Below are 42,194 nucleotides of genomic sequence, written 5' to 3' on the forward strand. Positions count from 1 at the left end.
GCTACCCGCAGGGACTGGGAGCGGTCGGAACCGTTTTCAGCGATACGGTTAGCGCCGGTGCGGTCAGCACCACCTTCGGCTACGCGGTGGATGCTGGTGCGGTCGGAACCCCCTTCAGCGACAACGGAACCCTGGGGCAGGGCAAAAGCAGTGGCGGACAGGCTGGCGATGAACAGGCTGGCAAGGATTTGCTTTTTCATTTTCGGGCACCTCGGTGAGGGGGGTGGAATTCGTCTACGGGGCCCATGTTACTGATACGTTTTCGATCAAGAAGTGATCCTGCGTGATGGTTACCATCGACACCGATGATAGTTATTGGTGTCCTATTAAAAACAATGAGTTAGTGATTTTTTGAGAGGGCTATTGCGCAATGTGGAAAGGCTATTTCCTTGAATTGGCATAATCGATTTATTCGATCAATGTAGGCGATAGCGTCTCTCCATCGTTCCCGCTGTTGTGGTTTTTATCTTGCGGATAAAGCCGCGCAGCTTGCCGAGAGCGGCGTGCTAGAGCGCTTCCAAGACTGTTCGCGTTTTGCAAACACTGTTGTCGCCTGCCTTGGAATTGTTGGTTGCGGGTGCCGCTCGTAACGTTCACTCACCCACTACAACAACAAACGGTGAATGAGATGAGCACTGCCGCGTTCCGTACTGTCTTCGGCTCGCTCGACGACCATCGCATGGGGTCGATCGAGATCATCCAGGGCGAAGCCCGCCATTACGCTTTCTCCAATATCTTCGACGTCGCCAGCCGTTCCGCTCCCTATGAAAAGGTCGTGGTCGGCCTGAACCTCGGCTATGTCATCGAGACCCTGCGCGCCGAAGGCACCTCTCCCTGGTACACCGCCGCCCACGACGAGTTCGCCATCTCGGTGGACGGCGAGGTGCGGGTGGACTTCCTCAAGCTTGAAGAGCCACTTGCCGAAGGTGAGGGCACCCAGTTGGCCGGCGAGCAGCCCAAGGGCCGCCCGATGGGCTATGTCCTGCTCAAGCGCGGCCACCAGGCCCTGTTGCCGGCCGGCTGCGCCTATCGCTTCGAAAGTGCGCGCCCGAACGTGTTGTTGCTGCAGACCATCAAGGGACCGCTGTCGGTGGAGAAGTGGGCAGACATCTGCCTGAAGTGACAGCCCCGACCGACAACCAGAACAAGAGGACATCCACCATGGCCATGCTCGAAACCCTCGATACCTCCGCCAGCTTCGCCGCCGATGAAGTCGAAGCCAGCCTGCCTGATTCCGTTACCGGCTACCGCAGCTTCAAGCTGGGCGCCTTTACCCTGTCCCGTGACGAATACTTCGTGCGTATCCAGTGGCCAGCCAAAGGCCAGGAGCGCTCGCACCTGATTCCCGCCGACGCCTTCCTGCGCGCCACCATGCGCGATGTGGCCTGGGGCTTCTTCTACGGCTGGGTGAACTTCGACGAAGTGATCGGCACCCGTAACCACTACGGCAAGGTCGATCTCTATGCCGGCACCTTCAACGGCGTGCTGAGAACCGCTGGTGTGGATTACACCGAGCAGTTCGAGACGCCGAAGATCATGGCCACTTTCAAGGCCATCCTGCGTGACTGGACCAACGCCGGCTTCGACCCCTTCGCCGCGCCGGAGGAAACCGGCAGCGCCTTCGGTCGCAAGAACGGCGACAACATCGAAGCCATCGAGCGCTTCCGCGTGGCCACCCGGCGCATGCCGGGCCTTCCGGATGATTCGCCGTTGCGCAACGACCTGCCGGTGAACCGCCAGTTTGTCGATGTGCCCCAGGATGAGCCGGAGATCCACGTTGCCGAAGGCTTCGAGGGCGAACTGCATGCCTTCAACCTCTACAAATACCTGTCGCGCTCCGATGTGACCTGGAACCCCTCGGTCAGCTCGGTGTGCAAGGCCAGCCTGTTCTGCCCGACCACCGAGGAGTTCATCCTTCCGGTGTTCCACGGCAACGACCGCGTGGAGTGGTTCCTGCAACTCTCCGACGAAATCATCTGGGATGTGGCTGACAAGGACGACGGTGCGCCACGCGCGCGCATCACCATGCGTCCCGGCGATATCTGTGCCATGCCTGCGGACATCCGCCACCAGGGCTACTCCACCAAGCGCTCCATGCTGCTGGTGTGGGAGAACGCCACGCCAAACCTGCCGCAGCGCTACGAGAGCGGCGAGCTGAAGCCCTACCCGGTGGAGTTCTGATCCGTTCTGCTCCCTCTCCCTCTGGGAGGGGGAAGTACTTCACGTCATACACAGACGCCGCAGTTCGCCGCGGCGCCCGGAGAGCTTTTCCCATGCAAAACCAACTCTTCATCGACGGCCGTTTCGTACCGGCCCTGAAGGGCGGGACTATCGAGGTCCTGTCGCCCCACGACGGCTCGCTGATCACCCGGATCGCCGCCGCCGAAGCCGAGGACGTGGACCTGGCAGTGGCTGCCGCCAAGCGGGCTTTCCCGGCCTGGGCCGCGCTGTCCGGCGCCGAACGCGGCCGCCTGCTGCTGAAGCTGGCGGACAAGATCGAAGAACACCTTGAGGAACTGGCGCAGCTGGAGTCCCTGGATACCGGGCACCCGATCCGCGATTCCCGCAGTCTCGACGTACCGCGCACGGCTGCCTGCTTCCGTTACTTCGGTGGCATGGCCGACAAGATCGAGGGCGCGGTGATTCCGGTGGAAGCGGGCTTCCTCAACTATGTGCAGCGCAAACCCATCGGCGTGGTCGGCCAGATCGTGCCGTGGAACTTCCCGTTGATGTTCACCAGCTGGAAGATGGGTCCGGCCCTGGCCGCCGGCAACACGGTGGTGATCAAACCGTCGGAGATCACCCCGCTGTCCACCCTGCGCATCGCCGAGCTGATGAAGGAAGTTGGCTTCCCCGATGGCGTGGTCAACGTGGTGCCGGGCTACGGCCATACCGCCGGCCAGCGCCTGGCCGAGCATGAAGACGTGGGCAAGATCGCCTTCACCGGTTCCACCGCCACCGGTCGACGCATCGTCGAAGCCTCCCAGGGCAATCTCAAGCGGGTGCAACTGGAGCTGGGCGGGAAGGGCGCCAACATCGTCTTCGAGGATGCCAACCTGGAGGCCGCCGTGAATGGCGCCGCCTGGGCCATCTTCCACAACCAGGGCCAAGCCTGTATTGCCGGCTCGCGGCTGATCCTCCACGAGCGCATCGCCGACGAGTTCCTCGAGCGTTTCATCGGCCTGGCGCGTTCCATCCGCCTGGGCAGCCCGCTGGACCCGAATACCGAAATGGGTCCGCTGACCTCGGCCCAGCACCGTGATCGGGTGCTGGCCTACGTTGATATCGCACGTGCCCAGGGCGGGCGCGTCCTCAGCGGCGGCAAGGCGCCCAGTGATGCGGCATTGGCCGACGGCTACTACATCGAGCCCACCGTCGTCGAAGCCCAGCCGGATCATCGCGTGGCCCAGGAAGAGGTGTTCGGCCCCTTCGTCACCGTGCTGCGCTTCTCCTCCGACGAAGAAGCCCTGGCGATTGCCAATGGCACCCAGTACGGCCTTGGCAGCGGTCTCTGGACGCGTGATTTGCAGCGCGCCCACCGCATGGCGGCGAACATCCACGCCGGTATGTGCTGGATCAACTGCTACAAACGCGTCAGCCCCGGTAGCCCCTTCGGTGGCGTCGGCCAGTCCGGCTATGGCCGCGAGATGGGCTTCGAGGCCATCCACGACTACACCGAGGCCCGCTCGGTGTGGGTCAACGTGGACGCCAAGATCCCGCCCCATTTCAAGCGCTGAGGTCCACCATGAATCCCTTCATCTACCAAGGCCTGGCCTCTCGCGTGGTATTCGGCTGGGGCAAGCTGGAAACCCTGGCCGACGAACTGGACAAGCTCGGCGCCCGCCGCGCGCTGATTCTCACCACGCCGGAGCAGCGTCACCTGGGCGAGCGCGTGGCGGGCATCCTCGGCGAGCGTGCCGCCGGGGTCTACCCGCAGGCGGTGATGCATGTGCCGGTGGAAGTGGCCCGTGCCGCCCGTGAAGAGGCGGCCCGGCTTGGCGCCGACTGCTGCGTGGCCATCGGCGGCGGTTCCACCATTGGCCTGGGCAAGGCGATTGCCCTGGAATCCGGCCTGCCGATCCTCGCCGTGCCGACCACTTATGCGGGCTCGGAGATGACCCCCATCTATGGCATGACCGAGAACCGCCTGAAGAAGACCGGGCGCGACTTCCGCGTGCTGCCGAAAACGGTGGTCTACGACCCGCAACTCACCTTGAGCCTGCCGACGGCCATTTCCGCCTGCTCCGGCATGAACGCCATGGCCCACGCGGTGGAAGCCCTCTACGCCCAGGACGCCAACCCCATCATTACCCTGATGGCGGAGGAGTCCATCCGCGCCCTGGCCGAATCCCTGCCGGGCGTGGTGGCCAACCCGGAAGACGCCGAAGCCCGCAGCCGGGCGCTCTATGGCGCCTGGCTGGCCGGTATCTGCCTGGGCTCGGTGGGCATGGCCATCCACCACAAGCTCTGCCACACGTTGGGCGGCACCTTCAACCTGCCCCACGCCCAGGCCCATGCGGTGGTGCTGCCCCATGCCGCCCACTACAACCGCGAGGCCGCCGCCGAACCCTTGCGCCGCGCGGCCCGTGCCCTGGGCGGGAAAGAGGCGGGTGAGGTCGGGGCGCTGCTGTTCGCCCTGAATCAGAGGCTGGGCATTCCGGCGTCCCTCGCCGAGCTCGGCTTGCCCGAGGAGGGGCCAGCGGAAACGGCGGTGATCGCCTGTTCCAGTCCCTACTTCAACCCGCGCCCCTTCGAGCAGGACGCCATCGAAGCCATGCTTGTCCGCGCCTGGCAGGGCCTGCCTCCCGCGTGACGTTCTAATCCCTCTCCCTTCAGGGAGAGGGAACTTCCACGCCACTCGCCGTCACCGACCCAACGGGAACACAAGATGAACAACATCCCGCCTAACGAAGCGAAAATTTCTGCCCGGGCCGTTGCCGCCTTCGCCAACACGCCCAACCCGCGTCTGCGCCAGGTGGTGCAAAGCCTGGTTCGCCACCTCCATGCCTTCGCCAGCGAGGTGGAGCTGACCGAGGAGGAATGGCTGGAAGGTATCCGCTTCCTCACTGACACCGGCAAGCAGTGCGACGGCATCGTGCGCCAGGAATTCATCCTGCTGTCCGATGTGATCGGCCTGTCCATGCTGGTGGACGCCATCAACCACCGGGCCAGTGAAGCGGCGACCGAAACCACGGTATTCGGGCCGTTCTACATTGCGGGCATGCCCGAGCGCGGCCATGGCGAGAACATGGCCTTCACCCCGGGTGAACAGGCCCTGGTACTGGGACGTGTGCTCGACGCGGCGGGTGAGCCCATCGCGGGTGCCGTTCTGGATGTCTGGCAGACCGCCGAGAACGGCATGTACTCCGGGCAGGACCCGGATCAACCCCTGACCAACCTGCGCGGTCGCTACCGCACGGACGAGGAGGGGCGTTTTGCCATCCGCACCATCATCCCGGTGAGCTACCCCATTCCCACAGACGGCCCGGTGGGGCGCCTGCTCCAGGCCAGCGACCGCCATCCGTGGCGCCCGGCGCATCTGCATTTCATGGTCATGGCGCCCGGTCACCGCACCCTGGTCACCCACTTGTTCAACCATGACGACCCGTACCTGGAGTCGGATGTGGTGTTCGGCGTGAAGGATTCTCTGAAGGTGGTCTATCAGCCGTGCCAGGCGAACCATCCACTGGCGGCCCGCCATGACATTGATGGGGCCTTCCGACTGGCCAGCTACGACTTCGTGCTGGAGCGCGAAATAGCATGAGTCAGTACTTCGCCGTTTTCGCCACCGACAAGCCGGACCAGCTCGGCCTGCGCAACCAGGTGCGCCCGGCCCATCGGGAACACTTGCGCAACCCCTATCCGCACCGGGTGGTGGTGCGCCTCGGGGGCCCCACCCTGGACAACGGCAACGGCCGCATGAACGGCACCCTGCTGGTGGTGGAAGCCATGAGCCTGGCCGAGGTGCAGGCCTTTCTCGGTGATGATCCCTACGTACGCGCCGGGCTGTTCGAACACATCGAGATCCGCCCCTGGAACTGGGGTCTGGGCAATCCGGAGCTGCGGGGATGAACGCCCTCTGCACGTTGGACGCCATCACCGATGGTGGCGCCCTGGCGCTGAACACCGAACTGGACGGCCGCACCCAGGCGCTGGTGCTGGTCCGTCGCGGCGAGGATGTATGGGGTTATCGCAATCGCTGCCCGCATTTCTCGGTGCCGCTGGACTTCCGTCCCGGTGAGTTCAGCACCTACCGCAGCCAGGTGCTGATGTGTGCCCATCACAGCGCCCTGTTCCGCTTCGAAGACGGTCAGTGCATCGAAGGGCCCTGCGAAGGCAGCCGGCTGGACGCGGTGCCGGTGCGGGTAGTGGAGGGGAGGGTGATGCTCCTGCTGTAGGGGAGAATTCATTCGCCATGTCTGTGTAGGAGCTGGCTTGCCAGCGAAGCGGGACCATTCGCTGGCAAGCCAGCTCCTACGGGCAATGCAGTCAGTAGCCCGGATGAAATCCGGGGAAATTCCAATCGCCGCTCCCGGATTTCATCCGGGCTACGAACTGTATGGGCGAATTCATTCGCCAAGCCGGCCCGTGGCCTGCCCTGGGCGCCTGCGAGGGGCAGCTTCGCTACCCTTGGCGAATGATTTCGTCCCCACAAGGTGTGCGACCTGCAAATGCGTGCCTTAACAAATGCCAATGCCCAATTCCGCCTAACCTGCAATAAAGGCTCATCGCCCCCTATTGGCAGCAAGAGATGAACCTGTTCGAAGACATGCGGGTATTCGTGGTGGTGGTCGAGGCCGGTAGCTTTTCGGCAGCGGCGCAGCGGCTGAACATCGCCAAGTCGGTGGTCAGCCGGCGCATGAGCGCACTGGAGCGGCACCTGGAGTGCCGGTTGTTCAACCGCACGACCCGGCGCCTCAGCCTCACCGAAACCGGCCTGGATTATTTCGAGCGCACCCAGCGCATTCTTCGTGACCTGGTCGAGGCCGAAGAAGCCACCCGCAGCCTGCAAAGCGAACTGCGCGGGCGGTTGCGCCTGGCGGCGCCCATGTCTTTCGGCCTCAAGTACCTGTCGCCGGCGCTCAATGAGTTCATGCAGGCCCATCCGGGATTGGAGGTGGAGCTGGACCTGAACGACCGCTACGTGGACCTGGTCAACGAGGGGTACGACCTGACCCTGCGCATCGGCCGCCTGCCCGATTCCACCCTGGTAGCCCGCGAGCTGGGGCCTTGTCCCCATGCTGTCTGCGCCAGCCCCGGCTACCTTGCCGAACGCGGCACCCCCGAGGTGCCGGAGGACCTGCGCGAGCACCAGTGCCTGGGGTACAAGAACCGCGCCAACAGCAGCCAGTGGCAGTTCCTCATGGGGCGTGAGTGGCGTTCGGTGGCGGTGCGGCCGCGGCTGATCGCCAACAATGGCGAGGTGCTGGTGCAGGCTGCGGTGGATGGCCTCGGGCTGGTGTCGCTGCCGCGCTTCCTGCTGGAGGAAAACCTGGCCAAGGGCCGGCTGGTGGAGGTGCTGCAGGACTTTGCGTTGCCCAGTTCGCAGATCTACGCGGTCTGTCCCCCAGGGCGCCGTTTGCCGGCCAAGGTGCGGGCCTTCATCGACTTCCTCGTAGAACGCTTTTCTCGCTAGCCGCCGGGGACTAGGCTAGTGGCACTTTTCAGCAAACGGATAGTGCTATGTCCACCGAGATTCATGCCCAGTTCGCCGAAGCCCCCCTCACTGCCATCGAGGCCCGACTCGTCGGTAGCCTGATCGAGAAGCAGGCGACGACCCCCGAAGCCTACCCGTTGACCCTCAACGCCCTGGTGCTGGCCTGCAACCAGAAGACCAGCCGCGAACCGGTGATGAACGTCACCCCGGGCCAGGCCGGCCAGGCACTGCGCAACCTGGAGTCGCGTGGCCTGGTGAAGCTGGTGATGGGCAGTCGCGCCGACCGCTGGGAGCAGCGAACGGACAAGGCGCTGGAAATCGTACAGCCGCAGTTGATCCTGATCGGCCTGCTGCTGCTGCGTGGCCCGCAGACCCTGGGCGAACTGCTGACCCGCAGCAATCGCATGACCGACTTCGACGACACCGAAGACGTCCGCCATCAGCTCGAGCGCCTGATCGCGCGTGGGCTGGTGGTGCTGATGCCGCGCCAGGGTGGCCAGCGCGAGGATCGTTACATGCACCTGATGGGCGAGCCGGCGGATCTGGAGGCCCTGATGGAAGCGCGCGCCAGCCAGCCGGAGCGTGGTGAGTCCCGTGCTGCTGCCGATGCGCGCATCGAAGAACTGGAGGCCCGGGTCGCCGACCTGGAAGCCCGTCTGGCGCGTCTGGAAGACCGCGGCGAGTAAAGAACTGCGGGGCGCCGGCTGTCCGTCGATGTCGCCCCGACGATTTCCCTGCGTGACCCGACCTGCGATCCTGTCGCAACCGTGAAACACCGCCCCTGAGGTATCCATGAAGATCAGCTCGGACTTCGACAGCGGCAATATCGAAGTGATTGACGCCAGCAACCCGCAGCAGGTGCTACTGGCCATGCGCCCGGACCTGAAGAGCCACCACTTCCAGTGGTTCCACTTCAAGGTCGAGGACATGACCCCCGGCCAGCGCCACGGCTTCAGCCTGACCAATGCCGGGCAGTCCGCCTACAGCCACGCCTGGGCCGGCTACAACGCCGCCGCCTCCTACGACCAGGTCAACTGGTTCCGAGTCCCCAGCAGTTTCGACGACAAGGGCCTGCACTTCGCCCTGGAGCCCACCCACGAGCAGATCTGGTTTGCCTATTTCGAGCCTTACAGCCGTGCCCGTCACGACTGGCTGATCAGCGAAGCCCTGGACAAGGCCGGCGCCGAGGTCGTGGCTATCGGTACGAGCATCGAGGGTCGCGAGATCCCGCTGCTGCGCGTGAGCCGCAACCCGAATGCCCAGCGCAAGGTCTGGATCATCGCCCAGCAGCACCCCGGCGAGCACATGGCCGAGTGGTACATGGAGGGCGTGATCGAGCGCCTGTCGAAGCGCGGCGATGCCGAAGTGGACGCGTTGCTGGCCAAGGCCGACCTTTACCTGGTGCCGAACATGAACCCGGACGGCGCCTTCCGCGGTCACCTGCGTACCAACGCCGCCGGCAAGGACTTGAACCGCGCCTGGCAGTCGGCCGACGACACCGAGACGCCCGAGGTGTTCTTCGTCCAGCAGCAGATGCGCAAGGTAGGTGTAGACCTCTTCCTCGACATCCACGGCGACGAGGAAATCCCCCACGTGTTCACCGCCGGTTGCGAAGGCAACCCCGGCTATACGCCGCGCCTGGAAGCCCTGGAAAGCGAGTTCCGCCAGCGCCTGGTGGACATGGGGGCGGAGTTCCAGACGAAGTTCGGCTACCCCCGCGACGAGCCGGGCAAGGCCAACACCACCCTGGCCTGCAATGCGGTGGGCATGGCCTTTGACTGCCTGTCGTTCACCATCGAGATGCCATTCAAGGACCACGACGACAACCCGCACCCGCGCACGGCCTGGAACGGCGACCGTTCCAAGCGCCTGGGCAAGGACGTGCTGACGGTGATCGCGGCAATGGTGGACAAGCTGCGCTGAGCGCAGCGTAGCCCATCCTACAAAGGTGCCACCGCGCTTTTCGTAGGATGGGTAGAGGAACGACACCCATCAGCGTGGCCCGGCCGTGGCACTCAAACCCCGCATTCGTTCTGCAGGTTGGCCTGGGTGATGTTGCTGCCTTCCGGCACGCTGCGGGTCAGCCAGACGTTACCGCCGATGGTGGAACCCTTGCCGATGGTGATGCGGCCGAGGATGGTCGCGCCGGCATAGATCACCACATCGTCCTCGACGATCGGGTGACGCGGTTGCCCCTTCTGCAGATTGCCTTCCTCGTCCGATGGGAAGCGCTTGGCGCCCAGGGTTACCGCCTGGTAGATGCGGACACGCTCGCCGATGATCGCGGTCTCGCCGATGACGACGCCCGTGCCATGGTCGATGAAGAAGCTCTTGCCGATCTGTGCGCCGGGGTGAATGTCGATGCCGGTGGCCGAATGGGCGATCTCGGCGATCATCCGCGCCAGCAACGGCAGCCCGGCCTTGTAGAAGTAATGGGCCAGGCGATGGTGGATCACCGCATGCACGCCCGGATAGCAGATCAGCACTTCGTCGACGCTGCGCGCCGCCGGGTCGCCCTGGAAGGCGGCCAGCACGTCGGTATCCAGCAGCACCCGCAGCTTGGGCAGGGTGGCGGCGAATCCCTTGACGATCTCGATGGCCTGGCAGGCGATGTCATCGCCGCTGGCGCCATTTTGTCGTGCGGCGTAGGAGAGCTCGCGGCGCACTTCACCGGCCAGGGCATTGAGCGCGACGTCCAGGGTGTGGCCGACGTAGAAGTCCTCGCTTTCCTCACGCAGGTCTGCCGGGCCGAGGCGCATGGGGAAGAGGGCGCCGCCCAGGGCCTCGATGATATGCCCGACAGTGACGCGCGACGGCAGTTCGCGGCCGCCACGGTCCTGCAGGCGGCCATGCTGGCTGCGCCATTGGGCGCGGGCATCGCGCAGGTCGTTGACGATCTGGTCGAGCTGCCAGTTCACCGGCTGGCAGCCGGTGGCGACGTAGGGAAGTCTGTTCATTGGGGTACCTGTATGGCGCGGTCCGGATCGCTATAGCGTGCGGAGAATCACCTGTTTTCCGCAAGAGGTGATTTGCGGTAAACCTGTGCTCAGTCGGCTGGCACCAGGGGCTGGGCCTGCTGGCGCGGCGGTGCCGTGACAGTACAACCGATGGAGGCAAGGATGATGCAGAGGATCGCCAGCCACTGCAGCAGCGACAGGTGCTCGCCGAGGAAGATCAGCCCGGAGAGCGCGCCGAATGCCGGCTCGATGCTCATCAGGGTGCCGAACGTCTGCGCTGGCAGGCGGGTGAGGGCGATCATTTCCAGGGTGTAGGGGATGGCCGTGGAGAGCAGGGCGACGGCCAGGGCTACGGGCAACAGTTCCGGGCGCAGGAGGTCGGTGCCGGCGTGCACGATGCCGACCGGGGCGATGAAGAGGGCGGCCACCAGCACGCCCAGCGCGGCACCCTGCATGCCGTGGTCGCTGCCGGCCCGCGCACCGTAGAGGATGTACAGCGCCCAGCAGATGCCCGCACCCAGGGCGTAGGCCATGCCGGTCAGGTCCAGGTGGCCGCCGGTCTTGCCGAGCGGCAGCAGGAGCCAGAGACCCAGGGCCGCCAGGCCGATCCAGATGAAGTCGATGGCCCGCCGCGAAGCGAACAGCGCCACCGCCAGCGGCCCGGTGAATTCCAGCGCGACGGCGATGCCCAGCGGGATGGTGCGCAGGGACATGTAGAACAGCAGGTTCATGCCGCCCAGGGCCAGGCCGTACATGATCAGCGGTCGCAGGGACGCCTTGCTGATGCGCGCGCGCCACGGGCGCAGGATCAGCGCGAGGATGATGGCGGCAAACACCAGGCGCAGGGTGGTGGTGCCCTGGGCGCCGATGACCGGGAACAGGGTCTTGGCCAGGGAGGCGCCACTCTGGATGGAAGCCATGGCCACCATGAGGACGGAAACTGGCAGCAGGGTGGAGGCGAGGCGGCTCGACAGCGGGGGCATTTGGCGGAATCCGAAATGTAGAAGGGCTGGCGTCTTGATATGCTTATGTGCAACATAATGCGCAAAAGCCAGGGTATGAGCAATATGTTGCCCAAATCGGATGAACGTCCCAACGTCCTCGAACACGTCTCGGAAAACGTCCGCCGTCTGCGTCGCGCAGCAGGTCTGAGCCAGGAAGCCCTGGCCACGGCTGCAGGTGTCAGCCGGCGCATGCTGGTGGGCATCGAGGGTGGCGATGTGAATGTCAGCCTGGCCACCCTGGATCGCATCGCCGCGGCCCTTGGGGTGCTGTTCCCCGATCTGGTGCAGCAGCCGGATCGTCCCGACCGTTCCCGTATCAATGCCGTGGCCTGGGTGGGCAGCAAACCGGGCAGCCGCGCCACCCTGCTGGCCAGTTCGGCGACTCGCCATGAAGTCGAGCTCTGGAGCTGGTCACTGGCGCCGGGCGAGCGCTACACGGCTGAGCCGGATGCCGAAGGCTGGCGCGAGATGATCTTTGTGATCGAGGGCAGCCTCAGTGTGCTGCGCGGCGATGAAAAGCAGCGGGTCGAGGCCGGAGACTTCCTGGTGTTCGGCAGTGACCGACTTTACACCTATGCCAATGAAGGCGAGGTGGTGGTGCGTTTCGTTCGCAATGTGCTGACCTGAACCTCAGAGATAGCCGGAAGCCTCGTAGTGGGTGGACGGCGCTTTTTCGTCCGCCGTCCGGCGCGCGAGCGTTGATGGAGGAGGGCCGTTACGCCTGCTCGTCCTCATCCCCGGCGTCACCGCCGAAGGCATCCAGGCAGCGCAGTAGGTGCTCGCCGTCGGTTCCAGCCAGCTTCCAGCAGCCGGTCTCGGCGTCGAAACCTGCGCTCTGCACGGCAGCCTGGGTGAAGCGCCATTCGCGGCGGGTGCGACCGTCAATGCACTCGACCCGCAGCAGCTGGGCGTCGGGATCACCCGGCTGGCCGGCTTCCAGCGCGTCCAGCAGTGTGTCATCCAAGTCGAACTCCCAGGCGTGAAGGTCGTCGATTTCCAGCATGTCGGCGGCCAGTAGGGCATCCAGCAGGGTTGGGTGAGTCATGGGACGTGTATCCATCAATCGGTCGAGTGGCGCGGGATGATAAGCCAGGACGCCCGTCATTGCTCGGCCGAGCTTGCCAGGTACTGCTGGTTTTCATCGCGAATGCGCCGGCCTTCTTCATCGTAGAGGAAGGGCAGGAACATATAGCGGCGCCCGGCAGTGACCGGGGTGGCCTCATGCAGCAATGAGCAGGAGAACACCACGGCGCCGCCCGTTGGGGCGCTGTACAGGCTGCGGCCGAACTCCGGGAAGCGCAGGCAGCCACCTTCGTACTCGCCGCTGTTGAGGAACAGGGAGACGGCGAAGCGGCGGTGGGCGGTGCCCTTGGTGGTGTTGTCGCGATGGGGGCGGAAGTGGCCGCCTTCTTCGGCGTCGTAGCAGGCCACCAGGTAACGCTCCATGCGCGTGGCATGGAACTGGAACGCCTTGAGCAGTTCCGGCACCAGCCGTGTGGTGATGCGGTGGGCGCAGGTGTCGCGCAGTTTATCGTCGTCCAGGGAGCAGTCGCGGCGGCGCTTGTGGTCATGCTTGACCTCCTCCACCGTCTTGCCGTCACGCTCGATCATGTAGCCGGACTCGGTACCTCCATGCCGGTCGTAGTAGTCGATCAGCGCTTTGCACAGGCCCGGCTCGAAGATCCGTGGGATAACCAGCACCGGCGCCTGGGCCCGGGCGATACTCGCCGGGCGTATGGGGTCCTGGGCCTGGAGCAGGGCGAGGAGGGCGTCCACATGGCCTTCGCCACCGGGCCGGATGGGCAGCGCGGCGATTACCCGCAGGCGCGGGTCGAGCAGGTAAGTCATCTGGCGGATGGCGCCGTTTTCCCGTTGCACGCCATACAGGTTGCAGATGGTGCGGTCGAAGTCCCAGAAGAAGCGGATGCCGGGCAACAGGTCACGGATGCGCTGTTGCTCGCGATCACGCGGGTCGACCGTGACGCCGAAGAAGCTCGCCTGGTCGTCGTCGAAGCGCTCGCGGCGCGCCAGCAGGTCGGTGAGTACGCGCGCTGCCGTCGGGTCCGAGGATGACCCCAGGAAGCTGAGGGCGATATAGCGCCCGGCGACGGTATCGAAGGTGAAGCGTTCCCGGCTGGGGGTGCTGCTGGTGAACCAGGGCACCGCTTCGCCCGGGTCCACGGGGGAATTGCGCTGGGTCATGGTTGCCTCCATCTGCTTGAACTCAAGCTAGACCACCCGCATTCCGCGTGCCTTGCCCGCCGCCGGACGCGGCGTCGCAGGGTATGACCGGTGCTTTACTCGTTCCCGGGCGGCCAACCTATGCCGGGTTCAAGCGGAGAGGCTGGTTCTGACCGGGGCTTGCCGACGCCCGGGAGGCGGTCGGTTCCGGGCCACTCTGTAGGCTGGGCCGAGTGCAGCGAAGCCCAGCCTACAGATGCGCTGGTCTCAATAGTCGTTCTTGCACCCGGTTCCCCAGACCAGGTACTCGATCGTCTTCTCTTGCATCTGGCTGTCCTCATACGTCATGCGCGCCGGCCCGATACCGCAGAAGGTAGAGAGGTCGGTCATCTGCACCACCCGGGCGATATCCAGGTGCACCCCGTACTCGTACTGGGTAACGGGCTGCGTCGCCTGGTCGGTCGTGGCGGCCAGGGCGGCGGTGGAGGCAAGGCTGAGAGTCAGGGCGACGACAAGGGTTTTCATAGTGGATTCTCCTGCTGGAGAGGGGAGGTTGCGGGAAGTCCCGCGTCTACTGACCGTCAGGCATCGGGCGAATGCCGCTGCCGGTGGTCATGCTCGAGAGCACGCCATCCCTACGGATGAGCGCGTGATAGAGGGCCGCCGCCAGGTGCGCCAGGATGCTGATGAACAGCAGGTACGCCAGTACAGTGTGGGCCAGGCGCAGCGAGGCATAGAGCCGGGCGTCCTGCGGGGCGATGGGCGGCAGCAATACGGACTCGTGGAGCGCCACCGGGTAGCCCCCAGCGGACTGCATCGCCCAGCCCACCAGCGGCAGGGCGAGCATCAGGGCGTACAGCATCAGATGGGACAGCTTGGCGACTGCCCGTTGCCAGCCGGGCATGTCACCGGGCAGGGGCGGTGTGGGACTGGCCAGGCGCACGGCCAGACGGATCAGTACCAAGGCCAGCAAGGTCACGCCCAGGGGCTTGTGCAGGGCCACCAGGGTGCTGTGGCGCGGGGACAGGTCGTCCACCATGCTGACGCCGATGAAGAGCATGGCCAGCAGCAGGATCGCCATCAGCCAGTGAATGACCCGCAGCAACAGGCTGAAATGGGTGGGCGCAGTCATTGTTGGGCTCCTTGCTCGGCATGGGGCGCACCTTCGCGGGTGCGGCGGTTATAGGACACGGCGTAGGCGGCCGAGCGGGCGGCGAGGATGGGGTCGTCGGAGGTCTGGATGCCGTCCGGCAGCACCAGCGGGTCGAAGTTGATGTCGCGACAGGCGCCTGTGTCCTGGGGCTCGGCGCTTTCTACCACCAGGGTGCCGGCGTCCACCTGGCGGCGCTCGGCCGGCCACTGGCGGGTGGCGTCGTGGGTCGGGTCGCCGGGTTCGGCCAGCGTCAGTACGAGGTGCCAACGCAGCGGGCCCTGGGCCAATCGCTGTTGCAGATCATGACTGAGAAAGTCCGGATCATTGCCGGCCTCGCCCAAGGGGGCGAAGGGTGCCTCCGGCAGCACGGACCAGCGCACGTATTGGCCATTGCCGGCGGCATCCACCAGGCGGAAGGCGTTGATGCCGTTGTAGGCGACGTTGGCGAAGCTGTTGCTGGGTTTCGCGGCCTGCGCCCATTGGCGGAACGCGGCGCTTTCCGGGTGGGCGGCAAAGAAGGCCTGCATCCTCAAAGGGTCGGGCTTGCCGGTGGCCGGGTCAGGGCGCGAGGCCAGCACCTGCTCGTAGAACGCCTCCGGGGTGGCTACCGGCAGCACCGGTGGCGTGTTCATGCCGGTGCGCCACTGTTCACCGCCGGGCAGCTGGAACAGCAAGGCCATGCTGCGAGTGGGAACACCGGCATCCGGGGCATGGGGGTTGCTGCCGCCGATGGCCAGGCGGCCGATCACCGGCACCTTGCCAGGGGCGAAGACGCTGGCGCGGGACAGCTTCTCGGCCTGGCCGCTGCTCTCGAAATGGCCCGCAATGCAGATGCCCTTCGCGTGATTCTTGCGGTAGCCGGGGAACTTGCCTGCATTGGCCTCGAAGGCGTCGATGATCTGGTGCGGGGTGAGGCGCTCGCTACCGAGCCAGCCGGCGGCATAGCCAAAACCTGCAGCCAGGCCGCCGACGGCGACGCCGATCAGGGCCAGTCGGGCGGCCAGGTCGAACCCCTTGGGTGTTGCCTTGCTCATGCGATACTCCCGGGCCATATGCCCTTGTCCATGAGCCGGTGAGACGCGGCGCCCCAAGCTTTATTCCCGACGGGGAATAAAATCCTGCTTCGCACGTCTTCCTGTCGCACCCTTGGCAGAAGCGGCACACAACCTGACTATGAACATGATCGATGACGCGGAACTGCGGGAGTTGTTACAGCGGCTGCGGCGATTCGCGCTGTGGCTGACGCGCAATGCCAGCAGCGCCGATGACCTGGTCCAGGCGACCCTGGAACGGGCGCTGTCCCGCTGGAGCAGCAAAGGCGACGGCAACTTGCGCGCCTGGCTGTTCGCCATCCTCTACCGGCAGTTCCTCGATGGGCAGCGCAAGGCCCGTCGCCATGCGCGGCTACTGGAGTTCTTCGGTGGCCGCAGCGAGGAAGCCCCTTCCACCGAAGAGCTGGTGGTCAACCAGGCCACCCTGGAAGCTTTCGGCCGGCTGCCGGCGGAGCAACGTGCACTGCTGTTGCTGGTGAGTGTGGAAGGCCTTAGCTACAAGGAGGCCGCCGAAGCCCTCGGGATTCCCATCGGCACCGTGATGTCCAGGCTGTCCCGCGCACGCAAGGCGCTGCGCGAACTGGCCGAGGGCGAGATGTCCAACCCTCAGCTACGGGTACTCAAATGAACGCATTCCATCCCAGCGAAGACGACCTGCACGCTTATCTCGACGGTGAGCTGGACGCCGAGCAGTGCCAAGCGGTGGAGGCCTATCTGGCGGCCAATCCGGAAGCGGCCGCCCAAGTAGAGGCCTGGCGGCGCGACGCCCAATGGTTGCGTGCTGCGCTGGCGAATCCGGGCTTTGCCCCCAACCCGCGCCTAGAACCGGTAGCGATCCGCGCCTCGCTTCGCGCCCGCAAGCAGCGCCGCCTGGCCCTGGCAGCGTCCTTCGTGCTGGCGCTGGGCGCAGGAGGCCTGGGCGGCTGGCAGGCGCGGGACATGAGCCTGCTGGCGTCCAACCCACCCATGCAGGATGCCCTGCAGGCTCATCGGCTGTTCTCGACCAGCCCGGTGGTCGATATCCAGGCGCGTGTGCCGGGGGAGTTGCAGGCCTGGCTGGACCAGCGCTTCAGCCACGCGGCGCGGATTCCCGACCTCAGCCCCTATGGCTTCACCCCAGTAGGCGGCCGCTGGCTGGTGACCGAGCAGGGCGCCGCAGCCTTGCTCCTGTTCGAAGACGGCCAGGGGCAGCGGGTCAGCCTGTACCTGCGGGCGCCGGGCTCGTTGTATCCGAGCATGCAGAAGGGCCAGCGCCGTGATGGCGAGCTGGAGGCGCGGTACTGGTCGAGGGACGGCTACAACTACGCGCTGGTCAGCCGGGAAGGGGACCCGCGCGGGGAAGTGCTGGGACGGGCATTGTCATTCTGATAGGGAGGCCCCTCCCGGATTTCATCCGGGCTACGCCCCCGCAAGAATCGCCAGCTCAGATCCGTAGGATGGGTTGAGGCACGAAACCCATGCGGAGCATGGCTGATGGCTTCTCACTTGCTACTTTGGCAGCATCGCGGCTGTTCCAACCGTCTTCGGCCAGCCGGACTTTGAGGATGGCGGTCTCGCGGGTGAAGGGCGGAACTGGTGGGCGAACTTCGGACGTAGACATGGCGGTTGCTCCTGGCGGCAAAGGTGAATGGGGGATGGCGCTGCTCAGTTGGCCGATAAAACGCGATTCAGGCGAGTGGAGCGGTGGGCGGTCGTTCGCAATGCTCGCCACAAGCTCGAGAGGCGACCTGCCGATACATGCGTCGACTCTTCAACGAGACTGGCAGGGTGCTCAAGCGGGGCGACCAACTGCGGTAGCAGAAGGCTCGCCTCCCATTCCATTGCATCAGCGCCCCGCGACGAGATTGGCGAGTCGTCCCACGACAGGAGCTGGTCCATTTCCCAGCTACGGAAAGCTGTTCTGTTCATCTCGCAGCTCCTCGCTAAAGATCAAGGACCAGGGGAAGTGGGGTGCCCTCGGTTTGCGCTGGTACGGCGCAGCAGATCAGCACGTTGTCGCCGTCCGGCAACTGCGCCGGTGGATTGGTGTAATGCACGGAGCCACTGATCAGCCGGGCGGCGCAGGTTCCGCATGAGCCGCCACGACAACTGAACGCGGGCGTCAGGCCACGGCTTTCGGCCAGTTCCAGCAGGCTTCCGCTGTCGGGCTTCCAGCGCGCTTCGGTTGCAGATGCAGAGAAATACACCGGCACTGGCACTTCGGCCGCCGGTGGCTGAACCCATGTCGGTGGCTGTTCGGTTTCCGAGCGGCGCAGCGCAGAGGGGCCGAATGCCTCAGCATGGATGCGATGATCCGGGATGTTCACCCCACGCAGACCGTCGTACATGTCCTGAAGAAATCCGGCTGGGCCGCAGAGGTAGAAGTCATAGTCATCCAGTGGCAGTCGTGCCTTGACCTGGGCGAAGGCCAGGCGGCCTGCCAACTGGTAATCACGGTCGAGTAGCGCCTCGGTTCCGGGATTGCTCAAGGCACGATGGATATGCAGCAGCCCAGCCGAGCACTGCAACAACTCCGCCAGCTCCAGCTGAAACGGCAGGTCCTCCAGCGTTCTTGCGCTCTGGAACAGGTGGATCTTGCGTGTCCTCTGGTGTTGCTGGTTTTGCGCTACCAGCTCTCGGACCATCGAGATCATTGGGGTGATGCCAACGCCGGCACCGATCAACACCACCGGTCGTTCGTTTTCATCAACCAGGGTGAAGCTGCCCAACGGCACCCGCACCTCCAGCAGATCACCCACCTGCACGTGCTCGTGCAGGTGGCGCGAGGCCTTGCCCTGCAGTTTCACGCTGATGCGGATATGCCCATCGGAAGGCGCGCTAGAAACGCTGTAAGTCCTGACCAGAGCCTCTTCCTCTGCACCCATGATGCGCATCGGCAGGTGCTGACCTGCGACGAATGGCACTACGGCGCTGTCCTGTGGTTCAAGGTAGAACGAGCGGATATCCCTGCTTTCCTGCTGTACTCGCGCGACTCGCCATTGCTGCCATTGCCGGCGTTGTTCGTACTGCCGCACACGCTCGTCGGCTTCATCCCAAGTCCCGGTCGCCAGGCTGGTGGGGGCGTAGCCGTGAAACTGCCAGCGAATGGCCACGGCGGCCGGGCGAAGGACCACGTGCTCAACCTCGACGCTCCAAAGGCGCTCCGCGCCTTCGAAGGAATTGATCAAGGGACTGTCCAGCAGCAGCTCGCTGCGCCCGCTGAGTTGCAGCATGTCGCCGGTGGCAAAGTCGATGAAAAGCAATCCGGCGATCGGGTTGGTATGCAGGTTCCCCAGGGTGTTGAAGAACAGGTTGCCGGCGTAGTCGGGAATGGTCAGCCGGTTGCCTTCGACTTTCACGAAACCGGCACGTCCGCCTCGATGGGAGACGTCTACGGAGCGATTGTGGGCATCATGATCGACGTAGCTGGCGATGAAGAACGTATCGGCCGTGCGAATCAGGGCGCTGGTGTATTCGTCTAGCGCATTGAAATCTCGGCGCGGCGCCTTGCTGCTCGCTGACTTGGTGACGCGTGTATAGGAGCGCTCCTGAATGTACTTGGGGCAGTTACCGTAGGAGTGCTCGACCGAAACCTCGAGCCCCTCGGCCGAAGCCTGCTGGATCACGCCATTGATGCGATTGCGCCGACGCGTATGCAGCTCGATCCCGAGCATGCCGATCGCATTGCCTGCCTGCAGGCCAGAGGCGGCCGGGTCGCGCGGATCGGTTTGTACAGCCAATAGCAGGTGCTGCGGGTCAGCGGAAGTGACGAAGCCTTCTGGCCCTTCGAGCAGAGTGGCCCAGGGGCGACCGTCCGTATCTACAGCACCGACCACGATGAATGGCAACTGGTGATAGAACTCACGGTGTTGGTCAGGCATGTAGTTGCGGATGACCTTCTGCCCGATCACTTCCATCTGCTCGGAGGCATGGACAATTTCCTGAAGCGCTCGCTCGCCGGCGTGCCACGGTGATTTACGGTGCTTGGGCAGATGGTCCATGGCGGGCGCTCCTCGGGAGAGCTGCCGGGGCTCCGGCAGCATGGTGAGTATTCAGCTGGCTTGCAGACCTGCGGCGGTGCGCTGCATGGGAACGAAGCCTGGCAGTGCTTCGATACGTTGCAGCCAGGCACGCACATTCGGGTACGCCTCCAGCGATACATTGCCTTCCGGGGCGTGGGCGATGTAACTGTAGTTGGCCACATCGGCGATGCTGGTCTCGGTTCCCGCCAGGAATGGGCTGTCGCTGAGTTCGGCCTCCATTACCTTGAGCAGGGCATGGGCGCGGGCGATGACCTCGTCGGCATTGAATGCCGCACCGAATACCGTGATCAGCCTCGCGGCGGCCGGGCCATAGGCGACCTGGCCAGCAGCCACCGACAACCAGCGCTGGATGCGCGCCTCGGTGAGTGGGTCTTGTAGCTGCCAGCTACCGTTGCCGTATTTCTTTGCCAGGTAGACCAGGATCGCGTTGGAGTCACTGATCAGGGTGCCGTTGTCGTCTATCACGGGTACTTGGCCGAAGGCGTTGATAGCAAGGTAGTCGGCTGTTTTGTGGGCGCCGTTTGCCAGGTCGACAAACACCAGCTCGGTGGGCAGGTTCAGCAGCGAGAGGAACAGCTCGACGCGGTGGGAGTGGCCGGACAGCGGGTGGCGATACAGCTTGATGGCGTTTGGCATGGCGATGGCTCCGTTTGGGTCGTGGGACTCAACGCAGCTGCAAACCAGGTTGGCGGTTGTTGCGTTGGTGGAGCCATGCTGCGCCCATCGCTGGCGAAGCAGAACCACCACGCAGAGCAATCCATAATTTCGTTTTCCGAAATAAAACGTGATGGGAAGACTTTGTAGCCTCAGCCCATAAAGGCCGGATGGGCACGCAACAGGGGCGTAGCAAAGTCGATAAAGGTCCGCACTCGTGCCTCGGCGCGGCGGCCGTGGCGGTAGATCAACTGCGCCGGTGCTGGCGGACTGGCGAAGTCCGCAAGCACCGGCAGGAGTAACCCGCTAGCCAACTCATCATGGGCTTCGTAGCTCATGCAACGAACCAGGCCTACTCCCAGTGTCGCTGCACGAATGGCTGCACGCTGGGTCGTGCAGGTAAGTACTTGCGTGGGTTTCACCAGGCGGGTGGAGCGACCGCAAGGAAAACGCCAGTCCGTCTCATAGCCGGGAGACGAGCTAACCACTGCTCGATGAGTCTTGAGATCTTCAGGTGTCTCGGGACGCCCCCATGCGTGCAGGTAGTCGGGTGAGCCACAGACAATTGGCCTGACCATACCCAGTGAAGCAGCGAACTCGGATGAGTTGGGTAACTGGCCGACGACCAGCGCAATGTCGATGCCATCCTTGAGGAGATTGGGTGCTCCATGGCTGGTCTGGATCGTCAGGCAGACATCAGGGTAGGCGTCCAGATAGGACAGGACTATCGGTGTGAAGATCTGCAAATCCATCAGTAGCGGAACTGCAACCGTCAATTGGCCACCGGGTTGAGCATGCCGGCCGGCGGCAGAACGATCGGCAAGCTCGGTCTCTACCAGGATTTGCCGACAGCTTTGCGCGAACTGCTCGCCAGCCGGGCTCAGCGCCACACCGCGCGGACTGCGAAATAGCAAGGTGTTGTGCAGGCGCGCTTCCAAGGAGGCAATGGTACGCATGATGGTTGCTGGCGACAGTTCGAGATGCCGAGCTGCGGCGGCCAGGCTACCGGTCTGCACCACCGCTTCGAATGCCTGCATCTCGCGATATCGGCTCATTCCTATGCCACCGAAACGGTTTGCAGTGCCGGATCTGCAATGAGTCGAGCGGAGCAGTAGTCAACGAAAGTACGTACCTTCGCTGACACGCGTTTGTCGCCCTGATACAGCAAGTGCACCGGCAGTGCAGGTGTCTGATACGCCTCGAGCAGGATCTCCAGTTCGCCTTTAGCCACCGGCTCGGCCACCTGGTAAGACAGAACCCGTGTAAGGCCCCAGCCCATCCGTGCGGCATTGATAGATGCCTGGTTGGAGCTGACGATCAGGCGCGGTTTGGGATGCAAAGCGATCGTGCTTTCCCCCACCCTGAATTGCCAGTCGGTGAGCAAACTACTCGCCGATGACATCACCATCGGCAACCCCAACACATCACTTGGTTCCACGGGTCTGCCGACGCGATCAAGAAATGTCGGTGCAGCACATACGACTGTAGAGACCTGCCCGACCCTGACGGCCTGCAGGCCGGTGTCCGGCAGCTCACCTATGCGAATGGCGATGTCGATCCCCTCGTCGACCATGTTCACGAGGCGATCCACCAGCAGTGCATTTACAGTCACCTCCGGGTGCTCTGCCAGGTACTGTGTGATCAGAGGTATTAAATATTGCTCGCCGAACATAACCGGCGCAGTCACTGTCAGGTTGCCACGAGCGCGAACGCTGCTACCGGTCGCCAGCTCTTCGGCTTCCTCCAGGTCGAGCAGGATGCGCTTGCAGTCATCCACATAGCGCCGCCCCGCTTCAGTCAGGCGTACGCTCCTGGTGCTACGTGCGAGCAGCAGTGTTCCCAGACGATTTTCCAGACCAGCTATCACACGAGTTACGCTTGGCGGTGACATCCCTATCAACTTGGCGCCGCCGGCAAAACTCTCTGCTTCCGCGACGGCCAGCAGCACCTTCATTTCCTGAAACCTGTCCACAATCACCGCCAGATTGCTGAGTGGATTTAGCCGCTAACAGCGTAGCGCGGACGGTAGCCTAATAAAGTTTCTGAAGGTTAGTTTCGGCCGGTTACAGCCAATCTCCACCGGTAGCTTTGGGTCGGTTTTTGCCTTTTGCCTAACGGCAAGGAGTCGAACTCTGCTCGTCGCATCCAGTCCGGATGGGTAGAGGCACGAAACCCATGCGGACCATGGCTGATGGTTTCGCACGTTCTACCCGACGCTGTAGGGCCTCGAACGCAGCCGTTTCACCAACGGCTGCACCCGCCGCGCGAGCACAAATGGCGACACTCTGGAGGCGCGGTACTGGTCGAGGGGCGGCTACAACTACGCGCTGGTCAGCCGGGAAGGGGACCCACGCGGGGAAGTGCTGGGGCGGGCGTTGTCATTCTGATCGGGAGGCCCCTACCGGATTTCATCCGGGCTACGACTGCCCAGTAGCGACGGCTTCGGCCACCTTCGGGTGGCCTTTCTGCATTAGCGGGTAATACTTCTCTGCAAGGGTGGGCGTGTTGCTGATCGTGCGCGCCGCTGGGAGGTGTGAGGTGAAAAAGCTATCAATTGTGGGTGTCGGTATTGTGGGTGAGGCGGCGGCTCAGATCATCGCCCGGGAAGAGTTCTGTCGTGAGTTGACGTTGATTGATGTGCAGGGTGAGTTGGCAAAGGGCAAGGCGCTGGACGTCTGGCAGGCGGCAGTTGAGTCAGGTTCTGATACCCGCGTTTACGGCGGGTCCAATGCCGAATTGCTGCAGGATTCTGACCTGGTGGTGATTACAGCGGGTGTGCCCCGCAAGCCTGGTCAGTCGCGCCAGGATGTATTGAGTATCAATCTGCCAATTCTCGATAGCATCATGCGGGATATCAATCGTCATGCTCCGGCGGCGACGGTGTTGGTGGTGTCGAATCCGGTCGACGTGCTGACCTATCGGGCCTGGAGTCTCAGTGGGTTGGGGCGCGACAGGGTGTTCGGGCAGGCGGGGGTGCTGGATACAGCGCGCATGAAGTGTTTCATTGCCGAGGAGACAGGGTTTTCTGCTCGGGATATCACGGCGCTGGTGCTGGGCGGGCATGGCGATAGCATGGTGCCGCTGATGCGTTACTGTGCGGTCGGTTCAGTGCCGCTGTCTCACTTCCTGTCCAGTCAGCAGATAGAGCGGATTGTGGAGCGCACACGTCAGGGGGGCGGCGAGATTCTGGGTTTGAAGAAGCTGGGGAGCGCCTGCGATGCGCCGGGCGTGGCAATTGCACAGATGGTGGATGCTATCGCCAATGGGCGAAACCGCATTTTGCCGACGGTCGCGATTCTCGAGGGCGAGTACGGGCGTACAGATATTGCCATGGGGGTCCCCTGTGTGCTGGCAGCGGAGGGGGTTGTGCGGGTAATCGAGTTGCCTCTGGATGCGCAGGAGCAGGCGATGTTCGACCGCTCTGCAGATCAGGTGGTGCGTGATATTGCTGAAATGAAAGCTTTGTGAGTGGGGGGTATTTGCGGGGGGTTGGGGCACAAGGGGGATCGTGTCCCGGGAGAGGCATACGACACAAGGTTGGATACACCCCCATGGCCAGCGCGGGTTAGCGGGTAACCCGGCAGGATGCACCAACCGCTGTCGCACGGTGTAGCTGCGACAGGACGTTCCCCGCCGTAATCACCGCTGTAGGCGACATTGGGCAGCGGCTCGCGGCCAGCGCCTCTGCGACCCAGGTATTGCAGGTATAAAACAGCGAATAGCTACCCTCGGCCTGGTAGAACCGGCTCTCTCCATACAGGCCAGGCCCGAGCACCGCCAAGGTGCCCGTCGCTGAGTGGGTGAAGGTCCCGGCCACGAACGCGAGCAGTCGCCGGTAGCCGTCCTCCGTCACCCGCACCTCGATGACCTCGCTTGCGGCAAAACGCCGCCTGGGGTCCCCGTCAATCTTGACCGCATGCAGCACGGTTGCCGTCGACCCGAACAAGGCTCGCAGGGCGAGGCTCATGGTGGCCTGTGGGGCTCGGTAAAAGTCCTCGTCACCCCAGCCGAACTCAACGAAGTCACCGTCGCCGAACTCTTCGGCCAGTGCGGGAAGTACCTGAAGTAGATCGGGGCGTGCAATTGCCAATCCGGTATGCAGGCCATGATTCACTACATAGACGGACCGCCAATCGCCACCCTCGTCCCTTGGCGGGTCCGACGCGGTAGCGCAGCCGAACAGCGTCAGCATCAGGGCCAGCACTACAAGGCGCATGCACAAGGGTTTGGAGGCTCGCTAACGAACGTGGAAGACCCCGGCAGGGGTGGGTGCTTATACAAGCATAGAAGCTGGCCCGCAGCATCAAGCAGGCAACCATGGGCAATCGCGGCAGGCAGAAATGGTCGATAGCTACCGGTGAGCGTGGACGTTCGGTTGAGCCATTCCACGCCCGGCGTATTGATCGAGCGCGGAGCCTGATTGCTCGCGTAGGGCGGATAACGCGCCATCGCTATCCGCCGTGGAGGGGCCGAACCCATTCCGGGTTATGCGCCCTGCGGTACTAGCGATGGTTGCGATAGCGTTCGGTCAAGGACTGCACGAGGGTGACGTAGGATTGCGTCTCGGCGTAGGGAGGCACCCCGTTGTACTCGACCACGGACGCTTCGCCGGCGTTGTAACCTGCCAACGCCAGCACCTGGTTGCCGTTGAAGCGCTTGAGCAGCCAGGCCAGGTAGCGCGTGCCGCCACGAATGTTCTGTCGCGCGTCGAACGGATCGTCTACGGCGAAGCGCTCGGCGGTGGCGGGCATCAACTGCATCAACCCCTGGGCGCCGGCTACGGAAATGGCGTTGGGGCGAAACGCCGATTCGGCATGTATCACTGCGCGGACCAGCGCCCTGTCGACACCGTAATGACCCGAAGCGGCTTCGATCTCCCGCCGATAGGAACGGGTGTCCAGGCGCAGTGAGGCGACCTTGAAATCCTTCGGCGCCATGCACAGATAGCAGCCCTTGATGTAATCGAGCTCAAGGACAGTGACCCGAGCGGAGATCCCGACGGGGCGCCGGCTCACATATTTACGAATACCCTTGTGGACGAAGGTGTACACCCGAATCCGCACCGCGCCTGAGTCGTCGCCCCGCGCAAGCCTTGGCGGGGCCTTTGCCTTGGCGTCGACAGCGGCGCCCGCCATGCCATCCAGGCGAGTGCAGCGGGCGCTGGCGATGGCTTGGCTGGTGTAGCTGATGGTTCCGTCCCTGGCTTGGCACTTGAACGTGGCGCTGGCGCACAGTGGAACGGCGAGCAAGGCCAGCTCGATGCAGCCAAGAAGGCTCTTGCGAGCCCATTGCCATGCTCTGGAACTCATTACATCGCTCCGCGCCGCAAGCGCCGATCGGCCGTGGGGGGCCTGGCCCGGGCAATCGGGAAACACCAACTGGGACTGTCGTCGCCGGCGGTAGCCCCACGCGCGCTTTGCGCACGCTCGCCGTGCTCCTGTTCCTGACAGGCCCCCCAGGATTTCCCAGGCGCTGCCTGTGCAGGGCCTATCCTGAATGACCCACTGTTTGTTCTGGTAGTTATAGCCCTTGTAACCGGCCTTGGAACCTGCCTTGACGTACGGGTTGCCGGCGCTCCCGTGTGGCGCAGGCCGGCTTGCCAGGGCCGAAAACAAAGGTCTGGAGCACGAAAAATCTGCCGCCTGGGCCGACGAACCTGGCCAAGACTGAATACAATTCATGTCCGAATACCCCAGGCCATGAACATGGCTGTATCGAACAAGGAACTCGCCTCCATGGCCTCCTCTGATAAACAGCAAAAACGCGCCCAGCGGGCCAAAGCCAAGGCCAAGCAGAACCGTTCGGGCAAGGCAAAACCCAAGGTCAATGTCGTACATCCGCTTCTGGCCAATCCGCTGGTCAACGAGCCTTTCGATGATGTCGAAATCGACCTGAGCACCTTCGACTTCAAAGACATTGAAGAGAACGGTTTCGACCCGGCGCTCTTCGACGATCTGTTCCAGGCGATGAACGTCGGCGAAGGCATCAGCCTACTGGCGATGTGCCTGGTGTTCCTGCAGTACCCGGTGCTGGAGCTGGTGGTCGCCGAGGAAGAGGAAGAGGCTGCCATCGACTTCATGATGGGCCTGCTGATCGTCTATCGCGGGATCTTCCACGATGAAGACGAAGACACGGCAGTGAGTTGGGTCGGCGGCGATGCCTTCCAGACGGCCTACAACGAAGCGTCGATGATCCTGCAGAAGAAGTACGCTCGCGGCACCTCAAGCGCCCGAGTTTAGCCGCGCGCCGAGCGGCTACTGGTGGCAAGCCGATTGGGCCTCGCTTCGCCCCGCGCCAACCTATGGGCGTGCGCGGGTGTTTCTTGCAGGCAAACAAAACCCGCCATAGAGGCGGGTCATTAAGCATCCAGTCCGTGGCGAAACCCATGCGGGGCTGGGTGATGGGTTACTCGGGCTCGCGGAACGCCGCCCGACCCATCCTAAGGGGGTGGGACGCCGAGTTACGCCTGCATCGCTGCGCCATGCACATCCATCGCCGCCTGGCGCAGGGCTTCGGAGCGGGTCGGGTGGGGGTGGCAGGTGAGGGCGATGTCTTCGGCCGAGGCGGAGAACTCCATGGCCACGCAATACTCGCCGATCATCTCGCTGACGCTCGGGCCGACCATGTGCACGCCCAGCACTTCGTCCGTGCGCTCGTCGGCCAGCACCTTCACGAAGCCTTCGGTCTCATGGTTGATCTTGGCCCGGCTGTTGGCGGTGAAGGGGAACTTGCCGACCCGGTAGGGGCGTCCTTCGGCCTTGAGCTGTTCTTCGCTCTTGCCGACGCTGGCCACTTCCGGGCGGGTGTAGATCACGTTCGGGATGAGGTTGTAGTTCACCTCGGCGGCTTGTCCGGCGATGCGCTCGATGCAGACGATGCCTTCGTCTTCGGCCTTGTGCGCGAGCATTGCGCCGGAGGTCACGTCGCCGATGACCCAGACGCCGGGGGCGGTCGTCTGGTGGCGTTCGTTGGCGAGCATGCCGCGCGAATCCGTGGCCAGGCCCACTGTCTCAAGGCCCAGCCCTTGGGTGTAGGGGCGGCGACCGATGGCCACGAGCACGTAGTCGGCCTTGAGGGTTTCCGCGAGTCCGCCGGCAGCCGGTTCGATGGAAAGCTCAACGCCGGTCTTGCTGGATTTGGCGGCGGTGACCTTGGAACTGAGTTTGAAGCTCATGCCTTGCTTGGTCAGGGCGCGCTGCAGGGTTTTGGCGGTCTCGTCATCCAGGCCCGGACAGATGCGGCCCAGATACTCGACCACTGTCACCTGGGCGCCCAGGCGGCGCCAGACCGAGCCCAGCTCCAGGCCGATCACCCCGGCGCCGATCACCACCAGGTGCTTGGGTACTTCCGGCAGGGATAGGGCGCCGGTGGAATCGAGAATGCGCTCGTTGTCGATGGTCACACCGGGCAGGGGCGTCGGCTCCGACCCTGTGGCGACGACGATATTGTGGGCTTCCAGGGTCTGCTGCTGGCCATCGGCGGCGGTCACCACGACCTTGCCCGCGCCGTCGATGCGGCCCCAGCCCTTGACCCACTCCACCTTGTTCTTGCGGAAGAGGAACTCGATGCCCTTGGTCAGCGCCGTCACGCTCTCGGCCTTCTGCTTCATCATCTGCGCCAGGTCCAGCTTGGGCTCGACCTGGATACCCAGGGTAGCGAATTCCTTGCCGGCTGCGGCCTCATAGAGCTCTGAGGCATGGAGCAAGGCCTTGGAAGGCATGCAGCCGACGTTGAGGCAGGTGCCGCCCAGGGTCTCCCGGCCTTCGACGCACGCCACTTTCATGCCCAGTTGCCCGGCCTTGATCGCCGCGTTGTAACCACCTGGACCGCCACCAATCACCACCACGTCGTATGCGCTCATGGGCTCTACCTGTCGAAAAGTCGTATGGGGAATGCAGAAGCCTAGTGGACAACCAGCAGCCTTCCAGCTAGGCAATAATCTGCTTGGATTACGCTTGTAATATTATTGGTGTCATATTTCCCGTCAAGAGCACGCTCGAAGGGGGCCGTTACCAGTCCAGGCTCAGGCGGCTCTCAAAGCAGCGGGGTTCGCCGCTGATGGGGTCGTTGAAGGCCAGGCTGCGGGCGAGCAATTTGAGGGGACGCTGGTAGTCGTCCGGCCCACCTTTGTCGGTCAGCTCCGGGTAGAAGCCATCGTTGCAGATGGGCGCACCGAGGGCCGCCAGATGCACCCGCAGCTGATGCTGCTTGCCGGTGATGGGGTAGAGGTCGTAGCGCCAGAATTCGCCGTTCTTGTCCAGCACGTCCAGACGAGTACGGGTGTTGGGTTCGCCCTCTACTTCCTGCATGCGGAAGAAGGGCTCGCTCTTGCCGAGGCGCGTTTCCCGCAGCAGTGGGAAGTCGAGGCTGGGCAGCGCGGGGGCTATCGCTTCGTAGCGCTTGTGGATTTCCCGATCGCGGAACAGGGCGTGATAGATGTTGCGGCTGGCCGGGTTGGCGGAGAACAGCACCAGGCCGGCGGTATGGCGGTCGATGCGGTGCAACGGCACCAGGTGGGGGTTGCCCAGGCGCCGGGTGAGACGTGCCTGCAAGGTTTCTTCGACGTACTCGCCCGCAGGCATCACCGGCAGGAAGTGGGGCTTGTCGGCCACCACTAGATGTTCGTCGATGTGCAGCACCGACTCCTCGAAGGGAATGGCCTTCTCGCCCTTCACCTCGCGGAAGTAGTGCACGCGCAGCGCCTCCTGATAGGGGTGCTCCGGGCTGAGTGGATTGCCCTCGGCGTCGGTCACCTTGCCGCCTGCCATGCGCTCTAGCCAGGTCTCGCGGGGAATGGCCGGGAAGCGCGCGCAGAGGCAGTCCAGCACCGTGCTCCAATCGCCCTGGGGCAGGTGGAGGGTGCTGGGGCGGATGCTCGGGATACGGGACATTGAGTGTTTCGGCAGGTTGCAGGGGCGGGGCATTAGGCCGCAGCCGACTGACCGGAGTCAAAGGCAGAGGATAGAATGCATCGGCCGTGCGCCCGCGGGCAGGAGCCCCGCCGCGATGGAAGCCCCGTTGCAGACGCACGCCAGGTTATTTTCAGAAGAGGACCGCTGTATGTACTTCAAACCGATTTCCCTCAGTCTTGCCCTTACCGGCCTGCTCCTGGCCGGCTGCAGCTCGACCGACAAACCCACTGCGCCCACTGCCGCCACCCCGGCCGCCGAGGTATCCACCAGCGCAGCCGCGCCGTCATTCTCCGGCACCTGCGATGCCGCCGCCGTAGCCACCCTGGTCGGCAAGACCGCCAACACTGCCCTGGTCGAACAGGCCAAGCGCCAATCCGGTGCTGAAACCGCGCGGATACTGCGCCCCCATGATGCCGTGACCATGGACTACAACTCTCGCCGCCTGAATATCGACGTGAGCGAAACCGACGTCGTCAAACAGTTCACCTGCGGCTGATCGGCCGTCAGAGCAACCTCAGCAGCACCACCCCTGCGGCGATGACCCCACACGCCAGCAGACGGATCGGCGGCAGCGGCTCCTTGAGCAGCAGCGCGCCGATCAGCAGGGCAAACAGCACACTGGTTTCCCGCAAGGCTGAAACCAGCCCGGCTCAAGACCTGCCAGAGCCACGCACAATAAAAATGGCCACGACGCAGTTGAGGGCCTAGGACTCCTGCTGCGGCGTGGCCATCGGGGCTCAAAAGCCCCTGAACTAAAGCTGTTTGAGCATTTCTTCCAGGTGCACGTAGTCCATATGGTGGGCAGCGGCGACGCTGCCGTTGGTGAGGCGTCCCTTGGCCACGTTCAGGCCATGGCGCAGGTGCAGGTCGTCTTCCAGCGCCTTGCGCGTGCCTTTCTGCGCCAGGGCGATGACGAAGGGCAGGGTGGCGTTGTTCAGCGCCAGGGTGGAGGTGCGCGCTACCGCACCGGGCATATTGGCCACGCAGTAATGCACCACGCCATCCACCACGTAGGTCGGTTCGGCATGGGTGGTGGCCCGGGAGGTTTCCGCACAGCCGCCCTGGTCGATGGCCACGTCCACCAGCACGGCGCCTTCCTGCATGCGTGCGACCATTTCGGCGGTCACCAGCTTGGGTGCCGCAGCGCCGGGAATCAGCACGCCACCGATCACCAGGTCGGCCGCCAAGACCTGGTCACGCACGGTGCCATGGGTGGAGTAGAGCGTGGTAATGCGGTTCCCATAGAAGGAATCCAGCCGGCGCAGGGCGTCCACGCTCCTGTCCAGCACGGTCACGTCAGCGCCCAGCCCAATGGCCATGGCCAAGGCGTGGGTGCCGACCACGCCGCCGCCGAGGATCACCACCTTTGCGGGTGCGACACCGGGCACGCCGCCCAGCAGCACTCCTCGGCCACCCTTGGCTTTCTCCAGGCAACTGGCGCCGGCCTGGATGGACATGCGCCCGGCCACTTCCGACATGGGCGCCAGCAGTGGCAGGCGGCCGTGGCTGTCGGTGACGGTCTCGTAGGCGATGCAGGTGGCCCCGGAGGCAATCAGTTCGTTGGTCTGGGGACGGTCAGGGGCCAGGTGCAGGTAAGTGAAGAGCGTCTGTTCGGGACGCAGGCGGGCGCGTTCCTGGGTCAGCGGCTCCTTGACCTTGACGATCAGTTCGGCCTGTTCGAAGACCTCTCCCGGGCTGCTGGCTACCTTGGCGCCGGCAGCCTGGTAGTCCTCGTCCGAAAAGCCGATGGCGACCCCGGCCTTGGCCTCCACCCAGACTTCATGCCCCAGGCGGGTCAACTCGGCTACGGATTGGGGGGTCAGGCCGACCCGGTATTCGTGGTTCTTGATCTCCTTCGGCACTCCGATACGCATGGCGATCTCCCAGGTTCTTGTTGTCCTTTCAACAAGTGTAGAAACCCACCCGTCGTGCCCTCGCCGAATAGTGGCGGGTTTTCAGGGAATCCCCCTGAAAAAGGCGGGTAAATCAGAGTGTCGCTGGAAGGCTGTCAGTCTTCCTGGTCCTTTTGCCTTCTTTTTTGCATACCGCCGAGCAACTCCACTGGCAGGGGGAAGACGATGGTTGTGGTCTTGTCGTTGGCGATGGAGCCCAGGGTCTGCATGTAGCGCAATTGCATGGCGCCAGGCTGGCGGCTGAGCATTTCCGCGGCCTGCATCAGTTTCTCCGAGGCCTGCAGCTCACCGGCTGCGTGGATCACCTTGGCTCGCCGTTCGCGTTCGGCCTCGGCTTGGCGTGCAATGGCGCGCACCATGGTTTCGTTGATGTCCACGTGTTTGATCTCGACGTTGGACACCTTGATGCCCCAGGCATCGGTCTGCGCGTCCAGGGCTTGCTGGATGTCGACGTTGAGCCGTTCGCGCTCGGCCAGCATCTCGTCCAGTTCATGCTTGCCGAGCACCGCGCGCAGCGTGGTCTGGGAGAGCTGGCTGGTGGCCATGAGGAAGTTCTCCACCTGGATGATGGCGCGCTGTGGGTCGAGCACACGGAAGTAGACCACCGCATTGACCTTCACCGAGACGTTGTCGCGGGAGATCACGTCCTGGGGCGGCACGTCCATGACCACGGTTCGCAGGTCGACCCGAACCATCTGCTGGATGGCCGGGATGATCAGAACCAGCCCCGGCCCCTTGACCTTCCAGAAACGCCCGAGTTGGAACACCACGCCTCGCTCGTACTCGCGCAGGACGCGGATGGCCGAGACCGCCAGCACGATCAGCAGGAACAGGAAGGTGGCAAAGCTCAGCGGAAAGGCCATGGTCAGTCTCCTTTGGGCGAACGTTCATCCGCCGTCACGTCCAGCAACAGTCCATTGCGCGCCAGCACGCGTACGCGCTGGCCGCTCGTCAGGGGGGCATCGCTGCGCACCTGCCAGCGCTCACCCTGCAATTGCACCCAGCCGCTGCGCGCGTCGTCCGTCACCAGGTCGAGCAGGGTGGCTTCGCTCCCTACCAGGCCTGCGTCGCCACTGACGAGCGCACGCCGGCGGGCGCGGACGGCCATGGCAATGATGGCGAAGATCACCAGCGAACTGGATAGCGCCACCGTGATGATCAACGAGAGGGGAATGCCAAAGCCCGGCACCTCGGTGTCGATCAGGATCACGGCGCCGACCACGAAGGCGGCGATGCCGCCGAAGCCGATGATGCCGAAGCTGGGCATGAAGGCTTCCGCCGCCATGAACAGGATGCCCAGCAGGATCAGCGCAACGCCGGCGAAGTTGACGGGTAACAGCTGCAGCGCGTAGAGGGCGAGGATCAGGCAGATGCCGCCGATCACGCCACCGACGCCACTGCCGGGGTTTGAGAATTCGAAGATCAGTCCGTAGACCCCGATCATCATCAGGATCAGCGCGACGCTGGGGTTGGTGATCACCGCCAGGATCTGCGCGCGCCAGTCCGGCTCGCGCTGGATCAGCGGCGCACCGTTGGTGGCCAGTGTGAGTTTCTGCCCGGCGATGTCGAGGGTCTTGCCGTCGAGCTGGCGGAGCAGGTCGTGGAGGTCATGGGCCACCAGGTCCACCACCTTCAGGCGCCGGGCATCGGCAGCGGAGAGGCTGACGGACTCGCGAACCGCCTTTTCGGCCCAATCCGCATTGCGTTCGCGCATCTGTGCCAGGCCGCGGATGTAGGCGGCCGCATCATTGACCTGCTTGCGGGTCAGGGTTTCCTCGTTGCTGCGTTGCGCGGCCTTCTCATCCTTCTGCTTCTCGTCCTTGTCGCCGCTGGGCTTGCCGCCTTCCGGCTGCCCCGGCATGCCACCGATCTGCACCGGCGTCGCCGCCCCGAGGTTGGTGCCCGGCGCCATGGCTGCGATATGGCTGGCGTAAAGAATGTAGGTGCCGGCGCTGGCAGCCCGTGCGCCGCTGGGTGCGACGAAGCTGGCCACCGGCACGGGGCTGGCGAGGATCGCCTTGATGATGCTGCGCATGGAGGTGTCGAGGCCACCGGGTGTATCGATCTGGATGACCACCAGTTGCGACTTGTCGGCCTCCGCGCGTTCGATGCCACGGGTCAGGTAGTCGGCGGTGGCCGGGCCGATCGGGCCGTCCACGGTCAGCACGGTGACGCTACCGGCGGCCAGCAGCGTACCGGGCAACAGCATGACCAGGCACAGGAGCCTGCGTAGCAGCCGGCGGATCATGGCGACCTCCCGCAATGCCGTTTTCACTTACAGCATAGTTGAGGCCATTTGTCGGGTATTTGCGGAGGGGATGGAGGAATGATGGGCGATGTCAGCCTTACGTGTTGCAGGCAGCTGCATTGCCCGTAGGAGCTGGCTTGCCAGCTCCTACAAGGCTCTTGGCCTCTCGCAACAGCTAACGCAGACATAGCGAATGAATTCGCCCCTACAGGCCCGGGACTGATTCGCCCTTACAAGGCCGCGCGGAAGAGCGGTTTGCACGCCTTGGCTATCTGCTCGACATGGCGGTGGTCGGTGCCGCAGCAGCCGCCCATGACGTTGATATGGGGCAGGCGCTGGCGCAGCTGGGCGTACTGCGCACCCAGTTCCTCGGGGTCGCCGCTGTCCAGGGCCGTGGCCTCGTTCAGTTCGGCGTGGCTCTTGCGCGAGGCATTGGCGCGCAGCCCGCGTATGCGTTGCACCCAGCGGCTGCCCGGTACCAGCACGTCCTCGAAGTGGTCAGGGTGGGCGCAGTTGACCATGTAATAGGCCGGATAAGAGGCGGTGGCGCTGTCCACCTGTTCGATGGCCTCTTTCAGCGGCTGGCCGGTGGGCAGCCTGCCGTCGGTTTCCACGGTGAAGGAGATGGCCACGGGTAGGCGCAGCTCGCGCGCGGCCAGGGCGACGCCCAAGGCTTCTTCCACGTAATTCATGGTGATGGCGGTGACCATGTCGGCAGCGGTTTCGGCGAAAACGCCGATCTGTTCGCTGTGGTACTGCTGGGCCTGGAACTCGTCCATGGCTTCATCGGCGATGTAGCCATCACCCCGCGGGCCAACGCAACCGGAGATCACCACAGGGGTGCGGCCACTTGCCACTTCATTGCGCAGCGCTTCCAGCAGGGCGATGGCCTGGCGGTTGGCCTCGGCCAGGCCTTGGGGTGTGAATCCGAGGCGAGTGGCCCAGTCGGGGTTGGCGCGCCACGTCGGGCTTTCCAGAATCAGGCCGGTGCCGTAGTGGCTGGCGATGGCGCAGTAGGCGCGGAAGTATTTGCGCAGGGCGTCCTGGCCATCGGGGTAGTTGAGCAACACGAAGGCGGCGAAGTCGGGGAGGGCAATGCCTTCGTGGAAAACCAGGGTCGTTTCGATGCCGCCATCAGTCAGGAAAAGTTCGCCCTCCAGTTGTGGAAGGGCGCCGCGATATTGGGCCATGGTGTTGACTCCGTGACCTGTGGACGTGGACGTCCGCAGTGGGCCTCATGGCGAAGGCGGGGCGGACAGCCGGATTGGCCTCGGGCTTGTTCCGCGGTTGAAGGTGTGGCCCGTAGGCACTACGCCGGGCGGGCTCTGGCGCCCGGTGGGTAAGAGGAAAGGCTAGCACCCGTGCGAGGCCTAGCTGCGGTGGGCTGATGGGTGGGGGCAGCGCAGCTGCCCCAATCGGACCGATGGGCAGGACTTCGTTCTGCTTGGCGAATGAATTCGCCCCTACGAAAACGATCGCGCCCACACGTCAGGGCGCGGTCGCGTCACTCGCTTCGTTGCGTTCATGGCGATACGCGCTCACCGCTTCGTAGACCGCCTTGCGCAGTCGGTTGATGCCGCCGATGGGGCGGTGTTCGGGCAGGCCATGCCAAGGGTTGAAGGACAGGTTGTCACAGGCGAGGTTCTGCTCGCGGCTGTCGAAGTCCTGGGCCGGGACCTTGATGGTGGCAACGGTCACGAAGGGCGAGATGGACTCGTCCCACTCCACGCTGGTGTCTTCGATCGGCATGTAGTGCTGGGCGTTCTGCTTCTGAACCTGGAGCGCGAAGCAGGCCGGCACCCGGTCCAGCGACAGTTGCTGGTAGAGGGCGTTGCGCAGGAAGTTGGGCAGCGCGGTGTTCTGTTCCGGCAGCTGGTAAGGCGGGCAGCTCTGCGGGTCGGGGATGACCCGGTACTTGATGTTCGCTTCGCCCAGCTTGTACGGCGAGATCGAGCTGTAGGTGGCACTGACCGGGCTGTCCGGTGCTGGAGCCAGGGTCTTGAGGGCAATGACCAAGTGGCGGATTTCCCAGCTGCGTGGGTCCCAGCTGGGGAAGAAGGCACCGACCTTCTCGCCATTGGCCTGGGCGTTGAAGTTCTGCCGGTACTGGGCCACGTCGCGCACGAAGAACACCGGATGGTTGAACATCACGAAGTCCTGTTCGTTGGCGTGCGTCGGGCTCTTCATCAGTTTCTCGCCAGGCACGTCGAGCAGCTTGATCGCCATGCCACGAGCGTCGCGCGCGCTGTCGAATTGCGGGTAGGCATTGCCGTTGGACAGGCGCATCCAGGCCTGCCAGGTCTTGCCTGGTTCGGCGAAGACGCCGGCGCGCAGGTCGCCATCGAGGTTCGGCAGTACGCTGACTTCCGCCTTCACGCAGCCATGGGCCTTGGCGTGGGCGTCGCGCAGTACACGGGTGTTGTCGCGGTGTTGTTCGACGATGCGCACGGCGTCGTCGATGATGGCGCGGGTCTGCGCGGCCTCATCGGCGGGAATGACCTCTTCGGTGGCGACCGGGCCGGAGAATTTCCAGCCGTAGTAAGCCTCACCCGCCAGCCAGCCGATGAGGCCGACGACCAGCACGAAGAGCAGGAGTTTGCCGAGTACTCGGCCGAGCCAGAGCCAGAAGCGCTTGAGCATGGGTGCTTGAGTCCTTTGTCTGCTGCAGTCGGGGCGTGGTCAGGAACCTGGTCCTAACCCGCGCAGTCCGGGCCGGGTGTCCAGGGCCTGGCTTCGACTGGTGTGAGTTGGCCTTCCAGTGCCGGGTTGCCCAGAACCTTGAGGTATTCGATCAGTGCCAGGCGCTCGTCCGGCGACAGGGCGCGGCCGATCACACCGTCCTTGCGGCAGCCATCGCGGAACTCATGCCCGTGGTTGCCGTTGCCCTTGATGGTGGTGTCCAGCAGGAAACTGCCGGGGAACGCCGAGGTCTGGAAGCCCACGAATTTCGGGTCGTACTCGAAGCTGCCGACATTGAACTGGCTGACCCGCTCGGTGATCGGCGAGAGCAGTTGGAACAGGGTCGGGACCGAGCCGTTGTGCAGGAACGGCGGCGTGGCCCAGATGCCGTCCAGCGGGCGCGCCTTGTAGCCGCGCTTTTCCTGCACGCCGATGGGCAGGCCGAAACCGTCCATGCGAGCGCGTTCGTCACCGGAGATGCCGGCTTGCTTGTAGGCCTGGTCTTCAACGAAGGCGGTGATGTAGGCCAGGCCCTTGGCACTGGAGATGTTGCTGAAATCCACCTGGTCCAGCTTGGCGCCGAACAGCTTGACGTCGAGCTTGGCCAGTTGCTCGTGGGTCCAGCCCAGTTTGCTGATGTCGAAGCGGTGGTCGGCGATGTTGTCGGCCGTGGTGGAGTCGGTGCCGATGATGTCGATGGGCACGATGCGCATGTGCCATTCCGGGTCGCGGCCGGGGGCCATGCGTTGCTCCGGCGGCACGACGTTAGGGGCGTGGCAGTAGGCGCAGTTCTCGACGAAGAGTGCGCGCCCCTGGCTTGCGCGAGCCAGGTCCACTTTGCCGAGGACGGCTTCCGGCCAGGTGGGCGGGGTGAGTTTCTTCAGGGTTTCTTCCAGGGTATGGAGGTCACGCACGCGCACGCTGGAGGCGTAGCGGTCGGCTTCCGGCACCTGTCCACCGTCCGGCTGGAACAGGTGCAGGCTGGCGCCTACGCCGAGGGCTTCGCCGATGTTGCGGGCCATGGGCTGCATGGCCGAACCGTTCCACTGCACCCAGTCGAACTTCCAGATATCCCAGAGGTGCGGGTAGCTCACCGGGGCGTCGGCGATCCGGTAGTTGTCCGGGCTGATGGCGTCGCCATAGACGCTGTTGGCGATGCGGCCGAAGGCGTCGGTGCGGCCGAAGCCTTCTTCGGTGGGGTAGAGGCCGCGATGGGTGTCGTTCCAGGCGGTACCGAGCAGGCGGTCGAGGACTTTCTTGAACTCGCTGCGCAGTTCCCTCTTGCCGTCGGGGTAGCGCTCGCCCAGCACAGTCTCGGCGAAGCGGTTGAACTTCAGCGGGTTGTAGTAGGTGAAGGCCATGCTCATGCCCAGTGCCTGGCCGAAGCTGCCACCGCGCAGGGTGGGGACGGTGGAGGCCAGGGAGTGCAGGGCGGCCCCGCCGTCGATACGCACCGCCTGGCCTTTGTAGCGCAGTTCTCCGGTGTGGCAGGCGGCGCAGCTGATGTCCAGGTACTGCGCGCCGGTCTTCTCGTCTTCGTGGCGAGCCATGCCCACCGGCAGGTTGCCAGGGTTCAGCGGCGTGGGTTTCTGCTGCGGGTCTATCAGGAAACCGAAGCGCGCCAGGTAGTCCGGATGGGCGAACTTGTCGCGGGAGAAGGGTAACTCGAGGGCGGTGAACCACGCGTAGCGCAGCCCCTTAACCGTCGTGCCCTGGGGGGTGTAGTAGTAGGTCTGGCGCTCCTGGTCGCTCCATTGGTCCAGGTAGTGCAGCTGGTTAGGTGCCTGGTAGGCCGGAAGATTGGGGTTGGCAATGTAGTAAAGGACAACCGCAAGGCCTGCGAGCAGGAGAAATAGCACCAGCCAAAGGACACGGCGGAGAGCGCGCATCAGATACTTCCTTGTAGCTTGCTGAAATTGCCTACGTTATGCCAATCGGTTGGGGTGTTGGCAAGGTGCTACTACGCAATAGCGCTAAGTCCCTCGCGGGTAGAGCACCACTGCCGCACGCTGCTTACCCTGACCGAAGTGGCTTATGCGCTCGAATTCCCGATGGGTGACCGGGACGTGCTGGCAGTCCTGTGGGCGTCGCTGCAAGCTGCGCTCGGCGTTGGGGTCGTGCAGGTAGATGAAATTGCGGTCGCAGTCGGTGACCAGGACCCAGTGGGGGGCGCGGCTGCGGCTGCGGCGATGGCCGTCTACCAGCACCAGGGGCTGGCCACCGGACGCCAGCAGTGGGCGCAGGTCCAGCTCTTCGCCCAGATGCTGCTCGATGTCGGTGTCCTTCAGGGCGCTGCAGAAATCGTCGTGTGCCTGGCGGATCACGTCGCGTTTGCCGGCGTCGCGTACCTCATCGAGAAACGGTGGTCCCTGGTCGCTCAGGTGCAGCCTGACCCGGTAACCGCGTCTCCAGGCCGCCAGCGCAAGGCCATGTGGGCTGCAGCCGCCGTGGCCGCCGGGCATGTGTACGCTGCTGGCTTCGCGCCAGAGGCGCAGCTCGTCCTGGTGGTTGCCGGGCACGACGCCGTCCAGGGCGCCCATGGCCATCAGCAGGCACGCGGGGCCGCAGGTGAACTCGGTGGTCTGGTGGTAGTACGGAACGTGGCGCTGCAAGGCTTGCGGATGCTGCACCACGCGCTTCTCCATGCGCAGGGCATCGCGGTGGCCGGGGAGGAAGTCCGTCAACAGCCCCAGGTTGCTGTAGCCATTGCGCTCGAACAGGGCTACGGGCTGGCGATCGTCCACGCACACCTCCAGTCGCAAGTAGGCACAGTCATGCTCACGGGCGGCGGTTTCGGCCGCTTCCAGCAGACGTTGACCGATGCCGTTGCCGCGTGCACGGGGGTCGGTGGCGATGGAGTGGAGGCGGGCCAGTGTGCTGCCCTGGCGAAACAGCACCAGGGCATAACCCAGGAGGGAGTGGCCGTCGCCCTCGACGACCGTGAGGTGGGCGTTGGCTTCCACCATCATCCAGCGGAACTGTTGCCGGCCGAGGCGGGCAACCTCGAAACAGCGACTCTCAAGCTCCACCAGCGCCGACAGGTCGTCGAGCGTGGCGGTACGCAGAAGCAGGTTCATGGCAGGCCCCGCAAGGCAGGGAAGGAGTCGCCCGAGTATTGGCCTTGATTGGAACGCTGTCGAGACGCTTCCGGGGTGTGGGGGCCAGACGAAAGCGCGAAGGGAAATTGCCCTTATAGAGAAACGTTCCAAAGACCGCCAAGGTTCTTGCTAGCGTTACAAATGGCCGTCACAACCTATTGTTTTTATTGATAAATCAATTTTTTGACGTCAAGGAATGTTCATCGTGGAATCTATCTCCTCCGCACCGCGACGTCTCATGTTGGTCGACCCTTGCGACCACTGCCGGCGGATCCTCCCGCACCTGGAAGAAGCCGGTTGGTCAGTCTCCAGCCAGAGCCTGGATGCGGCGCTTGCAGCGAGCTACGACATCGGTCTGCTGCGCTTGCGCGGCGGCCACCTGGAGCGTCCGGAAGGGGTCAAGCACCTGATTAGCCGCAGCGGTACGGAATGGATCGCCCTGGTCGATCCGTTGACCGAGCCGGTGTCGGGGCTGGACGAGTTCATCGGTGAGTGGTTCTTCGATGCCCTGACGCTGCCGGTGGACATGCCGCGCCTGCAGGGCCTGTTGGGGCGCGCCATCGGCATTGCCCGCTTGCGCGGCATCGGCAATCGCCGCGGCGACCAGCATGAGCTGCTGGGGCAGAGCCGGCCGCTGCGCGAGCTGCGCAAGCAACTGTCGCGCCTGGGGCCGAGCGAGAAGCCCGTGCTGATCCTGGGTGAAAGCGGCAGCGGCAAGGAATTGGTGGCGCGCACACTGCACCGGATGTCGCGACGGGTGGCCGGACCATTCGTCAGTTTCAAGTGCGGTGTGCTGCCGGAACCGGAAACCGCGAACCTGCTGTTCGGCCATCAGGGCAAGCTGGCTTCTGCCAATGGCGGCACCCTGTTCCTCGATGCCATTCATGAGCTGCCCCTGAGTCATCAGGAGCGACTCTTGACCTGCTTGCGCGCCAAGACCCTGCGCCATGCCGACGGCGAGGTGCTGACGCTGGATGTGCGGGTACTGGCCTCAACGCGGGAGGAACTGGGCGAGATGGTGGAGCAGGGGCGTTTCCATGCCGCGATGCGTCAGTGGCTGGAACAGAACCGCTTGCTGATCACGCCGCTACGCAAACGCCAGGGCGATATCGCCCTGCTGGCCGGATACTTCGCTGATCTTTACAGTCTGGAGGCCGGGCGCCGAGCCAGTCATTTCAGTGAGGAGGCCCTGGCCGCGATGTCTCGCCACCGGTGGCCCGGCAACGTACGCGAACTCGCCAGCCGGGTAAGGCGCGGCTATGCCTTGGCCGAGAGCGGACCGATCGAAGCGGATGACCTGGGGTTGCAGAGTGCCCCAGTGGACGGTGCCTTGCTGGGCACGCTGGAAGACTACAAGCGGCGGGCCGAGTACCAGGCGTTGTGCGACGCGCTGGCCCACTACAGCAGCAACCTCAGCCATGCGGCCAAGGTGCTGGGGGTATCGCGGCCGACGTTCTATCGGCTGCTGCATAAGCATCAGTTGCTGTAGCGCACTGCCGCGTTTACATGCCGTTGGCGAAGGCCGGGATGCTCATGTCGATGGCTTCGCGAACCGGCTTCAGCGCTTCGGCGTAGCGGGCGAGGATGTCCAGGTCGTAGTCCATGCGTGCGCGGATGCGCTGGTCGTCTTCACTCACCGGCTCGACGTCGTTCAGGACTTTCTCCACGCCACGAATGATCAGGTGCTCCGGCAGGTAGCAGAGGCGGCAGTTCTTGTAGCTGGAGGCGCGCAGCTCGCTGATCGGGTAGCCACCGCCAATGCCGGAGGAGACGCCAACCAGCAGGCCCGGCTTGTGCGCCAGTTCGGCTTTGCTGGCGTAGATGAAGAAGTTCTTGATGGCCGGGCAGGCCATGCCGTTCCACTCGGGGGCGATGACGACTACCGCGTCGGCGTCACGCAATTGCTGCTGGTATTCGCTCCAGGGACCGGTGTCTTCGGCCGGCCACAGGGGCAGCGGACCTTCGCCGAGGTCGATGATGCTGCAGGAGCTGGGGCTGGCCTTGTCGAGTTCGATCAGGCGCTGGCGGATGAAACGGGCGACCTTGCCCGATTGGCTGTTGGCGCGGCTGGAGCCGGCGATCAGGACGATGTTCAGCATCTGGGGGTTCCTTGTTTAGACCGCGGGCAGGCTAGCGGGCGGCGTACGAGCCGGCAAGGGAGTGGACGTCAGTCCGAGGTGCGGATGGTGCCAATGAAGGTCGGGGCGGGGGATATGTAGCTGGCTCGGGCTCTTGGGCAGACCTGCGGTCTGCTTGGCGAATGAATTCGCCCCCGCAGAGAAGCGGAACGGCGCTGGTGAGCGCCGGCGAGGCACGAACCATCCTGAAGCCCACACGGGCCTGACACCGGGCAGACGTGGTGGGGCAGCGACTACGCCCCTTCAGGAGGCTGAGTGGAATCGTTGCGCAGGGGGGGCGAGCGGCATGGATGCCGCGAGAGGCGTGTGGGGCCATGGATGGCCCCTCGCGCCGGGCCCCCGGAGCAACGATGGAGGGAGGGAACCCGACGAAGTCGGGCCGGATGGTGGGGCAAGCCCTTTTGGTTTCTTTTGGGGCGACTGCCAAAAGAGACTCGCCTGGGAAGGCGAAACCAGAAACATCCGCAGAACTCGGCAATCAACTTGGCGAAGGACGTTCTAGCAACACTTAACGCAGACATAGCCA

Annotated in this window: 40 protein-coding genes and 3 pseudogenes; 17 read left to right on the forward strand and 26 right to left on the reverse strand. The window is 64.2% G+C overall.

Translation table 11 applies throughout. The features are described from left to right. Positions 1-200, reverse strand: a pseudogene (locus G559_RS30650) (hypothetical protein); the annotation flags it as partial. Between the two features lie 428 nt (positions 201-628). Here G559_RS30650 and G559_RS0127255 point away from each other — a divergent pair. From G559_RS0127255 to G559_RS0127300, 10 genes are all read left to right on the forward strand, one after another. Next, complete coding sequence (locus G559_RS0127255; RefSeq protein ID WP_028631266.1) at positions 629-1,123, forward strand: cupin domain-containing protein; 495 nt, start codon at positions 629-631, stop codon at positions 1,121-1,123. Positions 1,124-1,161: 38 nt separating this feature from the next. Next, entirely contained in the window at positions 1,162-2,181 is a 1,020-nt protein-coding gene (locus G559_RS0127260; RefSeq protein WP_028631267.1) for a hydroxyquinol 1,2-dioxygenase, read from the forward strand. A 92-nt stretch (positions 2,182-2,273) separates the two neighbouring features. Further along, the gene (locus G559_RS0127265; protein ID WP_028631268.1) at positions 2,274-3,737 is read left to right on the forward strand and encodes an aldehyde dehydrogenase family protein; all 1,464 of its coding nucleotides are present in this window, start codon (positions 2,274-2,276) and stop codon (positions 3,735-3,737) included. An 8-nt stretch (positions 3,738-3,745) separates the two neighbouring features. Continuing rightward, a complete protein-coding gene (locus tag G559_RS0127270) occupies positions 3,746-4,813 on the forward strand; it encodes a maleylacetate reductase (RefSeq protein WP_028631269.1) in 1,068 nt (355 codons plus the stop codon). Positions 4,814-4,888: 75 nt separating this feature from the next. Beyond that, complete coding sequence (locus tag G559_RS0127275; RefSeq protein ID WP_028631270.1) at positions 4,889-5,764, forward strand: intradiol ring-cleavage dioxygenase; 876 nt, start codon at positions 4,889-4,891, stop codon at positions 5,762-5,764. Continuing rightward, positions 5,761-6,072 carry a YciI family protein gene (locus G559_RS0127280; protein ID WP_028631271.1) on the forward strand — a complete coding sequence of 104 codons (312 nt, stop codon included), beginning with the start codon at positions 5,761-5,763 and terminating at the stop codon, positions 6,070-6,072. Before G559_RS0127275 ends, G559_RS0127280 begins: the two co-directional genes overlap by 4 nt. Next, entirely contained in the window at positions 6,069-6,398 is a 330-nt protein-coding gene (locus G559_RS0127285; RefSeq protein ID WP_028631272.1) for a Rieske (2Fe-2S) protein, read from the forward strand. Before G559_RS0127280 ends, G559_RS0127285 begins: the two co-directional genes overlap by 4 nt. 353 nt (positions 6,399-6,751) lie before the next feature. Further along, positions 6,752-7,636, forward strand: a complete 885-nt coding sequence (locus tag G559_RS0127290; RefSeq protein WP_028631273.1) for a LysR family transcriptional regulator — start codon at positions 6,752-6,754, stop codon at positions 7,634-7,636. Between the two features lie 47 nt (positions 7,637-7,683). Further along, a complete protein-coding gene (locus tag G559_RS0127295) occupies positions 7,684-8,343 on the forward strand; it encodes a YceH family protein (protein WP_028631274.1) in 660 nt (219 codons plus the stop codon). A gap of 106 nt (positions 8,344-8,449) precedes the next feature. Next, positions 8,450-9,580 carry a M14 family metallopeptidase gene (locus G559_RS0127300; RefSeq protein WP_028631275.1) on the forward strand — a complete coding sequence of 377 codons (1,131 nt, stop codon included), beginning with the start codon at positions 8,450-8,452 and terminating at the stop codon, positions 9,578-9,580. A gap of 92 nt (positions 9,581-9,672) precedes the next feature. Here G559_RS0127300 and epsC read toward each other — a convergent pair whose 3' ends face one another. Both epsC and rhtA read right to left on the reverse strand, forming a co-directional pair. Then, positions 9,673-10,614: a serine O-acetyltransferase EpsC gene (epsC, locus tag G559_RS0127305; RefSeq protein ID WP_051246937.1), complete on the reverse strand. Its 942-nt coding sequence runs from the start codon at positions 10,612-10,614 to the stop codon at positions 9,673-9,675. A gap of 89 nt (positions 10,615-10,703) precedes the next feature. Further along, positions 10,704-11,597, reverse strand: a complete 894-nt coding sequence (gene rhtA / locus G559_RS0127310) for a threonine/homoserine exporter RhtA (protein WP_028631277.1) — start codon at positions 11,595-11,597, stop codon at positions 10,704-10,706. Positions 11,598-11,654: 57 nt separating this feature from the next. Between rhtA and G559_RS0127315 the strand changes: the two genes are divergently transcribed. Continuing rightward, positions 11,655-12,245, forward strand: coding sequence for a helix-turn-helix domain-containing protein (locus tag G559_RS0127315; RefSeq protein ID WP_028631278.1), 591 nt, complete (start codon positions 11,655-11,657; stop codon positions 12,243-12,245). Between the two features lie 88 nt (positions 12,246-12,333). Here the strand turns inward: G559_RS0127315 and G559_RS0127320 are convergent, their stop codons facing one another. From G559_RS0127320 to G559_RS0127340, 5 genes are all read right to left on the reverse strand, one after another. Further along, positions 12,334-12,663 (reverse strand): DUF5629 family protein, encoded by a 330-nt coding sequence (locus G559_RS0127320; protein WP_028631279.1) that lies wholly within the window; start codon positions 12,661-12,663, stop codon positions 12,334-12,336. A gap of 56 nt (positions 12,664-12,719) precedes the next feature. After that, complete coding sequence (locus G559_RS0127325; RefSeq protein WP_028631280.1) at positions 12,720-13,820, reverse strand: 2OG-Fe(II) oxygenase; 1,101 nt, start codon at positions 13,818-13,820, stop codon at positions 12,720-12,722. Positions 13,821-14,066: 246 nt separating this feature from the next. After that, complete coding sequence (locus G559_RS0127330; protein ID WP_028631281.1) at positions 14,067-14,324, reverse strand: DUF2790 domain-containing protein; 258 nt, start codon at positions 14,322-14,324, stop codon at positions 14,067-14,069. Between the two features lie 46 nt (positions 14,325-14,370). Beyond that, positions 14,371-14,931, reverse strand: a complete 561-nt coding sequence (locus G559_RS0127335; RefSeq protein ID WP_028631282.1) for a cytochrome b — start codon at positions 14,929-14,931, stop codon at positions 14,371-14,373. Further along, on the reverse strand, positions 14,928-15,986 hold the full coding sequence (locus G559_RS0127340; RefSeq protein WP_028631283.1) for a catalase family peroxidase: 1,059 nt from the start codon (positions 15,984-15,986) through the stop codon (positions 14,928-14,930). The genes G559_RS0127335 and G559_RS0127340 overlap by 4 nt, the downstream gene beginning before the upstream one ends. A gap of 139 nt (positions 15,987-16,125) precedes the next feature. On the opposite strand from G559_RS0127340, the gene G559_RS0127345 reads away from it, so the two are divergent. Together G559_RS0127345 and G559_RS0127350 are read left to right on the forward strand one after the other, a co-directional pair. Next, positions 16,126-16,632, forward strand: a complete 507-nt coding sequence (locus tag G559_RS0127345; protein ID WP_028631284.1) for a sigma-70 family RNA polymerase sigma factor — start codon at positions 16,126-16,128, stop codon at positions 16,630-16,632. After that, complete coding sequence (locus G559_RS0127350) at positions 16,629-17,372, forward strand: anti-sigma factor family protein (protein ID WP_028631285.1); 744 nt, start codon at positions 16,629-16,631, stop codon at positions 17,370-17,372. The genes G559_RS0127345 and G559_RS0127350 overlap by 4 nt, the downstream gene beginning before the upstream one ends. A gap of 118 nt (positions 17,373-17,490) precedes the next feature. Here G559_RS0127350 and G559_RS30175 read toward each other — a convergent pair. From G559_RS30175 to G559_RS0127370, 5 genes and pseudogenes are all read right to left on the reverse strand, one after another. After that, a pseudogene (locus G559_RS30175) lies at positions 17,491-17,604 on the reverse strand (DUF1348 family protein); the annotation flags it as partial. Positions 17,605-17,926: 322 nt separating this feature from the next. Then, positions 17,927-19,984, reverse strand: coding sequence for a pyridoxamine 5'-phosphate oxidase family protein (locus tag G559_RS0127355; RefSeq protein WP_028631286.1), 2,058 nt, complete (start codon positions 19,982-19,984; stop codon positions 17,927-17,929). 51 nt (positions 19,985-20,035) lie between these two features. Next, positions 20,036-20,662 (reverse strand): glutathione S-transferase family protein, encoded by a 627-nt coding sequence (locus G559_RS0127360; protein ID WP_028631287.1) that lies wholly within the window; start codon positions 20,660-20,662, stop codon positions 20,036-20,038. Between the two features lie 170 nt (positions 20,663-20,832). Continuing rightward, positions 20,833-21,735 carry a LysR family transcriptional regulator gene (locus tag G559_RS0127365; protein ID WP_028631288.1) on the reverse strand — a complete coding sequence of 301 codons (903 nt, stop codon included), beginning with the start codon at positions 21,733-21,735 and terminating at the stop codon, positions 20,833-20,835. A 2-nt stretch (positions 21,736-21,737) separates the two neighbouring features. Beyond that, complete coding sequence (locus G559_RS0127370; protein ID WP_171016539.1) at positions 21,738-22,634, reverse strand: LysR family transcriptional regulator; 897 nt, start codon at positions 22,632-22,634, stop codon at positions 21,738-21,740. A 584-nt stretch (positions 22,635-23,218) separates the two neighbouring features. Between G559_RS0127370 and G559_RS0127375 the strand changes: the two genes are divergently transcribed. Further along, complete coding sequence (locus G559_RS0127375; protein ID WP_028631290.1) at positions 23,219-24,148, forward strand: malate dehydrogenase; 930 nt, start codon at positions 23,219-23,221, stop codon at positions 24,146-24,148. 97 nt (positions 24,149-24,245) lie between these two features. Here G559_RS0127375 and G559_RS0127380 read toward each other — a convergent pair whose 3' ends face one another. Beyond that, positions 24,246-24,872: a DUF2459 domain-containing protein gene (locus G559_RS0127380; RefSeq protein WP_162144835.1), complete on the reverse strand. Its 627-nt coding sequence runs from the start codon at positions 24,870-24,872 to the stop codon at positions 24,246-24,248. Positions 24,873-25,182: 310 nt separating this feature from the next. After that, positions 25,183-25,989, reverse strand: a complete 807-nt coding sequence (locus G559_RS0127385) for a lytic transglycosylase domain-containing protein (RefSeq protein ID WP_028631292.1) — start codon at positions 25,987-25,989, stop codon at positions 25,183-25,185. 426 nt (positions 25,990-26,415) lie between these two features. On the opposite strand from G559_RS0127385, the gene G559_RS0127390 reads away from it, so the two are divergent. Further along, positions 26,416-26,919 (forward strand): hypothetical protein, encoded by a 504-nt coding sequence (locus tag G559_RS0127390; protein WP_028631293.1) that lies wholly within the window; start codon positions 26,416-26,418, stop codon positions 26,917-26,919. Between the two features lie 221 nt (positions 26,920-27,140). On the opposite strand, the gene lpdA is transcribed toward G559_RS0127390, so the two are convergent. Both lpdA and G559_RS0127400 read right to left on the reverse strand, forming a co-directional pair. Then, a complete protein-coding gene (gene lpdA, locus G559_RS0127395; protein ID WP_028631294.1) occupies positions 27,141-28,541 on the reverse strand; it encodes a dihydrolipoyl dehydrogenase in 1,401 nt (466 codons plus the stop codon). A gap of 148 nt (positions 28,542-28,689) precedes the next feature. Continuing rightward, positions 28,690-29,571, reverse strand: a complete 882-nt coding sequence (locus G559_RS0127400) for an RluA family pseudouridine synthase (RefSeq protein WP_028631295.1) — start codon at positions 29,569-29,571, stop codon at positions 28,690-28,692. A 169-nt stretch (positions 29,572-29,740) separates the two neighbouring features. Between G559_RS0127400 and G559_RS0127405 the strand changes: the two genes are divergently transcribed. Beyond that, positions 29,741-30,088, forward strand: a complete 348-nt coding sequence (locus G559_RS0127405; protein WP_028631296.1) for an I78 family peptidase inhibitor — start codon at positions 29,741-29,743, stop codon at positions 30,086-30,088. A gap of 7 nt (positions 30,089-30,095) precedes the next feature. Here the strand turns inward: G559_RS0127405 and G559_RS30560 are convergent. The 8 genes and pseudogenes from G559_RS30560 to G559_RS0127450 all read right to left on the reverse strand — a co-directional run. Continuing rightward, positions 30,096-30,236 (reverse strand): annotated as a pseudogene (locus tag G559_RS30560) (EamA family transporter); the annotation flags it as partial. A 108-nt stretch (positions 30,237-30,344) separates the two neighbouring features. Further along, positions 30,345-31,466 (reverse strand): alanine dehydrogenase, encoded by a 1,122-nt coding sequence (gene ald / locus G559_RS0127415; protein WP_028631297.1) that lies wholly within the window; start codon positions 31,464-31,466, stop codon positions 30,345-30,347. 134 nt (positions 31,467-31,600) lie between these two features. Next, positions 31,601-32,368 (reverse strand): slipin family protein, encoded by a 768-nt coding sequence (locus G559_RS0127420; RefSeq protein WP_028631298.1) that lies wholly within the window; start codon positions 32,366-32,368, stop codon positions 31,601-31,603. Positions 32,369-32,370: 2 nt separating this feature from the next. Next, positions 32,371-33,753, reverse strand: coding sequence for an NfeD family protein (locus tag G559_RS0127425; RefSeq protein ID WP_028631299.1), 1,383 nt, complete (start codon positions 33,751-33,753; stop codon positions 32,371-32,373). A gap of 230 nt (positions 33,754-33,983) precedes the next feature. Beyond that, entirely contained in the window at positions 33,984-34,943 is a 960-nt protein-coding gene (locus tag G559_RS0127435) for a homocysteine S-methyltransferase family protein (RefSeq protein WP_028631300.1), read from the reverse strand. Between the two features lie 298 nt (positions 34,944-35,241). Then, on the reverse strand, positions 35,242-36,393 hold the full coding sequence (locus G559_RS0127440) for a catalase family protein (protein ID WP_028631301.1): 1,152 nt from the start codon (positions 36,391-36,393) through the stop codon (positions 35,242-35,244). A gap of 53 nt (positions 36,394-36,446) precedes the next feature. Continuing rightward, positions 36,447-38,321 (reverse strand): di-heme-cytochrome C peroxidase, encoded by a 1,875-nt coding sequence (locus G559_RS0127445; protein ID WP_028631302.1) that lies wholly within the window; start codon positions 38,319-38,321, stop codon positions 36,447-36,449. Between the two features lie 84 nt (positions 38,322-38,405). Then, on the reverse strand, positions 38,406-39,509 hold the full coding sequence (locus G559_RS0127450; RefSeq protein ID WP_028631303.1) for a GNAT family N-acetyltransferase/peptidase C39 family protein: 1,104 nt from the start codon (positions 39,507-39,509) through the stop codon (positions 38,406-38,408). A 217-nt stretch (positions 39,510-39,726) separates the two neighbouring features. Between G559_RS0127450 and G559_RS0127455 the strand changes: the two genes are divergently transcribed. Continuing rightward, a complete protein-coding gene (locus G559_RS0127455; protein ID WP_036997944.1) occupies positions 39,727-41,019 on the forward strand; it encodes a sigma-54-dependent transcriptional regulator in 1,293 nt (430 codons plus the stop codon). 13 nt (positions 41,020-41,032) lie between these two features. On the opposite strand, the gene G559_RS0127460 is transcribed toward G559_RS0127455, so the two are convergent. Then, a complete protein-coding gene (locus G559_RS0127460; RefSeq protein ID WP_028631305.1) occupies positions 41,033-41,629 on the reverse strand; it encodes an NADPH-dependent FMN reductase in 597 nt (198 codons plus the stop codon). Positions 41,630-42,194: the final 565 nt, after the last annotated feature.

It is taken from the genome of Metapseudomonas resinovorans DSM 21078 (assembly GCF_000423545.1).
In the GTDB taxonomy this organism is placed as follows: Bacteria; Pseudomonadota; Gammaproteobacteria; order Pseudomonadales; family Pseudomonadaceae; genus Metapseudomonas; species Metapseudomonas resinovorans.

Coding starts and splice junctions, on each gene's coding strand:
- G559_RS0127400 (WP_028631295.1), bottom strand. CDS start 29,571: ATGTCCCGTATCCCGAGCATCCGCCCCAGCACCCTCCACCTGCCCCAG.
- G559_RS0127330 (WP_028631281.1), bottom strand. CDS start 14,324: ATGAAAACCCTTGTCGTCGCCCTGACTCTCAGCCTTGCCTCCACCGCC.
- G559_RS0127385 (WP_028631292.1), bottom strand. CDS start 25,989: ATGAGTTCCAGAGCATGGCAATGGGCTCGCAAGAGCCTTCTTGGCTGC.
- G559_RS0127425 (WP_028631299.1), bottom strand. CDS start 33,753: ATGATCCGCCGGCTGCTACGCAGGCTCCTGTGCCTGGTCATGCTGTTG.
- G559_RS0127460 (WP_028631305.1), bottom strand. CDS start 41,629: ATGCTGAACATCGTCCTGATCGCCGGCTCCAGCCGCGCCAACAGCCAA.
- G559_RS0127450 (WP_028631303.1), bottom strand. CDS start 39,509: ATGAACCTGCTTCTGCGTACCGCCACGCTCGACGACCTGTCGGCGCTG.
- epsC (WP_051246937.1), bottom strand. CDS start 10,614: ATGAACAGACTTCCCTACGTCGCCACCGGCTGCCAGCCGGTGAACTGG.
- G559_RS0127365 (WP_028631288.1), bottom strand. CDS start 21,735: ATGAGCCGATATCGCGAGATGCAGGCATTCGAAGCGGTGGTGCAGACC.
- G559_RS0127255 (WP_028631266.1), top strand. CDS start 629: ATGAGCACTGCCGCGTTCCGTACTGTCTTCGGCTCGCTCGACGACCAT.
- G559_RS0127275 (WP_028631270.1), top strand. CDS start 4,889: ATGAACAACATCCCGCCTAACGAAGCGAAAATTTCTGCCCGGGCCGTT.
- G559_RS0127390 (WP_028631293.1), top strand. CDS start 26,416: ATGGCCTCCTCTGATAAACAGCAAAAACGCGCCCAGCGGGCCAAAGCC.
- G559_RS0127325 (WP_028631280.1), bottom strand. CDS start 13,820: ATGACCCAGCGCAATTCCCCCGTGGACCCGGGCGAAGCGGTGCCCTGG.
- rhtA (WP_028631277.1), bottom strand. CDS start 11,597: ATGCCCCCGCTGTCGAGCCGCCTCGCCTCCACCCTGCTGCCAGTTTCC.
- G559_RS0127260 (WP_028631267.1), top strand. CDS start 1,162: ATGGCCATGCTCGAAACCCTCGATACCTCCGCCAGCTTCGCCGCCGAT.
- G559_RS0127405 (WP_028631296.1), top strand. CDS start 29,741: ATGTACTTCAAACCGATTTCCCTCAGTCTTGCCCTTACCGGCCTGCTC.
- G559_RS0127265 (WP_028631268.1), top strand. CDS start 2,274: ATGCAAAACCAACTCTTCATCGACGGCCGTTTCGTACCGGCCCTGAAG.
- G559_RS0127380 (WP_162144835.1), bottom strand. CDS start 24,872: ATGCTGACGCTGTTCGGCTGCGCTACCGCGTCGGACCCGCCAAGGGAC.
- G559_RS0127360 (WP_028631287.1), bottom strand. CDS start 20,662: ATGCCAAACGCCATCAAGCTGTATCGCCACCCGCTGTCCGGCCACTCC.
- G559_RS0127355 (WP_028631286.1), bottom strand. CDS start 19,984: ATGGACCATCTGCCCAAGCACCGTAAATCACCGTGGCACGCCGGCGAG.
- G559_RS0127340 (WP_028631283.1), bottom strand. CDS start 15,986: ATGAGCAAGGCAACACCCAAGGGGTTCGACCTGGCCGCCCGACTGGCC.
- G559_RS0127280 (WP_028631271.1), top strand. CDS start 5,761: ATGAGTCAGTACTTCGCCGTTTTCGCCACCGACAAGCCGGACCAGCTC.
- G559_RS0127420 (WP_028631298.1), bottom strand. CDS start 32,368: ATGGCCTTTCCGCTGAGCTTTGCCACCTTCCTGTTCCTGCTGATCGTG.
- G559_RS0127345 (WP_028631284.1), top strand. CDS start 16,126: ATGAACATGATCGATGACGCGGAACTGCGGGAGTTGTTACAGCGGCTG.
- G559_RS0127335 (WP_028631282.1), bottom strand. CDS start 14,931: ATGACTGCGCCCACCCATTTCAGCCTGTTGCTGCGGGTCATTCACTGG.
- G559_RS0127350 (WP_028631285.1), top strand. CDS start 16,629: ATGAACGCATTCCATCCCAGCGAAGACGACCTGCACGCTTATCTCGAC.
- G559_RS0127455 (WP_036997944.1), top strand. CDS start 39,727: ATGTTCATCGTGGAATCTATCTCCTCCGCACCGCGACGTCTCATGTTG.
- G559_RS0127300 (WP_028631275.1), top strand. CDS start 8,450: ATGAAGATCAGCTCGGACTTCGACAGCGGCAATATCGAAGTGATTGAC.
- G559_RS0127315 (WP_028631278.1), top strand. CDS start 11,655: ATGCGCAAAAGCCAGGGTATGAGCAATATGTTGCCCAAATCGGATGAA.
- G559_RS0127435 (WP_028631300.1), bottom strand. CDS start 34,943: ATGGCCCAATATCGCGGCGCCCTTCCACAACTGGAGGGCGAACTTTTC.
- G559_RS0127285 (WP_028631272.1), top strand. CDS start 6,069: ATGAACGCCCTCTGCACGTTGGACGCCATCACCGATGGTGGCGCCCTG.
- G559_RS0127370 (WP_171016539.1), bottom strand. CDS start 22,634: ATGAAGGTGCTGCTGGCCGTCGCGGAAGCAGAGAGTTTTGCCGGCGGC.
- G559_RS0127270 (WP_028631269.1), top strand. CDS start 3,746: ATGAATCCCTTCATCTACCAAGGCCTGGCCTCTCGCGTGGTATTCGGC.
- G559_RS0127445 (WP_028631302.1), bottom strand. CDS start 38,321: ATGCGCGCTCTCCGCCGTGTCCTTTGGCTGGTGCTATTTCTCCTGCTC.
- G559_RS0127440 (WP_028631301.1), bottom strand. CDS start 36,393: ATGCTCAAGCGCTTCTGGCTCTGGCTCGGCCGAGTACTCGGCAAACTC.
- G559_RS0127295 (WP_028631274.1), top strand. CDS start 7,684: ATGTCCACCGAGATTCATGCCCAGTTCGCCGAAGCCCCCCTCACTGCC.
- ald (WP_028631297.1), bottom strand. CDS start 31,466: ATGCGTATCGGAGTGCCGAAGGAGATCAAGAACCACGAATACCGGGTC.
- G559_RS0127320 (WP_028631279.1), bottom strand. CDS start 12,663: ATGACTCACCCAACCCTGCTGGATGCCCTACTGGCCGCCGACATGCTG.
- lpdA (WP_028631294.1), bottom strand. CDS start 28,541: ATGAGCGCATACGACGTGGTGGTGATTGGTGGCGGTCCAGGTGGTTAC.
- G559_RS0127290 (WP_028631273.1), top strand. CDS start 6,752: ATGAACCTGTTCGAAGACATGCGGGTATTCGTGGTGGTGGTCGAGGCC.